This is a genomic window from Haemophilus parainfluenzae (genome assembly GCF_003252755.1).
Classification (GTDB): Bacteria; Pseudomonadota; Gammaproteobacteria; order Enterobacterales; family Pasteurellaceae; genus Haemophilus_D; species Haemophilus_D parainfluenzae_N.
Map to the genome: position 1 here is coordinate 56,877 of NZ_QEPT01000002.1, position 56,548 is coordinate 113,424.

Below are 56,548 nucleotides of genomic sequence, written 5' to 3' on the forward strand. Positions count from 1 at the left end.
AGCTGGCACTCGCATTGGAAATTGGAATGCCTGGGAACGTGAAAGTGCAAGAGGTTTTTCTTATTTTGCAGAAGCAGAGAAAAAATGGTCATTGCTCCATAATTATTTCACTCAATTTTCTATTGAGGGAAGTGGGAAATATTACTGGGATAATAAAAAATATAATGAATTTAATGGTAGAGTCGGTGCTGGAGTAGGTTATCAAACAGCACGTTTTGAGATTTCATTGATGCCATTTATAGAAAGACGATGGTATGCAGGTGGCTCCTCAGGTAACGAGTCAATGAAACAGTATTCGAAAAATTCAGGTGCTCGTTTAGATCTAACTTATTGGCTGAATGAAAAGTGGCAAATTTCAACCGCACTTGAGCATGGTGAACAGCGTTACAACACTCGTAAGCATTTGAATGGCAATAATTATCTTTGGTCGAATACGTTATCTTATTTTCCTAAGAGTGGTCAATTTTGGTTCATAGGCGCTGATTATAATCGTGAAAATACACGAGACGAAGACAATGCTTACCAACGTAAAAATCTGCGTTTAGGGTGGGGGCAAGAGTGGGGCTGGGGTATTTCAACCCGAGTTTCCCTTGCCTATGCACATAGAACTTATAAAGGTGCTGATTTATTTAATATTCGTCAAAAAAATAATGAATATCAATCAGCAGTAACATTATGGCATCGTGATCTTTACTTTTGGGGAATTACGCCTAAAATTACATGGTCTTATCAAAGAGTTTCAAGTAATCATCCATTTTATAGTTATGATAAAAATCGTATTTTTCTAGAAATGGGCACAACTTTCTAACCAAAAGGAGTTAATAATGGGGTTGTCACAACGATATAAACAAGCTGCCAAGGAGGCGCGCTGGGCATTAGGGTTAGCCATTCTTTACGTGATTGGGTGGTGTGTTTGTGCTTATCTACCAAAAAACTCGTCTGGGCCGATAGGTTTTCCGTTGTGGTTTGAATTATCCTGCATTTATTTACCCATTTTGTTTGTAGTCATTGGGTATTGGATTGTCAAAATTGTCTTTTTAGATATTCCACTAGACGTTGAGTCAAAGGAGAATAAATAATGAATTTAGGTATTATTCTCCCCTTAGTTATCTACTTAGTTTTCATCTTTGGCGCGGCATTATTTGCTTATGTAAAACGCAGTAAAGGGGATTTTCTTACGGAATATTATGTAGGAAATCGCTCGATGACAGGTTTTGTCCTTGCGATGACAACGGCTTCCACTTATGCTAGTGCCAGTTCTTTTGTTGGTGGACCTGGGGCAGCTTATAAATATGGGCTAGGTTGGGTATTACTCGCCATGATCCAAGTACCGGCTGTTTGGTTAGCCTTAGGTGCATTGGGCAAAAAGTTTGCATTACTTTCTCGCGAGACCAATGCGCTTACTATCAATGATTTATTTCTCTATCGTTATAAAAATAAATATCTCGTTTGGATTTCCAGTCTAGCATTGTTGCTTGCCTTCTTTGCTGCTATGGTTGTGCAATTTATTGGTGGGGCAAGATTGCTCGAAACTACGATAGGGATTCCTTATACTCACGCCTTGCTTATTTTTGCCTTAACGGTTGGCATTTATACGTTTATTGGTGGTTTCCGAGCGGTCGTGTTAACCGATACGATTCAAGGTACGGTAATGATTTTTGGCACAATCGTGCTATTAGTGGGCGTTATTTACCATCTCGGTGGCGTAGAAAGTGCGGTCAATAAATTAACTGAAATTGATCCGAGTTTAGTGAGTCCTTACGGCCCGAATGAGATGCTAGATTTTCAATTTATGGCATCGTTTTGGATCCTAGTCTGTTTCGGTGTGGTTGGTTTACCACATACAGCTGTCCGTTGTATGGCTTTCAAAGACAGTAAAGCCTTACATCGAGGTATGCTCATTGGGACGATTGTCCTTTCTGTGATTATGTTAGGGATGCATTTGGCGGGTGCTTTAGGACGTGCCGTTGTGCCTGATTTGACCGTATCAGATAAAGTCATTCCAACCTTAATGTTGGAAGTGCTCCCACCTATTGTTGCAGGGATTTTCTTAGCGGCGCCGATGTCTGCGATCATGTCCACAGTTGATGCACAACTCATTCAATCCTCCTCAATTTTTGTGAAAGACTTATATCTTGCAAGCAAACCTGAAGCAGCGAAGAATGAAAAACGAATTAGCCGTATTTCATCAGTCATCACACTGATTTTATCGGCGTTGTTAATTCTTGCGGCACTGAATCCACCAGATATGATTATCTGGTTGAATCTATTTGCTTTCGGGGGATTAGAAGCGGCATTCCTTTGGGTGATTGTATTAGGCATTTATTGGGATAAAGCAAATGCAGCAGGGGCAATAAGCTCAATGGTGGTGGGATTAAGCAGTTATGTGCTTCTGACTCAATTTGGTGTCAAACTATTTGGTTTTAATGCGATTGTGCCTGCACTTGTATTTGGTTTGATAGCTTTCATCTTGGGTAACCAATTCGGTACAAAAAAACAGTAAAAACGGACCACACTTTATGGTTTATCAAATCCTAGCATTGTTTATTTGGAGTAGTGCCTTTGTTGCCGCTAAATACACCTTTACAATGATGGACACCATTTTGATGATCCAAGTCCGTTTATTCATGGCGGCGATTATTGTGATGCCACTCTTTTTTCGTCGTTGGAAAGGCGTGTCTAAACCTATGCGAAAACAGCTTTGGTGGTTAGGTTTTTTTAATTATACTGCCACCTTTTTGCTGCAATTTATTGGCTTAAAATATACGAGCGCGGCGAGCGCAACGACCATGATTGGATTAGAGCCGTTATGTGTGATTTTTATTGGGCATTTTTTCTTTCAAGATCGTGCGAAATGGTATCATTGGTTGTGTGGCGCTTTTGCCTTTTTAGGCGTGGCCATTTTAATTTTAGGTGGGCATGGCAATGAAGGCTCAAGTCAAATTAGTTTATTGGGTTGCTCCTTAGTAGTAGCGGCAAGTATTGTATTTGCTTGTTGTTTACGTTGGACGAAAAAAGTGGTGGCAACGGTTTCAGCACAAGCTTATACATCCATTTCAATTGTGTTGGCAACTATCACCATGATGCCATTTACTTTATTGATGACTGAAAACTGGGATATCCATTTTAACTGGCTTGGTTTCTTCGGTTTGATTTATCTCGGTGTAGCATGTAGTTGGTTTGCCTTTTGGTTATGGAATAAAGGTTTAAATTCAGTGGATGCAAAAATCTCTGGAATTTTGACCGCACTTGAGCCGATTTTCGGTGTCTTTTTGGCGGTGTTATTGCTTAACGAAGAGGTTTCACTTGTTTCAGCGCTTGGGATTATCATTATTGTGGTTTCAGCCCTAGGCGTAAGTTTATTACCGAAATGGTTACATAAAGAAATTAATTAAAAGGAAAAGAAGATGGCGTGGATTCAAATTCGCTTAAATAGTACAAATGAAAAAGCTGAGAAAATTAGCGATTTTTTAGAAGAAATTGGCTCAGTTTCGGTCACATTTATGGATAGCCAGGATACGCCGATTTTTGAACCACTTCCGGGCGAAACACGTTTGTGGGGAAACACCGATGTGATTGCCTTGTTTGATGCAGAAACCGATATGAATGAAATTGTGAGTTTGCTTAAACAAGCACATCATTTAGATGAACATACCGCTTACAAAATTGAGCAAATCGAGGATAAAGACTGGGAACGTGAATGGATGGATAACTTCCACCCAATGCAATTTGGTCAACGTTTATGGATTTGCCCAAGCTGGCGTGAAGTGCCAGATCAAAATGCGGTGAATGTGATGCTTGATCCTGGTTTAGCTTTTGGGACAGGTACCCACCCGACAACTGCACTTTGTTTAGAGTGGTTAGATGGTTTAGATTTAACAGGCAAAACTGTCATCGATTTTGGTTGTGGGTCAGGAATTCTTGCTATTGCGGCTCTTAAATTAGGCGCAAAAAATGCGATTGGTATTGATATCGATCCACAGGCGATTCTCGCAAGTCGTAATAATGCGAAACAAAATGGGGTGGCAAATCGTCTTCAGCTTTTCCTATCCGATGATAAACCTGCCGATTTAAAAGCAGATGTCGTCGTGGCGAATATTCTTGCTGGGCCATTAAAAGAACTTTACCCAATTATTTCTCAATTAGTGAAAGAGGGCGGAGATCTAGGATTATCTGGTATTTTAGAAACACAAGCACAATCGGTATGTGATGCTTATACACAATCATTTGATTTAGATCCTGTTGCAGTGAAAGAGGAATGGTGCCGTATTACAGGTAAATTAAAATCGGCTTAATTTCTTTTTGTCAATTAAAAAAAGTGCATTTTTTGAACAAAATTCACTTTGCAAAAAAAAGAAAAATGCGTAATATAGCACCCCTTGTCGGTTGCTATTGTGGCCTGACTTGCTGGAGATAGGACTTGTAATTGGGGATAACATAAAATGCGAATTGGTTCTTACGAATTAAAAAATCGTATTTTATTGGCACCCATGGCAGGTATCACGGATCAGCCCTTTCGACGTTTATGTGCCCATTATGGTGCAGGATTAACGTTTTCAGAGATGATGTCCACTAATCCACAAGTTTGGCATACAGAGAAATCGAAACTTCGTTTAGCACATAGTGAAGAGTTGGGATTAAATGCGGTGCAAATCGCAGGTTCTGATCCTTTAGAAATGGCCCAAGCTGCAGCAATTAATGTAGCCTATGGTGCTGAAATTATCGACATCAATATGGGCTGTCCCGCAAAGAAAGTAAATCGAAAATTAGCGGGCTCTGCACTGCTTCAATTTCCTGATTTAGTGGAAAAAATTTTAAAAGAAGTGGTGAATGCCGTTGATGTGCCTGTGACGTTAAAAATTCGCACAGGTTGGGATAAGGCAAATCGAAACTGTGTGCAAATCGGCAAAATTGCAGAACAATCTGGTATTCAAGCTTTAACCATTCACGGGCGGACGAAAGAATGCTTATTTGAAGGGGAAGCGGAATACGACAATATTCGAGCAGTCAAACAATCAATTTCAATTCCTGTTATTGCGAATGGTGATATTGATTCTGCATCGAAAGCGAAAAAGGTACTTGAGTACACAGGTGCCGATGCAATAATGATCGGTCGTGCCGCACTAGGCAATCCATGGCTTTTTCAAGCCGTCGAGGCCTTAGTGGAACATGATTCGATAATTCAAACTCCAAGTTTGCGTGAAAAGTGCGGTCATATTTTGCGTCATATTCAGGAACTTCATCAGTTCTATGGTGAGCAAAAAGGCTATCGAATAGCCCGTAAGCACGTGGCTTGGTATTTACAGGGAATTCAACCCGATTCCGTTTTTAGACAGACTTTTAACGCAATTAATGAACCGAAAGAGCAGTTAATTGTGCTGGAAGATTTTTTAAATTCAATTTTGGATAAAGAAAAATGTTAGAACAACAACGTAGTCCGTCTGAAGCGTTAACCGTTTCAGTTTTAAACTCTCAATCACAAGTAACAAACAAACCATTACGTGATTCAGTAAAACAAGCTTTACGCAATTACTTATCACAATTAGATGGTCAAGATGTGAATGATCTTTACGAATTAGTATTAGCGGAAGTTGAACACCCGATGTTAGATATGATTATGCAATACACCCGCGGTAACCAAACCCGTGCAGCAAACATGCTCGGCATTAACCGTGGTACATTGCGTAAGAAATTGAAAAAATACGGTATGGGCTAATTAAGATTAGCAAAAGAAAAGGCGAACATGATGTTCGCCTTTTTATTTATCTATTGAATGGTGAAGCTAATTGGTACACTGACTGAAGAGGTAAATCCAGCTGGTTTTGGACCAACAGGTCTCGCACTTCTCACCGCTTCCAGTGCTGCGTTGTCTAAGCTTTCATCTCCAGAGGAATTCGTTACTCGTTCTCCTGATAAGGAGCCATCTGCCCCTACGCTAAAACTCACGCTCACAACACCTTGTTTACGCATCATCTTCGCACGAGCAGGATAGCGTTTGTGCCGTTCAATTTCACGTCGAATAGCCGCACGATAAGCATTTAGCTCATCCGTATTGGCACCTGAGCCACCTTGAACACCATTTGTACCAGGTTGTCCTGTAGTTGTTGCTTTAGAATTTGCTGTAGCCGTTGAATTGATATTTTTATCACCAATCGGTAAATTTTTCGGCATTTCTACTGGTTTCTCTGTTTTTACCTCATTTTTAGGCTTTTCTTTTGGCTTCTCTTTAGGTTTTGGTTTCGGCTTTTCTATTGGTTTTTCTGGTTTTTTCTCAGGTTCTTTTTTCTTTTCAGGCTCTGGTTTTTTCGTTGGATCCTCAACGATGTCGTGTTTTTCAGGCTCTGGTTCCACCTGTTGAGGTTCAGGTTCCGGTTCTGGAGTGGGTTCTTCCACTCGCATTCCTTGAATCATTTCCATTGAAATCGTTGTGGATATTTCACCTGGCGCATCGCTCGCAGCTTCATGTGGCGTATGCCAGTTCCAAAATAACGCACCAAGGATGCTACCATGAATCAATAAAGAAATAAGCAAACCTAATAATGATCGTTTGGTTTGTTGGCTGTTCATTGACTACGTCCTACTCCAACGCCTCCGCTTGCAACTCCACCTACTTCAGGCGTATTTTTTGATTCATTTCCTTGAGTTGTTTTGCTTGGAGCGCCTTTATCTTTCATGGAAACAATAACAACATTTTTGATTTCATTTTTCGATAACATATCGGTAATGGTTACGAAATCTTGGAAGGAAGCTTCAGCATCAATTTTTAACGTTACTTTTTGATCTTTATTCCAACCCATAATTTCTTTTTCAAGCGCTTCTTGTGAAATAGGCTTATCGTTAAAATAAAGTTGCTTGTCAGCTGTAACCGTTAATAATTTTGTTAATTCATCTGACTTGAATGCGACCGTTGAACTCGCTTTGGGCACATTTACCTTAATTTTTCCTTGGGAAATAAAGGATGCGGTGACCAACACTATCGCTAATAACACCAACATAATGTCGATGAAAGGAATAATGTTGATTTCATCAAATTTTTTCACGATTATTCCTTATCTTTCTGAGCGTTTAATACTTTCCATTTCAATCGGTTAACTTCTACTTTACGACCTAAGCCGTTATAGAACATCATAGACGGAATAGCGACTAAAATACCAAGTGCGGTTGCTTTTAATGCAAGAGAAAGGTGCATCATAATAGCACCTGCGTCGACTTCGCCATCACCATGGCCAATTTGGAAGAAAGTTAATAAAATTCCAATTACCGTACCTAATAGACCAACATAAGGTGCGTTAGCACCGACAGTGGAGATCACCGTCATATTGCGATTTAAATCAATTTCAAGTGCGTGAATATTGGAATATTTTGCTACGTCCACACGCTTTAAAAAGATAAAACGCTCAATCACGGCTGCAAGCATGATTACACTCATAACAAGTAGAAGTCCAATAATAATGTAATCACTGTATTGTTGTAAAAACTCAAAAAGTTGTAGCATTTGATAGTCCTTGAATGTTTAATAAAAACTCAAAATTAATTGAGAATGAATTTCAATTAGATTGGGAATTTTACCAAATGGAAAATAGAGCGTAAATATAAATTAGAAAAATGAACGATTTTTTGACCGCACTTTGAGATAAATCACAGAAGTGCGGTTGTTTGAGCAGTATTTTAAAGAGAGTGTAAGTAATCTAGGACAAATTGATGATGTTCACCTGTTTTGAATTTATCAAAAACGTGCAGAATTTTACCTTGTTCATCAATGAGGAAACTAATACGATGAATACCATCATAAGTGCGCCCCATAAATTTCTTCTTGCCCCATACACCAAATTGCTCGGCAACCTGGTGATCTTCATCAGAAAGTAAAGTGAAATTGAGTGACTTTTTCTCAACAAATTGAGCGAGTTTTTTAGGGGAATCTGTACTGATGCCTAAAATAACTACACCTAATTTTTCTAGTTCACTTTTGGCATCACGCAAACCACAGGCTTGGGTTGTACAGCCTGGTGTTAAGGCTTTTGGATAAAAATACACGAGGATTTTTTTACCTTTGAAATCGCTGAGTGAAATAGGTTGATTGTCTTGATTTAAGAGTGTGAATTGCGGCGCTAAATCACCCACTTGTAATTTTTTCATAAAAAATCCTTAAAAATGAGAAAAATGATTTGTAAATTCAGACTATTTTAGCGATTATAACTGAGTATTTTCAAATATTATTAAATGCAGAATAGATGTGAATGGAGTACTTATGACTACGCAAAAACCTTTATTTTCAGGCAGTATTGTTGCTTTAGTAACCCCGATGGATAACCACGGGAATATTGATTTTGAAACATTAAAAAAACTCATTGAATTTCATATCGATGCTGGTACTAATTCTATTGTATCGGTAGGCACAACAGGAGAATCTGCAACATTAAGCATTGAAGAAAATGTGAAAGTGATAGAAAAGACAGTTGAGTTAGCAAAAGGTCGTATCCCAATTATCGCAGGCACCGGCGCCAATGCAACAAGCGAAGCTATCGTGATGACAAAATTATTACGTGATAGTGGCGTGGCCGGTTGTTTATCTGTAGTGCCTTACTACAATAAACCGACTCAGGAAGGCATGTTCCAACATTTTAAAGCCATTGCCGAATGTACGGACCTACCACAACTTCTTTATAATGTACCAGGTCGTACCGGTAGTGATATGAAACCTGAAACCGTGGCGCGTTTAGCTCAAATTGATAACATTGTGGGCATTAAAGAAGCGACGGGTGATGTTTCACGTGTTACTGCTATTAAAGAATTAGCAGGTAAAGATTTCATCGTGTTAAGCGGTGATGATGCAACAGGTTTAGAAGCCATGAAATTAGGCGGTGAAGGTGTTATTTCGGTGACGAATAACCTCGCAGCAAAAGATATGGCGGCAATGTGTCGTTATGCTTTAGCGGGCGATTTTGCGAAAGCAGAAGAAATTAATGCCCGTTTAATGCCTTTACATAAGAATTTATTTATTGAATCAAATCCAATCCCTGTCAAATGGGCAGCATATCGTTTAGGTTTAATTAAGACTCCACATTTACGTTTACCTCTTACTGTGTTAAGCGAAAGCGCTCAAGTAAAAGTAGAAGAAGCATTAAAAGTTGCTGGCTTAATTTAATGAATTAAAGGGTTGTTTTTACAGCCCTTTAAACTTTCGACTTTTTTATTTGTCAAAGAGCGGTCATTATTTTAATTATTTTTATTGAAGGATTTAAGGAATGAAAAAAATCGTACTGAGTTTAGTCGCTTCAGCATTGTTATCGGCGTGTTCAAACAGCGTAGAAAAAATGCAGACGGCTAACGACACTTATCAAAATTCTGATCGTGAAATACCGAGCTTTTCACCTTTAGCAAGCGGCGGTATAACATTGCCGCAAGCCGATCCGACTTATGAACTTCCTCAGCTTAATGCGAAAAAAGAACGCGTAGATATTCGCCCACCTTCAACCCCATTAGCGATTATTAAAAATTCTTTAACACAATTTGATGGTGAACGTGCATTGATTGTTTATACGGATGCACAAGCAGAGCTTTATAATCTCAAGCAAGTTGAGCGTTTATTGAAAGAAGAAGGCACGAATTCAACTTTAAATGGTGCGGTATTAATTAGCGATTGGGCGCCAACAGGTCGTGCAGATGATAAAGCCAATACAGAGATCCGTTATAAAATTGAACAAGTTACGGCGCAAGATGCAAGTGCGTTAGCGGTTTCTGTCGAGCAAATGCGTCGTGATGGTGTGATTTACACACCAAATCAAGCAGATAAACAGCGCTATGCATCTGATCGTTTAAATCGCTTTGTTTCTGCTCTAACCAGCGCTTATAACAAGCAACAACAAGATCTAAATAACGCCTCAGCGGGGCCTTTCCAATCAGGTTTAATTACTGATGCGAATGGTAGAATGGCATTAGGTATGGATGCAAGTTTTGGCCAAGCATGGCAACGTTTAGGTTCAACTTTACCGAAATTAGGCTTTAACGCAACATCTGAATCAGCCGGTCGTGGTTATCGCGAATTGAAATATAAACCATTAGATAAACAAGAGTGGTTACGTTTAGGTGTGAATCCGCCTAATCTAGAAAAAGGTGTTTATCGAATGCAAATTTCCGCAGTGGGTAAACAAAGTGCGGTTGTGATCACTGATGAAGACGGCAAGACACTACCAAATGAAGCGGCTCAATCCTTGTATTCAGCATTAAGTGTATTGCTTGCACAATAATATGAGTTGAGAAATAAAAAGTGCGGTTCAATTTGACTGCACTTTTTTATTGGAAAAGATTTATTCGGCTTTCACGCCTAAGTGACCAATTTTTACGCCTAGGTTACCAAGAGAAACAGGATCCAAATAATCACCTAAGAATTTGAATAACTCACCTAATTCCCTAAATGAGCGTTTGATTTTTACTTGATCTTCTACTTTACGCACAAATTCATAACGCACATTTTCGCCTTCAAAATAAGCCGTGAGCGTGAGATAAATGGTTTCAAAAAAGTGGCTTTGAGCACCTTCTTCACCTGGATCACTGATACGGACATTCCAAGTATTGTTAAATAAAACTTCTGTTTTGATTGACATATAGACTTCCTCTGTTTGTTATTTTTTATACTGAAATTGAAACGAAAAAACCGATGATAAAATTTCTGAAATTAAAAACTTTATCATCGGGCTTTTCAAACCAATTGCTCGCATATTTTGCTTTGCGTTGATAACTGCCTTTGCCTTTACGTTTTCTCTCAATGCGTTGGCGAAATAATTTATCGTGTAATAGTACCATCACGGCATTATCTTTCACGACACCTTTGGTGTGTTGATAAATGGGCTGATTTTCAACCGCACTTTTTGTTTTTTTTGTCATATTTACCTCTAAAAAATTGCCGTGAAGTATTTCACGGCAAGTCATTATAGCGAAAATGAATAGAATTACAAAATGGCGAGTACGCTTTCAGGCGGTCGTCCAATTTTGGCTTTTTCACCTTTTACCACAATTGGGCGTTCTAATAGGGCTGAATTTTCACTGATGGCTTTTAATAAATCATCATTAGTTAATGCAGGATTATCTAACCCTAATGATTGATAAAGCTCATCTTTGGTACGCATCATTTTTCTGACATCATCCAATCCTAATTTATTAGCCAGTTGCTGTAATGCTTCAACAGAGTAGTGTTGTTGTAAATAAAGTTCGATAGTCGGTTGAATGCCTTTTTCTTCTAATAAAGCTAGAGTTTCACGGCTTTTTGAACAGCGCGGATTATGATAAATCTTAACAGACATAACGTTTCCTTCTATTTTATGTTGAATGAGTGGATATAGGATTGATTTAAATTTTAACTTATAATGACAAAAAATACTTGTTTAGGAAGACTTTATGTTAGAAATGCTAAAAAATTGGTATAGCCGCCGCTTAAGCGATCCGCAGGCGATGGGGCTACTTGCCATTTTGTTGTTTGGCTTTATTGCGATTTATTTCTTTAGTGATTTAATCGCCCCGTTGCTGATTGCCATTGTATTAGCATATTTATTGGAAATGCCGATTAATTTTCTAACGAAAAAATTAAAATTTCCTCGAATGCTCGCTACGTTAGTCATTTTTGGTGGATTTATAACCTTGGCGTTATTAATTTTCTTCGGGCTTGTGCCAACATTATGGAATCAAACGATTTCCTTATTAAGTGATTTGCCGGCCATGTTCAATAAGTTACATGAATGGTTGTTAGCCCTTCCTGAGCATTATCCTGAACTCATTGATTACACCATGATTGACACCTTTTTTAGTGCTGCTCGTGCGAAGATTTTGGGCTTCGGTGAATCTGCGGTGAAATTGTCGATTACCTCATTAATGAACCTTGTATCACTGGGAATTTATGCGTTTTTAGTGCCATTAATGATGTTCTTTATGCTGAAAGATAAAACTGAGCTTCTTGCTGGAGTGAGTCGCTTTTTACCTAAAAACCGTCTTTTAGCGTCTAAAGTATGGAATGAGATGCAGCAACAAATTGCGAATTATATTCATGGCAAATTGTTAGAAATTTTGATTGTTGGCGTGGTGACTTATATTATCTTTTTAAGCTTTGGTTTAAATTATCCGCTGTTACTTTCTGTTGTCGTAGGTCTCTCTGTCTTAGTCCCTTATATTGGTGCGGTATTGGTGACGATTCCCGTTGCTTTAGTCGCCATGTTCCAGTTTGGCATTTCCCCAACGTTTTGGTATTTAATTGTGGCCTTTGCGGTGAGTCAACTTCTAGATGGAAACTTGTTGGTGCCGTATTTATTCTCTGAAGTCGTTAATCTACATCCTTTAGTAATCATTATTTCGGTGTTGATTTTCGGCGGATTATGGGGGTTCTGGGGCGTATTCTTCGCTATTCCGTTGGCAACGCTTGTGAAAGCTGTGCTGAATGCATTACCGGATTAGACAGAATTAAAACGATTAAAAGAAAGCTGACGAAAGTCAGCTTTTTTGTTCTTTTAATTTTTGGATATCCAAAATTTCCACACAATTTGTTGTCCCTACTTTAATGCGCCATTTAATATTAAATTCGTACAGACTAATGCCATAAATACGATCGGTTTCTTTGCCTTGTTGATAAGCCGGGCGGGGATCTTGAGCGATCACTTCCGTAATGAATCTTGCTAAGTGCGGTCGATTTTTGTGATATTTTTCTACCGCACTTTGGGCGATTTCTGTAAATTCTACGTTTAATTTTGCAGGTGGTTTTTCTTGTGCAAAACTTGATTTTGCCTCTGGCTCGCTGTCAGCATAGGCAATATAGGGCTTAATATCAAAAATAGGTGTGCCATCGACAAGATCCACGGAGCCTAAATGCAGGAAAACACGTCCATGAATACATTCCACTTGGCGTAATTCAACTTTGGATAAGCCTAGCGGGTTTGGGCGATGTGTAGCGCGTGAAGCAAATACACCGACACGTTGATTGCCGCCTAAACGAGGGGGACGAACAGTGGATTGCCATTTCCCATGTGGTATTTTGTCGAATTGGAAAATAAGCCAAAGATGGCTAAATTGTTCTAAGCCTCGTACCGCTTCTGGCGAATTATACGGAGGGAGCAGTTCCACGATGCCAATACCATCTTGTACTAAATCTGGTTGGCGTGGCACCGAGAATTTTTCTTTGTAAGGTGTGTGAATTACCGCAATTGGGTGAAGCATCAGTGTTAAATCATTCATAAAAAGGCAATTTCCGTGTAGAATACGCCCTTTATTGTAATCAAAAGTGCGGTCAAAAAAAATGACAAATCATAAATTGAAAATGTGGTGGGAAACCGCTCGCCCAAAAACCTTGCCTTTGGCATTGGCTTCTATTTTTACTGGCTCAGCGTTGGCATATTGGGCTGATAAAGAAAGCTTTAATCTCACCGTGATGTTACTTTGCTTGCTCACCACCCTTTTATTGCAAGTCCTTTCCAACTTTGCTAACGATTATGGCGATCATCAAAAAGGGTCAGATACCGAAGAACGTATTGGGCCTTTACGTGGTATTCAGCAAGGTGCAATTTCCGCGAATGAGCTTAAGTGGGGCTTAATTTTAATGGCAGTGAGTTCATTTTTTTCAGGTGCATTCTTAATTGGTATCGCATATCAAAACCTAACAGATTTATTGGCCTTTGCAGGTTTGGGCATTCTTGCCATTATTGCTGCCATTACTTATACCGTTGGAGCGAAACCTTATGGTTATTTAGGTTTAGGCGATCTGTCAGTGCTGCTCTTTTTTGGACTATTAGGTGTAGGTGGAACTTACTATCTCCAAACTCACAGCATTGATAGCTTAATTACTTTACCTGCGCTTGGCTCTGGTCTATTAGCAACAGCGGTTTTAAATATCAATAACTTACGAGACATTGAGCAAGATGCGAAAGTAGGAAAAAATACCCTGGTTGTGCGTATTGGTCCGAAGAAAGGACGTATTTATCATTGTATTTTATTAAGCGTTGCTGCTTTATGTTATGTACTATTTGTTACATCAACAGCATTTAGTTCTTGGCATTTCTTATTTTTATTGGCATTTCCATTATTATTAAAACACGCCTTATTTGTTTATCGCAGCAAAGAGCCCGCAGTGTTGCGTCCGATGTTGGCTCAGATGTCGATGATTTCTTTATTTATCAATATCTTGTTTAGTTTAGGCTTGCTTATCGGCTAAATCGGCTTATACTAGAGAAAAAATTTTAACGACAAGGGGAACATTATGTATATTGATACTTCAGAACTTTGTGATATCTATGCTGATCAAGTGGATGTAGTTGAACCTATTTTTTCTAGCTTCGGTGGTGTAAGCAATTTCTACGGCAAAGTGACGACAGTAAAATGTTTTGAAAATAATGGATTAATTGCCGAAATTCTCGAAGAAAATGGTAATGGCAGAGTGCTTGTCGTAGATGGCGGCGGCGCGGTACGTCGAGCTTTAATTGACGCAGAACTTGCGCAACTTGCTGCAGATAATGACTGGGCGGGCATTATTGTTTATGGTGCAGTACGCCAAATTCAACAACTTGAAAATATTGATATTGGTATTCATGCACTCGCACCAATTCCAGTTGGCGCAGAAGAAAATAATCATGGAGAAAGTGATCTTCCTGTGAATTTTGGTGGTGTGACTTTCTTCCCTGAAGATTATATTTACGCTGATTTAACGGGTATTATTCTTTCACAAGAAGCATTAGATTTAGGCGATTTTGAAGAAGAATAGTTTTGAAATTATTAACACTTTTTAAAGTGTGGTTAGAAATAACCGCACTTTTTTTGTTAAAATTTTTTTGAACAAGATCACATTTTAAACATTTGTTAGTTGAAAGTTTGTAACATTCATTTAACATCAAAAATAGTTCATTTGTAATCAGTTTGGAGGGACTCATGAACGAAACAAACACAACAAAAAATTATAAAAGTGGTATTATTTTTCTGCTGGCAATAGCATGTTTTTTCATTTTATTAAAATCTTTACCTTTCGCACCTAAGGAAAATGCTGGTTTAGCACTATTAGCCTTTGTGGCGATCCTTTGGTTAACTGAAGCATTGCATGTAACAGTTACTGCGTTATTGGTACCATTGATTGCGATTGCACTTGATCTAGTGTCGACGAAACAAGCTTTAGTAGCTTTTGCCGATCCAACCATTTTCTTATTCTTTGGTGGCTTTGCTTTAGCGACAGCTTTACATATACAAAAGCTCGATAAAATGATTGCCAATAAAATCATGGCAATGGCTCGTGGAAATTTATTTGTAGCTATTATGTATCTTTTCTCCATTACTGCTTTCCTTTCCATGTGGATGAGTAACACAGCAACAGCAGCCATGATGTTGCCTCTAGCGATGGGGATCTTAAGTAAGCTTGATAAAGAAAAAGAACATAATACTTATGTCTTCGTATTATTAGGGATTGCATATAGTGCGAGTATTGGTGGTATGGGTACATTAGTAGGTAGCCCACCAAATGCTATCGTTGCAAGTAACTTACATTTAACCTTCTCTGATTGGTTATGGTATGGCTTACCAATTATGGTGATTTTAATGCCATTGATGGTGGGTACACTTTTCATTGTGTTTAAACCAAAACTTCATTTACATTTTGAGCAAAATTTTGAACGTATTGAAATGAATGGCCAACGTGTTTTAACGCTTGTAATTTTTGGTCTCATTGCGCTTTGTTGGGTATTTAGTAGCTATATTAATCCAATCATTTCAGGTGTATTTGGCCTTGCTAAAAATATTGGTAGTTTTGATAGTGTGGTCGCATTACTTGCAGCTGTCATTATTTGTTCAACTGGAGTGGCAAATTGGAAACAAATCCAAGAAAGTACGGACTGGGGCGTATTGATGCTTTTCGGTGGCGGCTTAACTTTAAGTGCAGTCTTAAAAGATTCTGGTGCAAGTAAAGTATTAGCTGATGGTATTGTGTTCTTAGTTCAAGGGCAACATTACTACCTCATTGGTTTATTGGTCGCAACCTTCATTATTTTCTTAACTGAATTTACTTCTAATACCGCGAGTGCGGCATTATTAGTGCCAATCTTTATTTCTATTGCACAATCTCTTGGTATGCCGGAAATTGGTCTTGCTTTAATCATCGGTTTAGGTGCATCTTGTGCCTTTATGTTACCGGTGGCAACACCACCAAATGCGATCGTATTCGGTACGGGACAAGTTCGTCAAAGTGATATGGTTAAAGCTGGATTTATCTTAAATATTGTGTGTATACTCGTTATTGCGACAATAGGATATTATTTCTGGTTAAATAATTAGTCGTGTAAAGAAAAGGGCGTGTTGAGAATATTCAACACGCCCTTTATTATTCCAAGTAAAGATTATTCATCTTTACTTGATTTATCCTCTTCTTCTACTTCAATCTCAACGTCATCTGCTTTGTCTGCAGCACTGTTAATTGTTAAGCAAACTTCGCTAGAAATTAAATGCTCTAAGATTGTAGCAAGTTCGTGTAATTTTTCTTTGTCATCATCGAAATAACCTTCTTCTTTTAAGTTAGCAATGAAGGCCGAGAAGACAGCTTTATCAAAGAACTCTGGTGCGTTAATACCGTGTAATACAGAAAGACGCTGTGCCACTAATTGGCTTTCTTTTTCTAATAAGCCACGAGCAATTCCAGGATCTTTACGTAAAATACTCACAGTGATGTAGTAACGTTGTAATATTTCACGCATACCGGCAGACCAAAGTTGTAAAATCCGCACTTTAGAGCGGTGGATAGATAAGAAATTATCATTGGCTTGGATAACCTCTTGACGCGCAAATTCATCAATAATGGCTTTAATTTGTGTATTTAATTCTTCTTCATTGAAATGAAGGAAGAGTTCACCTTTTAAGAATGGATAAATTTTACGTACCGCATCCAATAATAAATCTTTTTGGATTGCTTCATAATGTAAAACGATACTCGCAACAAGTGAAGGTAACACAAATAAGTGTTGAATATTATTTCGGTAATACGTCATGAGAACAGCAGAATTACGTTCTAAACGAATAATTTCCCCAAAGTTATCTTTTTCAACTAACACGCCAACACGATCTAAGCTTAATACGTGATTAAGCATCGCTTTTGGTGTATCAGTTGGAAGCACCACATCAGTAGAATACGGGACATTCTTTAACATCTCTTGATAACTAGAGAGTTGTTCTAATAACTGTTCATGAGAAAGTGCACGCTGACGAGAAGATAGGAGTGCTGTCCCCACTAAATTCATCCCATTGACTGCTGCCGATTTGTTGATATTTATCATCACTTGATTAGAAATAGAACCCACTGCTTGGTTAAACCACAGCGGTTTATCTTCATGATGTTGTTCTTTCCATTCAGGATAATGGTGGCTAAGGTAATTTGACAGTGTGATTGGCTCACCAAAATTCACAAAACCTTGGCCTAAATTGCGCAATTTTTTAATCACACGTAAAACTAAGCCTGCATTTTCTTTTTCTTTTGCCGCGCCACGTAATTCTTTCGCATAAGTATCTACTTCTAATACGTGCTCATAACCGATATATACTGGCACTATAGAAATTGGACGCGTTTGATTATGTTGAAGCGCTTGTAGTGTCATCGACATCATGCCAGTTTTCGGTGCGAGCAAGCGGCCAGTACGAGAACGGCCTCCTTCAATAAAGTATTCGACAGAATAACCGCGGTGGAATAATTCCCCTAAATATTCACGGAAAATCGCAGAGTAAAGGCGATTGCCTTTAAAGGTGCGGCGAATAAAGAATGCTCCCCAGCTACGGAATAAAGGTCCCGCAGGCCAAAAGTTTAAGTTAATACCTGCTGCAATATGTGGCGGTACAAGACCCTGGTGATAGAGCACATAAGAAAGTAATAAATAGTCAATGTGACTACGGTGACAAGGCACATAAACAATTTCATGTCCTTCTAGTGCCAGTTTACGCACACGGTCCGCATTTTGTACATTAATACCTGAATAGAGTTTGTTCCATAACCAACGTAAGAAACGATCCGCTGCACGAAGGCTTGAATGGCTAACATCTGCAGCGATTTCATGAAGAATTTTTTCAGCTTCAGCATAGGCTTTTTCACGGCTGATATTTTTTGATTTTGCCTCATCTTCAATCGCATTTTGAATCGCTTGGGAATTTAAGAGTTTATTAAACATTGCTTCGCGGTTTGGTAGGCGAGGGCCTGTTGCCGAAATGCGTTGTTTAGCGAAGTGTATTTTAGCCACACGAGCAAGTTTTTGTGCGATTTTTTCATCTGAACCATGCTCATTTACCATGTAACGCAAAGAGAGCGCTTGAGAAAAACGTACAAAGGTATCACGCCCAAACCAAATTGCTGCAAAGGTTTTTTGAATGCCATTCAATAGACGCAGATTTGGTAAGCTTGCTTTATCTTCTTTACCAGGCGAACGCCCCCAAAGCACAGAAACCGGGATCAGTTGCACATCTAAATCAGCAATATCACGATGCAATTCTAAGTACTTATTGAACACCTTGACCGTTTCATCTTTTGCGCCTTTTGATTTAAAAAAACGACGACCTTCGTCTAAATAGACATAACGTGGTAATGCTACGCCATCAATCACATTCTTTTCAGCCGGATCAGGTAAACCTACGCTCAAACAGTTACGACGGAAAATCACGAAGTCAGTTTGAGAGGTATAAGGTAAAACATAAAGAATAGGTTGATTGATATTGAGTTGAAGCTCTTCGATGGGTTGAGCGGGAATAGGATTATTTTTTACTAAAACCGAAAGCGGTAATTCTAATAATTTACGATAAGTACTTACGATGCCAGACATAATTAATATTCTCTTTTTGTTAGACATTTCTAGGTATTATCAGGCATTTTAACACATTCGACCAGTCAAATTCTAAAAATTTACATTTGAGATTTATGATGAACACTCAAAAATATGAAAAAAATTGACCGCACTTTTACCTCCAGAAAATAGTTGTTGCAATCGTTATCTTTCTGTATATACTAACAGTTATTCTGTATAAAGTAACAGGAGTGTATATGAGACCATTAACTGCCAGACAACAAGAAGTGCTGGAACTCTTAAAACGACATTTAGAAACCACGGGTATGCCGCCAACTCGTGCAGAAATTTCTCGTGAATTAGGCTTTAAATCCCCTAATGCGGCGGAAGAACACTTAAAAGCGCTTGCTCGTAAAGGCGCTATTGAAATTGTGGCGGGGGCTTCTCGCGGTATTCGCATTGTTGATGACAGTGCAAATGATGAGGAAGAAGAAGGCTTACCGCTCATCGGTCGCGTGGCTGCTGGGGAACCAATTTTGGCTGAGCAACATATTGAAGGTACTTATCGTGTTGATGCTAATATGTTCAAACCACAAGCTGACTTTTTATTAAAAGTATATGGCCAATCCATGAAAGATATCGGTATTTTAGACGGCGATCTTCTTGCTGTTCATAGCACAAAAGATGTGCGAAATGGACAGATTGTTGTCGCACGAATTGAAGATGAAGTGACAGTAAAACGCTTAGAGCGTAAAGGTTCTGTTATTTATCTGCATGCAGAAAATGAAGAGTTTCAACCGATTGTGGTGAATCTTGAGGAACAGCCTCATTTTGAAATTGAAGGTATTGCAGTAGGGATTATCCGCAATAACGCTTGGATGTAATGATGAAAGTGCGGTAGGAAAATAAAGTGTTTTTTGACCGCACTTTGTCTATTATGGCTATTTGCCATTCGGCTTATTGCTCTCTATAATGCCAAAAAGTTTTCAAATCAAGGAAGGAAACATGCAGTTTTCCAAAATGCATGGCCTTGGCAATGACTTTGTTGTTGTTGATGCTGTGACACAAAATGCCTATTTTACCCCTGAAACTATTAAACGCTTAGCCGATCGTCATCGTGGCATTGGTTTTGATCAGCTTTTAATTGTTGAGCCACCTTATGATCCGGATTTGGATTTCCATTACCGTATTTTTAATGCGGATGGCAGCGAAGTATCGCAATGTGGAAACGGGGCAAGATGTTTTGCACGTTTTGTCACCTTAAAAGGGCTGACTAATAAAAAGGATATTGCAGTAAGCACGCAAAAAGGAAAGATGGTTTTAACGATAAAAGAAGATGGGCAAATTCGCGTCAATATGGGCGAGCCGATTTGGGAACCGAATAAAATTCCTTTTACAGCAAACAAATTTGAAAAAAATTATATTCTACGTACAGATGTTCAAACGGTGCTTTGTGGTGCAGTATCAATGGGTAATCCACATTGTGTTGTTCAAGTGGACGATATTGAAACGGCCAATGTAGCAGAGTTAGGTCCACTCTTAGAAAGTCACGAACGTTTTCCTGAAAGGGTAAACGCTGGATTTATGCAAGTCGTCAATCGTAACCACATTAAGTTGCGTGTATATGAGCGTGGTGCTGGTGAAACGCAAGCTTGTGGCAGTGGCGCTTGTGCGGCAGCGGCTGTAGGGATTATGCAAGGTTTACTGGATAACAAAGTGCAAGTTGATCTACCAGGTGGTAGCTTACTTATTGAATGGGAAAGCGTAGGCTCACCGCTTTATATGACTGGTGATGCCACTCATATTTATGATGGTAATATTCACCTTTAATCTTTTCTAATCTGAATAAAAATGCGTGGAGGCTATCCACGCATTTTTTATTTATTGTTCAACTTCCACATCACGCTGATTTAATGGTTGCGTTGGGCGGTTGTTTTTCCCTTCCATTTCTTCTATCGCGGCAATTTGTGCTTTGCTTGCTTGAATTGGTGCTTTAAAAATGGTCCAAGCCACGTTTTCACTACAAGGTGGAGTAGTGAGCGATCCATTTAAGCGGAAGCGAGCCATCTCTTTTGGCATTAGCGCTTGAATATCAAGCGGTTGAGCCAATTTTTCTTTTTGTCCAACGGTGAGTTTTTTCTCAACTACTGGCGCTAATGCCGGATTCGCTTCACCTTCATTGACCATTACAGCAACAACCGCCAAAGCTTTATCTTCACTTTGATGGACAAAATGAATTTCTAAAGGATAATGTTGGCGTTTAAAGGTATGTTCACTTGGTGTGTGAAAGTGAAATTGTTTTAAATAATATGGTTTATTGTTGAGAGTAATAAATGGTGCATTTTCTTGTGCAACACTGACTTGCACGGTATGTCCGTTGTTTTCTACTTGATAAGCAGCAGGGAAGTAATTCATCTTAAGTGGTTTATTTGCCACTTTCATGCCATTATCTGCTTCAAGATTAACTGGCGATTGAACTTTCCCTATCTTACAGGTTTGATATTCGGTGAGCAAATCACCCCAATGTTCAGGGCTTTCTTTTCCATTATAAGACCAATGCGCTTTATGTATTTGGGCAAATGATGTTGTGCTTAATGCGATAAGTAAGCTAGAAAGCAATAGACGAGTCTTCATAAGGCACCTCTCCTTTTTTGTGGTATATGCCTCATCGATTCTACTGGTTCTGTATGATAACTTTTTGATTTTGGTCAAGTTTTGTTTGAGTGTTGAACTCATCGTACGAGTGGGGATAATGCTAAAAAAGCCGTCTATTTTGACCGCACTTTTTTAGCCCTGACAGAGTCGTTCTCTCAGGTCTTCTGCAGTTTTGCTGGTTTTAATTCGCTCAAAAACGATATCTGCTTCAGGATATTCTTTATTAAGATAGCGTAGCCATTGTTTGATTCGGGCAACATGATAAAAACCGGAATCATGGAAATTTTCCATTTCCGCATATTTTTGCAAGATCTTTTGAATATCCGTCCAAGACATTTTTTCACAATTTTGTTTGAGTACAAGACTTAGGTTCGGGATATTTAATGCACCACGCCCGACCATTAGATCTTCGCAACCTGTCGCTTTTAAACAGGCTTGACCATCTTCCCAACGCCAAATTTCACCATTAGCAATTACAGGGATCGTCAAGCGCGATCTCACTTCACCGATTTTTTCCCAATTGATGCGATCGGCACGATAGCCATCGACTTTGGTTCTGCCGTGAATGGTGATTTCAGTGGCGCCGCCTTGTTGTACTGCGTCGGCAATTTCAAAAGCTTGTGAAGTGCAATCCCAACCTAATCTTATTTTCACACTGACAGGCAAGTGGTTAGGCACTGTTTGTCTCAAGGCTAGTGTCGCTTGATAAATTAATTCAGGTTGCTTGAGAAGTGCCGCGCCTCCGTTACTCCCATTAACGGTTTTGGATGGACAGCCACAATTTAAATCAATACCATGTGAGCCCAGTTCAATGGCGCGATTGGCATTTTCAGCAAGACAGTTTGGATGTTGACCTAAAAGTTGGACACGAACAGGTGTTCTAGAAAGGGTAAAGCCTTGATTTTTGAGTTCAGGGCAAAGACGATAAAAGACTTTTTCGGGTAAGAGTTGATCCACCACGCGGACAAATTCGGTGATACAGAGATCATATTCATTCACTTCGGTTAAAAGTTGGCGAACGAAAGGATCAAGCACCCCCTGCATGGGGGCGAGGATAACACGCACTATTTCCAGCCTTTCACTTTACAAATTAAATCGTAAGCGGCTTGGATTTGTTGCGCTTTTTCTTTAGCCATCTCCATCATTTCTGGTGGCAAGCCTTTAGCGACTAATTTATCTGGGTGATGTTCATTCATTAAACGACGATATGCACGTTTTACAGCATTGCGATCATTGCTTTCACTCACGCCCAATACTTTATAGGCATCGCTTAATGTTGGGCTTGAAGATTGTTGATATCCGCCTTGTTGTTGGTATTGGTAGCCACCTTGCTGTTGATAACCGCCTTGTTGGTATTGGCGATAGAATCCACCTTGGGTAAATTGGCGAGCTGCAATTTCCATAGCGAGCATTTGCTCAAACTGCATACGGGAAAGACCAAGCTCTTCGGCTACCACATAAAGCACTTCTTTTTCTGAGTCATGTAATTGAGAATCAGCAAAGGCAGCCTGCACTTGCACGTGTAAAAACATTCTCAGCAAGTCAGCTCGTTGTCCACATCCAATGCGGAATTCGCGAATCACCTGACGCAATGGAAAATCCGCTTCTTTACCGCGACGAAAGGCCTCTTGAGCAAGTTTGCGATGACTCTCATCTAATTGCATTTGGTTCATCAACTGATTCGCCAGTTGAATATCTTCTTCTGTCACACGACCTTTGGATTTACTTAAATGCCCAAGTACCGCAAAGGTAGTTTGCATAAAGAGCGCTTGTCGGGTCGTTTTTTTCTTAAAAAAGCTAGAGTTAACCGAACCAAGCTCATAGAGTTTTTTATCAGCGATGGAGCCTAAAATGAGTCCAGCAATGGCACCGAAAAAGCCCCCCCATTTAAAACCGAGAAAAACGCCGATAATCTTTCCAAAAAAATACATTCTCTTCCCCTAAAGTGCGGTCAAAAAGGTCTTTGACAATAATGGGCAGATGTAAATGTCTGCCCCTACATTAATATGGCTTTATTCTTATTTTTCAAGTGATGGATTACACACCATAACTTTCACGATAAGCACGCATCGCTGGTAAATATTGCTGATAATCGGGTTCTTTTTCAATGAATTGCATTAAATCATCCAAATCAATAATGGAAAGCACTTGGCACTGGTAGTCGCGTTCCACTTCTTGAATTGCAGAAAGTTCCCCTTTGCCTTTTTCCTGACGATTTAATGCAATAAATACAGCTGCTAATTTCGCGTTATTGGCTTCAAGATGCGCCATGGATTCACGAATGGCTGTGCCAGCTGTAATGACATCATCGATTAACAACACATTGCCGGTTAGTGGGCTACCGATCAAATTACCGCCTTCACCGTGATCTTTCGCTTCTTTGCGGTTAAAGCAAACCGGTGTATCACGATTAAATTGATTGAATAGTGCAATGGAAACGCTCGTCGCAATTGGAATGCCTTTGTAGGCAGGTCCAAAAATAACATCAAAATCGACCGCACTTGACTGAATTGCCTTCGCATAGAATTCACCTAAGCGAGCAAGATCTGCACCCGTGCTGAATAATCCTGCGTTAAAAAAATAAGGGCTTTTTCGACCTGATTTTAGTGCAAACTCGCCAAATTTAAGCACGTTACGGCTCAAGGCAAATTTAATAAATTCGATTTTGTAGCTTTCCATTTTTTGTTCCTATAAACCTAATGCTTCACGTTGTGCAGCGAAGATTTGTTCGCAGCCTTGTTTTGCTAAGCCTAATAAGGTGAGTAATTCTTCGTGGCTGAATGGTTCGCCTTCTGCGGTACCTTGCACTTCGATCATGCGGCCATCTTCCATCATCACAACGTTCATATCTGTTTCGGCAGCTGAGTCTTCTACATATTCCAAATCACATACAGCCTCACCCTCAACAATTCCAACCGAAATTGCAGCAACCAGACCTTTGATTGGATTAGTTTTTAATGTGCCGTTCGCGATTAAACCGTTGATGGCATCACATAATGCCACTGCGGCACCGGTGATGGAGGCTGTTCTTGTACCGCCGTCCGCTTGAATCACATCGCAGTCTAAGGTGATAGAACGCTCACCAAGGGCTTCTAAGTCAACCATAGCACGTAGTGAACGCGCGATTAAGCGTTGAATTTCCATGGTGCGTCCACCTTGTTTGCCTTTTGCGGCTTCACGTTGCATACGGCTGTGTGTAGAGCGAGGCAACATACCATATTCTGCTGTCACCCAACCTTGATTCTGTCCTTTTAAGAAACGCGGTACGCTTTCATCAACACTCGCCGTACATAAAACTTTAGTATCACCAAATTCCACTAATACAGAGCCTTCCGCATGTTTAGTGTAATTACGGGTGATTTTAATTGGACGAGGCTGATGATTTTCACGATTATTTGGACGCATTCTGAATTCCTTTATTTTTATTGATAAAAAAAGCGCGCTTATTTTAGCACGCTTTTTAGTGTTTTATGGATTTGCTTGTTCAAACTCACGAATTTTATTAAAGACATCTTGTAAATCCGTACCATAATTAATTTTTTGCAATTCAGGTATAGAGTTAGATTTTACTAACATTCTAAGTGGTTGGAATTGCATATTGCACAAGTAGATTTGTTGATGTGGCAACATATGTTGTACAAAGTGAGTGAGAGCGTGAATGCCCCCCGTATCGAGCACGGTCACGGCATCGCACTGCAACACGATATGTTTAATCTCGTGATCGGTATGTACGGTTTTATCGTGTAAATCCGCAAAGAGTTTATCTGCCGCTGCAAAGAATAATGGACCGCTGATACGATAAGCTAATACATCATCGAGATCTTCTGGCACGGGTTGTTCAATCGTTTTTGTCATTTCTGCAATAGTGCGGATAAATAAAAGACTCGCTAATAATACGCCGACAGAGATGGCGATCACCATATCAAATAACACGGTGAGAATTAAGCAGGTGAACAACACAGCAATTTCGTTTTTTGTGGAGCGACGAGCTAAACGAATAATTTCAGGTACATTAGCCATATGCCAAGCTACCATTAATAGCAATGCAGCCATAGAAGAGAGTGGCAAATAAGACAGGGCATTCGCAAAGAATAATAGCGAGAATAAAACTAAGAGTGCATGAATTACACTGGCTATTGGTGATACCGCTCCAGATTTTACATTGGCTGCGGAACGTGCAATTGCCGCGGTTGCCGTAATGCCGCCTAAGAATGGTGAAATAATATTACCTAAACCTTGGGCGAGTAATTCATTATTGGAATGATGTTTGGTATCCGTCATATTATCTAAAATGACCGCGCAAAGTAGCGACTCAATCGCGCCTAATACCGCCATGGAAAAGGCTGCAGGTAAGATATCTTGTATGCGATCAAAACTCCAATTGATGACTTCACCTTGCGCATTCGGAATATTCCAAGGTAAGGCAAATTCAGGTAGTACATTTGGAATGCCATGCCCTGTTGTACCATCGGATAAGGTATATTGGAATGCTGTACCAATGGTTTCAACCGAGAAGCCAAATTGTCCTAAGGCTAATGCCATGAGTGTTCCAATAATGACCGCTGGTAAATGGCCTGGCACAGGTAAACGAAGTTTGTGCCATTGCGTAAGTATAAATAAGGTGACCACACCAACAGCTGTATTCGCCCAGCTAATCGTAGGAAGTGCGGTCAAAATAGCCTGCACTTTTTCAATATAGTGAGATGGCATCTGGGCAATGTCTAAACCTAAGAAATCTTTGATTTGCAAGGTGCCGATGGTGATCCCAATTCCACAGGTAAAGCCAAGTGTAACGGGGAGAGGAATGTACTCAATTAATCGCCCTAATCGCGATAGGGCCATGATGACTAAAATAATTCCCGAAAGCAGCGTTGCCATGAGTAATCCGCTAAGCCCAAATTGTTGTGTGATGGGATATAAAATGACGACAAATGCTGCAGTTGGACCTGAAATATTGAAACGCGATCCACCGGTTAATGCAATCACGATACCCGCTACAATAGCGGTATAAAGACCGTGTTGAGGTGGAACACCACTGGCAATAGCTAAAGCCATGGAGAGAGGAATCGCAATGACTCCCACGGTGAGTCCTGCGATAATATCTTTAATCAATTTTTGTTTCCCGTAACCTTCACGGAAAGATTCTTTCAATGCGCTGAATGGTTTTACAGCTAAAAACACATTTTTAGAAAAGAGTAATTTGATTTGCATAAAAAACAACGATAAAAAAGAATGAGTTTATATTTTAACTAAAAGAAAAAGGATTTTTTATGTTCTAGCTCAAAAAACTTGACTAATCTTGTAGAAATCTTTATATTTCACGCACTTCAAAACGGTGAGATGTCCGAGTGGTTGAAGGAGCACGCCTGGAAAGCGTGTATGTGCGAAAGTGCATCGGGGGTTCGAATCCCCCTCTCACCGCCATTCAAATATTGTCTTTTCTGAATTTAAAATCATCTTTTAAACTAATTTATTTTGAGATCTAGAATTTACGCTATTTTTGTCTGCCTAAACTAAGTGTTAAACTATTACTTTCGCTTAAAAAAGCCAGTTAGAAAAATAATGGCAGATTGAGATGAGTTATGGCACGCCCTAAAGGATTCGAACCTTTGACCCACGCCTTAGAAGGGCGTTGCTCTATCCAGCTGAGCTAAGGGCGCATTTCAAGGGTTACATCTTTTGTATGGAATTTCGAGGGAAATATAAAAGAAGTGGTCGGCGAGATAGGATTTGAACCTACGACCCACTGGTCCCAAACCAGTTGCGCTACCAAGCTGCGCTACTCGCCGACGATTGGGCTCAATTATAGTGAGCTTTTCTTTCCAGTCAATTAATTTTTTAGATTCCTCTTTCAATTGCTCAAAATTATTCCAGTTTTTCAACCGCACTTTTGTTGTCTTTGTAATATAAGACATTGTCAGTTAAAATAGCAAACGTTTACTTAATGCCATCTTGAGGAAAAAACGCATGACTGCTCAAATTATTTCAGGTACTGAACTATCAAAAAAAATTAAATCAGATGTTGCCAGTAAAATCGTATATTATCGTGCTCAAGGCAAACGAGCACCCGGGCTCGCAGTAATTTTGGTGGGGGCAGATCCAGCTTCTCAAGTTTATGTGGGCAGTAAACGTAAAAGTTGTGAAGAGATTGGGATGATATCAAGATCCTATGATTTGCCTGAAACAACCACGGAGGCTGAATTACTTCAACTGATTGATATTTTAAATGCTGATGAAACCATTGATGGTATTTTGGTTCAACTTCCATTACCAGAGCAGATTAATAGTTCATTAGTTATTGAGCGAATTAGTCCTGAAAAAGACGTGGATGGTTTCCACCCTTATAATGTTGGGCGTTTATGTCAGCGTATTCCAACTTTACGCGCTTGCACCCCCTATGGCGTAATGAAATTATTAGAAACCACAGGCATTGATTTACATGGTAAACATGCAGTGATCGTTGGCGCATCAAATATTGTAGGGCGCCCGATGTCACTCGAATTATTGTTGGCTGGTGCAACGGTTACGGTGACTCACCGTTTCACGAAAGATTTAGAACATCATATCCGTCAGGCGGATGTTTTAGTAGTGGCTGTTGGTAAACCTCGTTTTATTCCGGGAGATTGGATTAAAGAAGGGGCAACAGTCATTGATGTGGGGATTAATCGTATCAATGGCAAATTAGTGGGTGACGTGGAATACGATGTGGCGCGACAAAAAGCGGCTTATATTACGCCAGTACCGGGTGGAGTAGGGCCAATGACGGTTGCTATGCTGATGTTTAATACACTTTATGCTTATGAGCATAACAATCAACTGGTTTAAGAAATGAAAAAAGTGCGGTTAAATTTGACCGCACTTTTTGTCTTAATGTAATTTCAATTTTGGTTTTAAATAGTGGTTAAGTTTATCCACTAAAATAATCAAGCCAATCTTAATACATCCATGCAAAGCATGTTGGTGCATACGATATAAAGACACATACGCAAACTGTGCAAATTTACCTTGAACAGTCAGTGGGTTTTTCCCAAATTTATTTGAAATGCTACCTAATGCGGTAAAGCTTGAAAGAGAAACCAAAGTTCCTTTATCGTTGTATTTGAACGCTTTTAATGGTTTTTGCTCAAAAAGTGCAAAGATATTTTTCGCACAAGCTTTTGCCATTTGATGTGCAGCTTGCGCTCTTGGCGGAACTAATTTACCGTTTGGTTGCATTAATGCTGCACAGTCACCAATCGCGAAAATACTGTCATCCACCGTAGTTTGAAGGGTATCTTTTACCACTAATTGATTGATGCGATTAAGCTCTAATCCATCGAATTGCTGTGTCACCGTTGAGGTGCGAACACCTGCCGCCCAAACAATCAGATCAGCTTTGATTTCTTCGCCATCTTTGGTGATAAGCGTGTTTGGCTGGGCTTCTGTGATCATCGTATTTAATTTCACGTTAGCCCCCATTTCTTGCAATTCATCTAATACCGCTGCAGATAAATTTTCGGGTAGAGCAGGCAGTAATCGAGGACCCGCTTCAACTAAAGTGACTTGTAAGCAGGAATTATCAATTTTACCGTAACCGTAAGAAGACAAGTCTTCCGTCGCATGATAAAGCTCAGCAGTTAATTCCACGCCAGTAGCACCTCCGCCAACAATCGCAATATTGACTTTGTTTTCATCCACTAACTTCTGTTTAAATTCTTCTTCTCCGATATCATCTAACGCGCGGTTTTCAGAGAATTTAAGGAATAATTCCAACATTCTTTGTTGGAAGCGAAGTGCTTGATCAGAACTGTCTAAGAAAATACAGTTATCAGCCACGCCTTTTGTATTAAAATCATTCGATTTACTACCGATCGCAATCACTAAGTAATCATAAGGAATACGACGCGCAACCACGAGCATATCGCCTTCTTGCCCATAAACAGGGGCAAGTTCAACATATTTCTGTTCACGATTGATGCGCGTGATCGAACCTTGTTCAAAGCTAAAATGGTGGTTTTTCCCGTGTGCACGATAGCTCAGGGAATCCATACCATCATCCATGACACCTGTGGCAATTTCATGTAATAATGGTTTCCATAAATGGGTCGCATTGCGATCCACAAGCGTCACTTTAGCTTGTTTTTTGCGACCTAATTTGTCGCCTAAAAATGTCGCTAACTCTATGCCGCCGGCGCCCCCGCCAACGATCACGACGTTTTTCATAAAGTACTCCTAAAAGCAAAATTGTTAAAAATGTTAAACTAATGTAATAATAGCATAACAAATAAACAAGACGAAAAAATTTAATGGAAATGACCGCACTTTATTGATGACAGCGCTCGTAAAGCGGTTGTAATTGTTGGATGGTTTGCGTGATAAATAAAACAGGATCAATTTGGCTTAGTTGATCTTTTTCAATACTTTTCCCAATACACCAAAAATCATCCTCTGAACGCAAGAGAAGATCTTTTTCAGAAATACTTTTCACTTGGCGAAAATCATCATATTCGCTTTCATTTTCTCGCCAAATATCAAAATCAGCAAATTGTTTGAAATCAAATTGATCAAGCCACTGATTATATTCTTTCACATTAATTTGTGAGCGATCTGCACGATAGCAATGCCAATCTAAACACACTCTTAGTCGGCGACGATTTAATAGCACAGAAAAGATTGCTGCAGAATTTTGGTTGAACTCATATTTAAAATAAGCGAAGAAATGCGCGCGTACTTGCCAACCATTGGTCCAACTTTCGATATGCGGTTTCGCAAAAGGTGTGCCAAGCTGCTTTGAGACTTCTTGAATAATCGCTTTCCAGTTATCCCAATGTAATTTGTAATCTGCTTTAATTGCCGGAATATCTTCCGGGCAGAATTTCTTCATCTGGGCGAATTGATAGAAAGGAATATTGAACAATTCGCAAGATTCAGCTGTAAGCGAGAGCATAGTGTTTCCTTAAAAATCACTGTAATTTTTGACCGCACTTTGCGTGAAGAGTTGTTTGTCTTCCCAACGCAATAGGGTCATTCGATTATTCCACACACATCCTGTATCCAAGGCATAGATACCTGGCGGAGTGGGCTCATCCACTAAACTTGCCCAATGCCCAAAGACAATTGGAATTTGTTTATAAAGTGGATTATCTAAATTAAACCAAGGCGTGAGCTCCGCTGGTGCATCTTTTAAAGGGGATTTACAGGCAAAATCAAAGCGATGGTCCAAATAACAAAAACGTATTCGAGTGAAAGCATTAATAATGTAACGATGACGCGCTAATCCCTGCAAATCTGGCGACCAGCGATCAGGCTGTTCAGAATACATATTTTCAATGAGATCATGAAAATCGCCTTGCTGTAAAATCTGTTCAACTTCAGCTGCACAAGATTTTGCGGTTCCCAAATCCCAATCTGGCGAAATGCCCGCATGCGCCATCAGGAAGTTTAACTCTTCATTATGCACAAGTAATGGCTGATGGCGTAACCAGTCAATGAGTTCATCAAAATCGGGTGCATTAAAAATAGCATCGACACGATCACGCGGTTTTACTTTTTTTATACCCAGTGCGGTCGCAATTAAGTGTAAATCGTGATTACCTAGTACGGTTTGCGCCGCATTACCAAGTGATTTTACGAAACGAAGACATTCAAGTGATTTATCCCCACGAGCCACAAGATCCCCCACAAGATAAAGTTTATCTTGCGTAGGATTGAAATCTACACGTTCTAATAAAAGCTGTAATTCATCATAACAGCCTTGCAAATCACCGACGAAATAGGTAGCCATTCTTTCTACAATGCTCCAGTTATGGTTATTAGGTTTTGGCAGTCTTTATGCTAAAAATTTACCATAAATTCTAGCATAGATTTTTTGTGAAGATACTATTCATTTCATGATCTTAAAATAGTAAGATAGCCTGCAATTTAAGGCAGATATGATGTTTTTCTATGTATTCTATTGAACATAAAAATGTAGTGATTAGTATTTCAACGGCGGATAAACGTCGAAATCACATTATCGCTCAATTCGGTCAGAAACAAATTCCCTTTGAATTTTTTGATGCATTCACACCTTCTGATCGACTTGATGCTCATTTACAGCGTTACCTTCCAAATGTCAAGGCCACATCAAAGCTTACGGCAGGAGAGAAGGGGTGTTTGATGAGCCACTTCATGCTATGGAAAAAGTGTATTAACGATAATTTAGATTATATTTCTATTTTTGAGGATGATATTCTGCTTGGTGAGAGTGCTGAACAATTTCTTGCGAATGATGAATGGCTAAAAGTGCGGTTCAATTTTCAAGAGATTTTTGTTTTGCGTTTAGAAACCTTTTTAATGCCTGTTCAACTGGAAAAACAGCAACAAATTTTACCTTTCCAAGAAAGAAATATTGATATTTTAAAATCAAAGCATTTTGGTACAGCTGGTTATATTATCTCTAATGGCGCAGCGAAATACCTCATTAATTTATTTGAAAACCTCGCAGTAGATGAAGTCAAAGCAATTGATGAGATCATATTTAATGAACAGATTAATGTTGGTGCCTATCAAGTATATCAACTTAATCCTGCCATTTGTGTTCAAGAATTGCAGTTAAATCAAGAAAATAGCTTATTGGTAAGTGATTTGCAGCAAGAGCGTAAAAAAAATACGGCAGTGCACACCAAGAAAACATTGAAACAGCGTTTAACTCGGATAAAAGAAAATATTATACGAGCGCTAAATAAAGAAAAATGGAAAGAACAACAACACCTGAAAGAAATGCAAGGTAAAGAAATTGTTCGTTTTATGTAGATAAGCCTATGAAAGAAGAATATTCATCACTCTCAACTTTGTTTTCAACTCACTCCACTTTTTTTGATTTTATTAAAACGGTGAGTAATAAACCTTATAAAATATTTTATACAGGTTTAATTCCAAAGCCTATTCGTAAATGGCTTGCTAAAAAAGCGGATTTAGCTCAACAAAATCATGTGGCTACTTGTTGGAAAGAGGTTATTTCTCTTTATATGGATGGTGAATTGGATGAAATTGTTATAGCACCTAAAAAAGATCTAAAAGATAAAAAAATTATTTGGCAATATTGGGGGCAAGGTTGGAATAGCGAGTCACTACCTGAGGTTGTCCAAATTTGCACTCGTTCTGTCCAGATGAATAAAGGAGAGTATGAGGTTATTTATTTAGATGATAAGAACATCGGTGAATATATTGATCTCCCTCATTTTATTGGTGAAAAGAGAAAAAATCCTGAATTTCGTCATGTTTTCTTTTCTGATTTACTGAGATTAGCCTTATTAAAAGCCTATGGTGGTGTATGGGTTGATGCGACAGTTTTATTTACAGGTCCAATACCTGCTCATTTGAGTGAAATAGATTTCTTTGTATTTGAACGCACCACAAAAACTAAAGATAAAGAAAGGTGGCAGAGATTAAATGGTGATTATTTCTCTTGGAAAGAAGAGCATAGAATCAAATTTTTGAGTAGCATTATGTTTGCTAGGAAAGAAAATGGAACTATAAATAATTTACTCCAACTAATGCTTTTCTTCTGGAAAACTCAAGGACATATCCCGCATTACTTCTTCTTTCAAATTCTATTTGATGAATTGAAAAAAGAAGGCTTAATTGAAGAATTTGAAGCGATTGATGATACTTTCCCACATTTACTATTTGCGGAGTTAAAAAATCCTTTTGATAAAGATAAGCTAGATCACATTTTAGCGCAGTGTAATCAGCATAAACTTACTTATATTAAGGATTGTTTGTCTGGTAGCTTTTATGCTTATTTAAAAGAGAAATATAAACATCAATAAATTAGAGAAAAAAGTCTTTTATTCTTTCTTTTAGTGATACTTTGGCGGTCTCATCAAATTTTTTGAAGAGATGAAACCACTTATCCTTACCTAGATAATTAAATTTAAATTTATCTTTTTCTTTTATTATCGTCATTAAGAAAACACCTTGATCGTCATCAACAATATTGTTTTTTAATAAAAGCTTCTGACTGGATAGATTCGCTTTAAAGAACAGATTCCAATTCTTTTTGTGACTAACAATAGCACCACCTATTACAAATACAATGTTATTAAATATTGCGTGGTAAACATCAGATGATTTATTTAGTAGTACGTGGTTATTTTTTATTGTAAAAAAATGAATTTTATCGTCAGAAAAGTGGTATTTCCATTTTTTAATATTATTTAATGTATCTAAATCTCTTACGTATCCAAAGTCAACCCAAGAGACTAGTTCAGTATGGACCAGTTTATCTTTAATTGCTTTATTAACGAGATAAGATTTTAAATTTGTTACTAACACATATTTATGATTCCAATATTCAATGTTTTTTAATAGATCAGGTCTTACTTTAGATTTGAATTCTTTACTATTTTGAATTTCTTTAATTCTTAGTAATATTTTATCAAATTTATTAATATTAAATGGAATAATTTTAGTAGGCTTATTTCCTCTGATCTTTTTTATTCTTTCAATATGTTCATTATCAGAAAAGATAACCATTGGATTGTCTAATGTGGCTAAATTAGAAAAATACTCAAAATAAGTGTCATTTGTTCTCGTCATATAGTCAGGTAATTCTTCTTTTGATTGAAGATTTCCTCTGCCAATATCAAAAAATGCAGTAACGATTGTAATCGTTGAGTCATACTTTTCTTTCATTATTTTATTACTCATTAGACAGGATATTAGATGCTATACGCTATGATTATTCATCATTCGGCTCAAAAATGTCTTCAGTATTGATATCTGCTGGTGGATTATCTGCCAGCCAGTTCGCTAAGCGCGCATAATCTGCAATAGCCAAATTTTCTGCACGTGCATTTAAATCAATACCAAGTGCGGTCAGATTTTCAGCTGAAAATAATGTTGAAAGCGCATTACGCAATGTTTTACGGCGTTGGTTAAAAGCTTGAGAACAAACACGGTTCAACCAATATAAATCTTTTACAGGGTGCGGCAATTCTTTATGTGGAATTAAACGCACAACAGCTGAATCTACTTTCGGTGCAGGTTTGAAGGCCGAAGGTGGCACTTCAAGTACAGGCATCACTTGGCAGAAGTATTGCGCCATGATGGTTAAACGCCCGTAAGCTTTGCTATTTGGGCCTGCGCATAAGCGTTTTACCACTTCTTTTTGTAGCATGAAATGCATGTCTTGAATCACATCGTGATACTTAAATAAGTGGAACATCAATGGGGTAGAAATGTTGTAAGGCAAGTTACCAAATATGCGTAACTTCTGACCTTTTTCTGCTAAATTTTCTTTTGTATAAAGCTCACCAAAATCAAATTGCATCGCATCTGTTTCAATAACGGTCAGTTTTTGATGTAAAAATGGATGATGACGTAAACGTTCGGCAAGATCTCGGTCAAGCTCGACCACCGTAAGATGATCGACAAGCTCTCCAACAGGCTCCGTTAATGCACCAAGCCCTGGGCCAATTTCTACTAAGAATTGATTGGGTTGTGGGTGAATTGCCGACACGATCCCTTGAATGACAGAGGTGTCGTGTAAAAAGTTTTGTCCAAAGCGTTTACGGGCGGTATGACCTAAGTGTTTTTTTGAATTCATAAAAATAATCTAATAAATGATAAAGTTTGTGGCAGGCATCTTTAAATATCTAGCCATTCTGGTTTTATTTCTCTCGGGGAGATCTCATTAACATTATCGTAGTAATGAATAATATGGCATACATTCTTAGAATTGGGATGCCAGTGCGTAAAATTTTCTTTGTCTTGCGAGTAAAAACAAATCATAGGTTTATTTAACCCCGAAGCGATATGAACCGTTGATGTATCAACCGAAATAAGTAGAGCACAGTTTCTAATCAACTCAATTGTATGATAGATCGTTGTGTGAGGATTTGGATAAACAAATACATCATTAAATTGATTAGCGATTCTACTTAAATGCTCATAAGTATCAGGTGTTGCAAGTAAGATTAGCTGATGTTTATTCGAGTCTCTAATATATGTTAAATAATCTACAATGTGGGAGTCATCAAACTTTCTATTTTTGCCATTTCCATAGAAGTTAATGGTAATAAAGTTATTTAACTTGTTGTCCGTAATAAACTGAAGAATTTCTTTTTTAATTAAGTCATCTTGCGGAACGTCATAGCGATCATCACTTAGACTGATATTTGACTGAGCTAAAGCTTCTTTGTAAATTTCTGAAAAATGGCCGTCTTTAGTAATATTTATATTAAAAATATTATAATCTGCTTTTCTATAGCCGATATAACTACGGGCATTGAGTATTCTCAATAGCAACAAGTCTCGGTTTCTAAGTACAAGAGTTGGATCAATGACAACATCGTATCTTTCTTTTCTAATAAACAGTGCCGTCTTGATGTAGTCGAGAATGTTTCTTTTCTTTACAAGATAAATCTCATCAATGTTATGGTTTCTTTGAAACAGATAAGCGTTTTGTTTCGTGCAGATGACACCAATCTTTATCAAGGGGTTAAATTTCTTTATTTCCCGAAAAACAAAAGAACTCACGATATAGTCGCCAATTTTCCCATCTTGTCGCAAAAATAAGAAACTCTTAGGATGTTCTAAACTTTGGGGATTGTTGGATCTTGAGGATTTATCGAGCATCAATTTCCCCACTTTTAATCTTAGGGCTTTTAGCTTATTCATATCGATGCTCAATTTTGTCTATTTCTGAGTCACTGTTTAATCCTCTAAATACACATGGTGGTTCAATACCATAGGTATCAACGCGTGTTTTTTGGATTAATCCCGTTAGATAATCTGCAGGCAGTCTTATTGGATAAGCGTAATTAAGTAATTTTTTTGCACCAGATAGTGTAATTAAATAAGCGGTTGCATAGATAATGCATCTTCTTGAATTTTTTGAAGGTGCCTTGTAATGTGCAAGTCTATATCCTTCCACAATCCGTTTCTTAAAGAAATGGGATTTAACTTTTCCGTGATCAAAAAAGATCAACTCATGATTTTTATTAATTTTATTGAGCGTATCTTCAACAATTTCCTTAAAGTGCTGTGAAACGATCGCATCGTCTTCAAGAATAATGGCACTCTTAATATTGTTTTCTACCATGTGTTCATAAACTTTAATATGACTTATTGCACAGCCAATTTCACCGAGCGTTAAGGGTTTAGGTGATAAATAGTGTTTCGGATAGAAATCATAATCGACAGATTCTAATACGGAAGCAGGAAGTTTTTTCCCATCTGTCGCATCAAAAAAACTAAAGTCTAACCCCAAACCAGAAAGGCGCTTAGCAATATTTTCTCTTCTTGTTGAATGTTTTAAACTAATTACAATTATTTTAGGTATAGCCATAAATAACCCTTGGGTTGAAGTTATTGTTTTACATACAGATTAACGAACATTATAGTAAAGTTTGCTTTAGCTTTTTAGGTAGGGTGCCATCTTGGGAAAGGTGATACCGCATAAGGCTACATCTTGGCCTCGTATGCTAAATTAAATTCTTTATCTAATCGACTTTAGTGGAACATTATAATCGAATTATTAAAAAAATAATGTGCATTTCAACAAAATACCATTTTAATCTTTCGTCTAACATTAAAAACGGCTATAATTCGCCCGTTTTTCATTTATAACCGTAAGAAGTGCGGTCAAAAAAATCATAATTTTAGAGGATAAAATGGCAAAAGAAGATTGCATTGAAATGCAAGGCACAATTTTGGAAACCTTACCAAATACCATGTTCCGTGTTGAGTTAGAAAATGGTCACGTGGTGACTGCACATATTTCTGGCAAAATGCGTAAAAACTATATTCGTATTTTAACGGGCGATAAAGTAACTGTAGAAATGACACCTTATGACTTGAGCAAAGGACGTATCATTTTCCGTAGCCGTTAATTTAGAAATTAAAGAAAAGCCGATATGTTGATATCGGCTTTTTTTGTTTGAAAAGCGTACAAATTATTTGAAGTCTGGAAAAAAATCTGTATAATCAGCGCTCTTAGCCACGTTCATTTTTTCGTTCCTTGCCTTTGCAGATTGGTGGCTAATCTACGTCAAAGGCTGATTAACCCGTAAGGAGCAGTAATGCGTCACTACGAAATCGTGTTTATGGTTCATCCGGACCAAAGCGAGCAAGTACCAGGTATGATCGAACGTTACACAGGTTCTGTTAAAGAAGCTGGTGGTCAAGTTCATCGCCTAGAAGATTGGGGTCGTCGTCAATTAGCGTACCCAATTAACAAATTACACAAAGCACACTACGTGCTTATGAATGTAGAAGCGCCTCAACAAGTCATCGACGAGCTAGAAACGACTTTCCGTTATAACGATGCTGTATTACGCAGTCTTGTTATCCATACTAAGCACGCCGTAACCGAAGCGTCCCCAATGAAAGCGGCTAAAGAAGAACGTAAACCTTTAGCTGAAGTTGAAAACAACGATTTTGAGGATGCTGAAGAGTAATTCAAAACTTGATAATCGCTTCTCGTTAATCGGCACTGTGTGTCAATTACCCAAGCGAAGCAAAAGCCCTAACGGGATTGCGCATTGCCAGTTTTGGCTGGAACATCGTTCCGAACAAGTCGAAAGTGGTTTGTCACGCCAAGCGTGGTTAAAGATGCCGGTTCAAGTCAGTGGCAATCAGTTAATAGAAAAAACTCAAAGCATTACGGTCGGCAGTAAACTTCTTGTGGTGGGGTTTATTACTTCACATAAAACCTCAAATGGTTTAACGCAATTAGTATTGCATGCCGAGCAAATCGAATTTATAGATTAGGAGACAGCCAAATGGCACGTTATTTCCGTCGTCGTAAGTTCTGCCGTTTCACAGCGGAAAATGTTGTTGAAATCGATTACAAAGATATCGCTACATTAAAGAACTACATTTCTGAAAGCGGCAAAATTGTACCAAGCCGCATTACCGGTACTCGTGCGAAGTACCAACGCCAATTAGCACGCGCAATCAAACGCGCTCGTTATTTAGCGTTATTACCTTACTCTGATTCTCATCACAATTAAGAAGGAGTTAGGAAATGCAAGTAATTCTTTTAGATAAAATCGTTCACCTAGGTAACGTAGGTGATCAAGTTAATGTTAAATCTGGTTTCGCTCGTAACTTCTTAATCCCACAAGGTAAAGCAGTTATGGCAACTAAAGCTAACATTGAACACTTTGAAACACGTCGTGCAGAGTTAGAAGCAGCGGCAGCAGCAAGTCTTGTAGCAGCTCAAGCTCGCGCAGCACAAGTGACTGCATTAGGTTCTGTAACTATCGCATCTAAAGCTGGTGATGAAGGTCGTTTATTCGGTGCAATCACTACTCGTGATGTAGCAGAAGCAGTAACTGCAGCTGGTGTTGAAATTGCGAAAAGCGAAGTTCGTTTACCAAACGGTCCAATCCGTACTCTTGGTGACCACGATGTTCGTTTCCAACTTCACGGCGAAGTATTTGCAACATTAGATGTTATCGTTGTTGCAGAATAATTATCAAAGTTTTTGATAAAAGAAAACCCGACGTAATGTCGGGTTTTTTGTTTTTCTGGATTAAGAAAATATTTGGGTTATTCTTCGATAATAAAAAAGTGCGGTCATTTTTGACCGCACTTTTATTTCTTCACTTTAGTGTTTTAAATTACAAACCTAATACAGCAAATAATACCCAGATTGTGTAAATCATGGCTAAGCCGTAAAAGATAAATCCGCCTGTTGGCACGTGGATTTTAAGATCGTGCATCGCATGATGGATACGGTGTAAACCACACCACATAGGGAAAATTGTTAAAACTAAGATAACTAATTTTCCGATCCAAGAATAAGCGAATGTAATTAGGTTATGTGGATCAATTAATCCGAATGGTAACAATAAACCAAGGATTAAGATCACAACAGGGAAGAAAATCGCACTGACAGTCCCGCCAGCACCAAACATCAACCATACTGGTGGTTCACCAGAGCGTTTTGGATTTTGATCGACCATTTTTTCTCTCCCTACATATAAACTAAAATTAATGCGATAACACTAATCACTGCCGTCACTGCCCAAAGTGCATTTCTTAACACGTGATGTGGTAAACGCTCATTTTTAACAATGATGTTCATCACTTTTGGTGTCATCACAAAATAAGTTGCAGTGTGATATAAAGTCGCAATTAATGTGATGATATTTAAGAACACTACAATTGGATTTCTTAAGAAGGCAATGAAATCAACAATGCCTAAGCCCGGTACAGGATTGCTTGCAAGACAAAGTACACCATAAAGCAATACGACACAGAACCATACAGCAAAGATAGAGGTTGCTTCACGCACCATATAAGCTTTGTAGAAATCCAATTTTTGCCACCAAGTAGCCGTCATTGGGCGAACATATTTTTTGCGTTTACTTACTGTTACTGACATATTCTTCCCCTTAGCCTTTTGGTTTTAGCATTGAGATAACATAATCTTTGGCACTTTCCACTTTGCCTTGGTTAATTGCAGAAGCTGGATCCACGTGTTTTGGACACACTTCAGAACAATAACCCACGAAAGTACAGCTCCAAACACCGTTTTTACCATTTAATAATGGCATACGTTGTGCTTTACCATGGTCACGGTTATCAAGGTTGTAACGGTGTGCCATAGTAATCGCTGCAGGGCCTAAGAATTCAGGGTTTAAACCAAATTGTGGACACGCCGCATAGCATAAACCACAGTTGATACACATTGAGAATTGACGATATTTTTCAAGTTGTGCCGGCGTTTGTTTAGTACGGCTTACTTGCAATTCTTTTGATGGATGTGGTTTACCATCTAACGGTGGTGCTTCGTTACCAATAATATAAGGTTTAATCGCCTCTAAACTTTCAATAAAGTGGCTTAAATCAACCACTAAGTCGCGTTCAATCGGGAAGTTTGCTAATGGTTCAATACGCATATGGCCGCTGTAATCACGTAAGAACGTTTTACAAGCCAATTTAGGTTTGTTATTCACCATCATCCCACAAGAACCGCAGATCGCCATACGGCAAGACCAGCGATAAGAAAGAGACGGTTCAAGTTTATCTTTAATGTAACCTAACGCATCTAAAAGAGAGGTTTGGTTATCATAAGGTACTTGATAAGAGCTTAAATGTGGCTCTTGATCATTTTCTGGGTTGTAGCGTAATACTTCTACAGTCATTACTGGTGAATTAGCCATTTGCTTGCTCCTTAGCTTTCGCAGCCGCTTCTGCCGCTTCTGCTTCAGCACCATAAACACGTTTTGCTGGTTGAGATTTAGTGATTTTCACCGGACTGTATTCAATACGCGGTGCATCATCGCCATTGTAGTAAGCAAGGGTGTGTTTTAAATAATTCACATCATCACGTTCAGTGTAGTCTAAGCGTTGGTGTGCACCACGAGACTCTTTACGTTCAATCGCAGAGTTGGCAATAGATTGTGCTACATCAAGGATGTAACCTAATTCTACGGTGTAAAGTACATCGGTATTGAATACGCTTGAACGGTCTGCAACACGAATACGTTTATAACGTTCTTTAAGCTCAGCAATTTTATCTACTGCTTTTTGCATGCTTTCTTGGTCACGGTAGATACCACAACCTTCTTCCATCACGGTACCCATTTCATCACGAATTTCAGACCAAGATTCATTACCTTCTTGGTCATAAAGCGCTTTAAGGCGAGCCACAACATCTTGCGCTTGAGCATCAATTGCTGCACGGTTTGCTGGTTGTGCTTCCGCTGCACGTTGTGCGGCATATTCACCGGCAACACGGCCTAAAACCACTAATTCAGCAAGCGAGTTAGAACCTAAACGGTTTGCACCGTGTAAACCAGAAGACGCACATTCACCCACAGCAAATAAACCTTTAATACGAGTTTCGCTGTTGAAATCCACTTCGATACCACCCATGGTGTAGTGAACAACCGGACGAACTGGAATTGGTTCATTAACTGGGTTTACACCTTCATAAGCACTGGCTAATTCACAAATGAATGGAAGACGTTCATGTAAATATTTTTCACCTAAGTGACGTAAGTCAAGGTGAACCACATCAACACCTTTTGCTGTTTTTAAGGTGTTACCTTTTTTCCACTCTTGCCAGAATGCTTGTGAAACTTTATCACGTGGACCAAGTTCCATGTATTTGTTTTCAGGTTTGCCGATTGGGGTTTCAGGGCCTAGACCATAATCTTGTAAATAACGATAGCCGTTTTTATTCACTAAGATACCGCCTTCACCACGACAACCTTCCGTCATTAAGATACCGGTGTTCGGTAAGCCGGTTGGGTGGTATTGGACGAATTCCATATCACGAAGAGGGACACCGTGACGATATGCCATTGATAAACCATCACCAGTTACGATACCGCCATTGGTATTGAATTTAAATGCACGACAACCACCACCCGTTGCAATCACAACCGCATTTGCGTTGATTTGAACAAGTGAACCTTCCATCATATTCATCGCAACCATACCACGAGCATGACCATCATCAACTAAGATGTCTAAAACGAAGTGCTCGTCAAAGCGTTGAATTTGTGGATATTGAATGGATGTTTGGAAAAGAGTATGTAATAAGTGGAAACCGGTTTTATCTGCTGCGAACCAAGTACGTTCGATTTTCATCCCACCGAAACGACGCACGTTTACATCACCATCGGCTTTACGGCTCCAAGGGCAGCCCCAACGTTCAAGTTGAGTCATTTCCACTGGAGAATGTTCAACGAAATATTCCACCACATCTTGTTCACATAACCAGTCACCACCGGCAACGGTATCGTGGAAGTGTTTATCGTAGGAATCTTCCTCTTTAATTACTGCGGCCGCACCGCCTTCTGCTGCAACCGTATGGCTACGCATAGGATAAACTTTAGAAACTAATGCGATCTTTAAGTTAGGGTTTGCTTCTGCTGCTGCAATTGCGGCACGTAAACCGCCACCACCAGCGCCAACAATAGCAATATCGACATTAACCGTTTGCACGATGTCCTCCAATCAATAGAAAGTAAAAAAATAAGATGCCCTAAATAAATAGGTGATACGCTGTCATTCTGCCACTTTTGTTCACAAATTAGTAACCTTTTTTCCTGAATAAACGGATAAAATATCAAAAGTGTGATCTAACTCAAAAAAGTTACTTTTTTATATATTTTTAGATGATAACCGTTTTCGTTTAAGAATGATTTAGTCGGATTATTGAGTTAAAAATTACTCTTGTTTACAATAGCCTAATTCATTTTAAAGGTGAAAACGGAGAAAAAAATGACCGCACTTAGCGATAAAAAAATAGAATGGCAACCTTCCGCATCAATTAAAAACTTATTGGCGAGAGCCAAAATTATTGCTGATATTCGCCAGTTCTTTACTGAACGTGGATTACTAGAAGTAGAAACTCCAGTTTTAAGTGAATTTGGCGTGACGGATCTTCATCTTTCCACCTTTAATACAGAATTTGTTGCCCCTTTTGATGAACTGTCGAAAACGCTCTGGCTTTCCACAAGTCCGGAATATCACATGAAGCGTTTACTGGCGGCAGGCAGTGGACCGATCTTTCAAATTGGTAAAGTATTCCGTAATGAAGAAGCGGGCAATCGCCATAATCCGGAATTTACTATGCTCGAATGGTATCGACCGCACTTTGATATGTACCGTCTGATGAATGAAGTCGATGATTTACTACAACAGATTCTCGATTGTAAACCCGCAGAAACGTTAAGTTATCAATTTGTCTTCCAAGAATATGTAGGATTAGATCCATTATCAGCGACTCGTCAAGAATTGGTGGAAGTTGCACGTAAATACAACTTTATGGCAGATGAAGATGAGGATCGTGATACTTTATTACAATTTCTATTCAGTGAAGTGGTAGAACCTAAAATTGGTCAGGAGACGCCAGTCGCCGTTTATCATTTCCCTTCTTCCCAAGCGGCACTTGCGCAGCTTAGTCCTGAAGATAGCCGAGTAGCAGAACGCTTTGAGTTCTATTATAAAGGATTAGAGCTAGCCAACGGTTTTCATGAGCTTACAGATGCTCGTGAACAGCAACATCGTTTTGAGCAAGATAATCGCCTACGTGCAAGAGCTGGTTTGCCACAACGTGAAATTGATCATCGTTTTCTTGCTGCATTACAAGCGGGCATTCCGAATACGTCAGGCGTTGCTTTAGGTGTTGATCGTTTAATTATGATTGCATTAGGCGCTAAAAGCATTAAAGAGGTGATTTCATTTTCGGTGGAATGCGCTTAGTTTGCTCAAAAAATATCCTTTTTTGTTCAAAAAATGTGATCTTGATCGGATTTTAGAACATTGGTCGGGATCCTCCATTGACACTATAGGTTTATTTTGTAATATTTGCGACGTCTATTTCGGAGATTGAACTTTTTATTAAAAATTGCTTCAATCAAAAATCATCGGTAACAACCAAAAGGAATAACAATTATGAAAAAGACACTAGCAGCATTAATTGTTTCTGCATTTGCCGCTTCAGCAGCAAACGCAGCAGTAGTTTATGATAACGAAGGTACTAAAGTTGAGTTAAACGGTTCTCTTCGTTTAATTATGGAAAAAGCGGATAAAAAAGAGTACGACCGCGCTGGTAAATCAACTAAAAAAGCTAACTCTGCTTTACGTAATGCAGGTTCACGTTTCGGCATCACTGTAAAACATAACTTAGATAACGATTTCTATGCATTAGGTCGTTTAGAATTCCGTTTTGATGATACTGATTCTCGTGATAAATTTGGTAGACTTTACGCTAAACGTGCCTATGTAGGTTTAGGTAGCAAAGCGACTGGCGATATCACATTTGGTCGTCAATTAACTATTGCAGATGATTTAAGTCAAGCAGTTGATTATGAATATGGTTTAATTCCAAAAGAAGAATATATTCCAACTGCAGGTACAGGCGTAATTCGTTATGACTATAAAGGTATTGAAGGTTTACAATTAAGTGCAAACTATAACTTTGGTCAAAAAAATAATGAAAAAGGCAAACCGCTTGATCCAGGTATCAAAAATGCTTATGCTGTAGGTGCATTATACACAGTGGGTGACTTAGATGCGCGTTTAGCTTATGGTCACACAAACTTTGAAACTAATGCGTCATATGCTCACCGTTTAGATGGTGTTTTAGCATCATTAGGTTATAAATTTGCTGATTTCACAGTAACTGGTGACTTCGGTTACGCACATGAAAAATTGAATGATGCAAAAACAAACAAATTCTATGTGTCTCCTGGTTTCGCATATCAAGTTGTGCCAGCGTCTAAAGTGTATGGTAACTACCTATACGAACGTGTGAAAGGTGACGTTAATAAAGATAAAACTCACGGTTTCTTACTTGGTGCAGACTACAAACTTCATAAACAAGTTGTAGTGTTCTTAGAAGGTAAATACGTAACAACTAAATCTTACAAAGACGATGCTTATACTGGTAAAGTTAAAGACAGAGCTATCGGCGTAGGTATGCGTGTATACTTCTAATCTTTGATTAGAAAGAAATCTTAAAAGGCGAATCGAAAGGTTCGCCTTTTTGTTTATCTTTTTAAATCTCCCCAACCCCTCTTTACAAAAGAGGGGCTTTTTTATGAGTTACTTTTAATATTTTATGGGAGTATTTGAGAGGACTAAGAGCATAGAGCATAGAGCATAGAACATAGAGCATTTATTTGCCAATAAAATACCCCCTCTTTAGTAAAGAGGGGGCTAGGGGGAGATTTAATTAAAGGAGATTTACTACTGCAACTTATCCAAAATCAATTCTCCCATCATTTCAATATGGGCTTTTTCTGCATTTAATGCAGGGATGTAGTGATAAGAAACGCCGCCATGTGTCAAGAATTTCTCTTTATTTTCAACCTCTATTTCTTCTAAGGTTTCTAAGCAATCCACCGAAAAGCCCGGGCAGATCACAGCTATTTTCTGAATGCCTTGAGAAGCCGCTTCTTCTAAAAAGTGATCCGTATAAGGTTGTAACCATTCTTCACGCCCAAAGCGTGATTGGAATGTCATATTCCATTGGTTTTCTGTTAAGCCAAGTTTATCCACAATCGCAATCGTGGTTTGTTTACAGTGCTGGCGATAATAATCGCCCATATTCTCATAACGCAATGGAATGCCATGATAAGAAAAAAGCAAAAACTCATCCGGTTTTAACCGCACTTTAATCGAATCCACTAAGGCATTAATGTAGTTTTCATTAAGATGATAGGAATGAATAAACTCAAAAGGCACAATATTACGTTCTTGTGCAATGGCACGATTGAACGCATCAATCAATGCACCGGTTGTTGTGCTGGAATATTGCGGGTAAAGTGGCAACACAATTATGCGTTCCACGTCATTTTTAAGTAAATTTTTGACCGCACTTTGCATCGATGGATTGCCGTAAGTCATAGCAATTTCGACCTGTGCATTGATGCCTTTTTCATTTAAATAAGCTTGTAAACCGGCTTGTTGTTGCTTTGTAATCGCAAGCAGGGGAGAACCTTGTTCTGTCCAAATAGATTGATAATTTTGTGCAATGCGTTTAGAACGCATAGGTAAAATAATGGCTTTTAAAAGGGGATACCATTTCCAACGAGGTAAATCGACCACACGGGGATCCATTAAAAAATCGGCCAGATAACGGGAGATCGCAGCGGGTTGCGGGGCATCAGGCGTACCAAGGTTTGCTAAAATGATGCCAATTTTTTGAGTTATAGTCATAAATATTTGATAGAAAGCGTTAATCGAGAAACGCAGCAGAGTTTATCTTGTTCATCACGAATGTCAATTTGCCAGACATGGATATTTTTACTTAAACTGATAGGCATTGCCTTAGCGATCACAACGCCTTGTTTTACTGGGCGAAGGTGATTGGCGTTGATATCTAATCCTAAGGCAGATTGACCTTCTTCTATACAGAGAAATCCCGCTAATGAACCAATAGTTTCAGCCAAAGCAACAGACACACCACCATGTAATAAGCCAAAAGGTTGAGTAGTGCGATGATCAACGGGCATTTTTGCTTCAATCCAGTTTTCTCCATAAGCCGAAATCTCAATCCCCAAATGCCCAACGGCACAATGTTTTCCCATTTCATTGAGCTGCTTAAGTGTGAATGCTTTTTTCCAGATTGCCATATCGGTTTTTCCTTTGGTAAGCTGATTAGTTTTTAAGATGATTTATGCTTGTTTTTTGCTGGAGGTAAGCTGGCATTATAACGAAAATCTACTTTGTATGTTGATATTTATGCTGAAAATGAGGATCTTTCTTTTCATATAGACAATCCCAATTAAATCAATTTATAGCTTTCTTCTTTAGTTTTAGGCAAAATAGGAGAAAATTCTAGTAAGTAAAAAAAGGATCATTACAATGACTAAACATTATGATTATATTGCTATCGGTGGTGGTTCCGGCGGGATAGCCTCAATTAACCGTGCGGCAAGCTACGGCAAAAAATGTGCGATTATTGAAGCAAAACATCTCGGTGGTACTTGTGTAAATGTGGGTTGTGTACCGAAAAAAGTGATGTTTTATGGTGCTCAAATTGCAGAAGCGATTAATAGTTATGCGCCGGCTTATGGTTTTGATGTAGAAGTGAAAAAGTTTGATTACGCGAAATTAGTCGAAAGTCGTCAAGCTTACATCGGTCGTATTCATACCTCTTACAATAATGTATTAGCGAAAAATAATGTCGATGTGCTTAATGGTTTTGCACGTTTTAAAGATACGAAAACGATTGAAGTGAGCTATGCAGATGGTTCAACAGAATTAGTGACTGCAGATCATATCTTAATTGCTACGGGTGGTCGTCCAAGTATTCCAGCGGTAAAAGGCGCAGAATACGGGATTGATTCAAATGGTGTGTTTGCTTTAAATGAGTTACCAAAACGTGTCGCAGTAGTAGGCGCAGGGTATATTGCTGTTGAATTAGCGGGTGTTTTAAATAGCTTAGGCAGCGAAACACATTTGTTTGTACGCCAACATGCCCCATTGCGTAATCAAGATCCATTGATTGTCGAGACTTTAGTTGAAGTGTTAGCACAAGATGGTATCCAACTGCACACCAAAGCGTTGCCTGAAGAAGTAGTGAAAAATACGGATGGTTCACTTACCTTGAAATTACAAGATGGCCGTAAAACCACAGTGGATACGTTAATTTGGGCAATCGGTCGTGAACCAGCAACGGATGTGATTAATCTTGAAGTAACCGGTGTGAAAACCAATTCACGCGGACAAATTATTGTCGATAAATATCAAAATACAAACGTACCTGGCATTTATGCTGTGGGTGATATTATCGAAGGTGGTATTGAATTAACACCAGTTGCCGTGGCGGCAGGTCGTCGTTTATCCGAGCGTTTATTCAATAACAAACCGAATGAGCATTTAGATTACAATCTTGTGCCAACTGTCGTGTTTAGCCATCCGCCAATTGGTACAGTCGGTTTAACTGAACCACAAGCGATTGAGCAATATGGTGAAGAAAATGTGAAAGTGTATAAGTCCTCTTTCACGGCAATGTATACCGCTGTCACTGAACATCGCCAGCCTTGCCGGATGAAATTAGTGTGCGTTGGCAAAGAAGAGAAAATCGTGGGCTTACACGGCATTGGTTTTGGTGTGGATGAAATGATTCAAGGTTTTGCTGTGGCAATCAAAATGGGTGCAACCAAAGCAGACTTTGATAATACAGTGGCGATTCACCCAACAGGTTCAGAAGAATTTGTCACAATGCGTTAATTGTAGATAAAAAAGTGCGGTCAAAATCTCTGATGTTTTTGACCGCACTTTTTATTTTGATTTGTTATCAGGCTGCTGCACGATTGCCTAATGTACCGTCATCTTCCATTTCTTTTGCCACGCCTACTACCTCAGCAATTTTATCTCCTTCTTTGAAGAAGACGAAACCACCATGTTCCATTTTGACCCAAGGCTCATCTTTGGTGAGAGGGAACGTCGTAATGATGGTGACTTTGTCGCCATCTTTTGCATAATCATTAAAATCAATGACACCATCATCATCAATGCGGTGAGCTTTACCAAAAGGAGCTTTGCGCGTTAAGTAATGCAAATTGGTTGAGCAGTGGGCGATCATCCATTCTCCGTTTGAAAGAATGAAATTAAAGGTGCCTTTTTTTGAGAGCTCTCTGGTAATGTCTTGAATGGCTTCAAAAATTTCCATTTCAGACGGTTTACGACGGAAGCGATTTTTCAAATATTCCGCCATATAACAAAATGCCGTTTCTGAATCAGTTGAGCCAATCGGTTGGCAGAAACTCTCAGACATATCCGGCAAGTCTTTTAAATTACCGTTGTGAGCAAACACCCAGTTTTGTCCCCAAATTTCACGAATAAAGGGGTGGGTGTTTTCAATGGTTACACCGCCTTGCGTTGCTTTACGAATGTGAGCAATCACATTGAGTGATTTAATTTTGTATTGTTTTACACAATCTGCAATAGGGGATTGTGATGCTGCGTGGTTATCGCGAAAAATACGCACTCCACGACCTTCAAAAAAAGCAATACCGAAGCCATCTGAATGGCAATCAGTAAGACCAGCACGACGACGGAAACCTTCAAAAGAAAAGACAATATCCGTCGGCGTATTGCAGTTCATTCCGAGTAATTGGCACATAAATTCCTACAACTTATTTTTATATTTTTATAACCTTATAATGTGTGCTGATTTAACACCATAATGCGTTGAAATTCAAGATGGATAACAAAGGATTTTTAGAAGAAAATGTTACATAAAATAACTTGAGAATCTTTCTGATCTGAAGACTAGGGATGAGAACTTTATTAAGGCAATAAAAAAGGCGTGTTTATCACGCCTTTTGCTATATTTTTTTTAAGATTATGCTTTAATTTCTGAGCGGCTTTTTAAGAAAAAGAGTGCGACTGTTGAGATCAGCATAACGAAGCCAACGCCAACATATAAACTCTGTTTGTCCCAGCCCATATCTAATAATTGACCGGCAATCGTAGGGGCAAGAATTGCACCAATACGACCGATACCAATCGACCAACCCACACCAGTGCTACGAATATCGGCATCATAAGTAAGGGGATTTAAGGTATAAAGACCGCTGATGCAGCCATTCATGAGTGCACCAACTAAAATACCGAATACCATTGCAATCCATAAAACGGACGAGGATAAGATAAAGGTAATGATTGCTGCAGAAGATAAGACAGTGAATAAAATTAACACGCCTCGTGCTGTCCAACGGCTTGCCAGTAAGCCATAGATTAAGGCACCACAAGTGCCCCCTAATGAGATCATCATTCCAACGCTTACACTTTGCTCTGTCGTCATGCCGGCTTCTTTTAATAAGGCTGGTGTCCATGAGCTAATAAAATAGAAGCTGAACATGATCGCAAAGAAAGCCGTCCAAATTAACAGAGTGGAGTGTAAGTATTTTTCGCTGAATAATTGGCTAATAGGTAATTTAGTCTTAACTTTTTCCATTTTTTCTGGAAGTTTCCAATCACCGGCTAAACCAATTTTTTTTGCGATTAAATTTAACCGCACCTCTGCATTTTTAGGTTGTTTGGAGGTGAGGAAATCAATGGATTCCGGTAACCAAATAAATAAAACCACTAAAAGCAAACCGGTTAAGATAGCGCCCGCTAAAAACACGGAACGCCAGCCATATTCACCTTGCAACATTACCGCGAACATACCGCCTAATACTGCACCGATACCAAAACCAGCAGCATAGACACTGATCGCAAAGCTACGCCATTTACGAGAGGAATATTCACTGGTGATCACGTTTGTTCCCACTAAAATACCGCCGACACCAAGACCAGTGATAACGCGCCAAAAACCGAGCCACTGATATTGTGAAATAAATGCCGAGCCTAACATCCCGATAGCGGAGAGTGATACTGCCATTAATAACAATGGGCGGCGACCAATTTTATCCGCAAGTGGTGCAAGAAAAAGCGAGCCGGCAGTCATCCCAAATAAGCCGGCACTTAATAAATAACCTAACTCAATTCCCGTGAGGCCAAATTCGTCACGAATGGCTGTTGCGGTGAAGGCGAGGGCTAATACATCGAAGCCGTCAAGTAAATTCATGATGGCAGCCATGACCACAATCATCCATTGATAAGCCCCCATTGGGCTTTGTTCTATTTTGGCTCTAAGAGAAAGCGTTTCGGTCATTTTATTTCCTTAAGTTAAGCAAACTGGCGAGAGCTTGCGAGAGATTGAAGTTTACGTAAAATCATGCTGAGTACCACACCATAAGCAGGAACAAACAAGATAATACCGACAAATAATTTAAATAAGTAATCGACAAATCCAAGGCTAAACCAATGTTCTGCCATAAATGGATCACTACTTTTATAAAACGCGACACAAAAGAACATAAAGGTATCCGCAAGGGAACCAAATGTCATGGAGCTGCTCGGCGCAATCCACCACGTTTTTAATTGGCGTAAGCGGTTGAATACTAACACATCTAATAATTGTCCGAAAACATAAGCACAGAAGCTGGCGAATGCAATACGGAAAACAAACATATTGAATTCACTTAATGCACCCAAGCCTTGATATTGACCATTAGAAAAAACAACAGAAACAATGTAACTCACGATAAGTGCGGGGAGCATCACAATAAATATGATCCAGCGCGCTTCTTTTGCCCCAAATACACGAACCGTTAAATCAGTGGCTAAGAAAATGAATGGGAAAGTGAGTGTGCCCCATGTACTGTGGAAGGAAAAATCATCAGCAAAACCAAGTGCGGTCAATTTTAAATTGATTTCAAAGGGAATTTGAACGAAATAATTACTGGCTGTGATGATGAAGATATGAAATAAGCTTAATAAAATTAAAGCAAAACGTTTTTGTTGATCATTGAAGATCGGAGTATTAATTTTCATTTTAAGACCTTTTTAGTTGGTTAATCGGGGGTAGGGAACCCGACATGAGAAATAAATCCGCCAAATTGGCGAGCCGTGAATAATACTAGAATTTATTGGGATTGCAAGAAAGTGCGGTTAAAAAATTAGGTATTTTATTTAAATTCAATAAAAAATGATAAGAATTGTTATTTACACTAAAATTATATTGTACTAGAATTCTCGGGCATTATTTATTCCACATATGCCAGGAGAGCATTTCAATGTATAAATCCAATCATTTAAAAACAACATCATTCTTCGCATTAAGTGCGTTAACAATCGCCCTTTTTTCAAACTATTCTTATGCAGAAGAGAAACTTGAGGAAATTAAAGTTACTGCGGAAGATCAGGTAAAACAGTCACTTGGTTCTTCTCTTGTGACAGCAAAAGATTTAGAGAAACGCCCAGCGACAAATGATATTTCTGAAGTATTACGTACCATGCCAGGTGTGAATTTGACGGGTAACTCATCTACAGGACAACGCGGAAATAAACGTCAAATTGATATTCGTGGTATGGGACCAGAAAATACATTGATTTTAGTGGATGGTAAACCTGTCACCTCTCGTAATGCCGAACGTTATGGTGTGCGTGGTGAACGTAACTCTCGTGGCGACAGCAACTGGGTGCCGGTTGAAGCGATTGAAAAAATTGAAGTATTACGTGGTCCTTCAGCAGCACGCTATGGTTCAGGTGCAATGGGTGGGGTGGTGAATATCATCACTAAACCTGTTACCAATGATTTACACGGTAGCTTAAGCTACTACACTAACCAACCGGAAGATAGCGATGAAGGCGCAACGAATCGTGTCGGTTTTAATCTAAGCGGGGCATTAATTAAAGATGTATTGCAATTCCGTTTATATGGTAACTGGAACAAAACGCAAGCGGATGAAGTCGGTATTAATGGCGATCCTGCTATTGCCGGTCGTGAAGGTGTACGTAATAAAGATATTAATGGCCGTTTAGTGTGGAATATCAATGAGAAAAATAAATTAACCTTGGATTCTGGTTTTAGCCGTCAAGGTAATATTTATAACGGTGATACACAAAATAGCTCAGCAGGGCTTTACAATAATAAAAATTATCCTGAAACCAAAACCTTGGCAGGAAGCAAAGCTGAAACTGCTCGTTTGTATCGTCAAAACTATGCTTTAACCTATGAAGGTAAATTCGATCATTTCGACAATAAAACCTATATTACTTTTGATAAAACCAAAAACAGCCGTTTACCAGAATACTTAGCAGGTGGTCCAGAAGGCAGTTATTCGAGTACATCAGCTTTTAGTGATTCCATTCTTAAAAATACACGCTTTAGTTCAGAATTCTATATTCCATTTACCTTGGGCGTGGATCATATGCTGACGGTTGGTTTTGAAGGTGCACATAGCAGTTTAGATGATGACGCTTCTATGACACAGTTACTTGGTGGACGACGAGATAAAAAAACAGGGAAGGTGCTTTATGATTTGAAAGAACGCCTACCAAGCGGTATCTCAAATGTACGAGGAGGTCATAGTAGTCAAACTGAATGGGCTGTATTTATTGAAGATAATATTTCAGCAACCCAATCTACTATCCTAACGCCATCTTTACGTTATGATTACAACAGTTATTCTGGTTCTAATGTAAGCGGTGGATTAAACTTCTTACAAAGCCTCAACGATGATTGGAGAATTAAAGGTGGGATTGCAAGAGCTTATAAAGCACCGAACCTTTATCAAACTAACCCAAATTACTTGCTATTTACCTTAGGTCAAGGTTGTCCAACGAATGTACCAAATAATAAAACTTGTTATTTCCAAGGTAATAGCGACATTAAACCGGAAACTAGCTGGAATAAAGAAATCGGAATTGAATATGATAAAAATGGACTTCTTGCTTCTGTAGCTTACTTCCGTAATGATTATCGTAATAAAATCGTGTCTGATGGTGAATTTATCGGTTTAACTAACTTAGGTAACTATGTGTATAAATGGGGTAATGCAAACCGCGCAGTGATTGAAGGTTTTGAAGGTAATCTGACATTACCACTAATCCAAGATAAATTAAACTGGGTGAATAACTTCACTTATATGCATAAAACCAAAAATAAAGATACAGGTAACCCACTTTCTATCGTGCCGAAATATACCTTGAATTCAAGCTTAAGTTATCAAATTACCGATAGTTTGGATGCAATGTTAACTTATACGCAATACGGTAAACAAAAATCCCGTAAAAATCCGGAAAACCGTATGGAAAATGGTAACAATACACACGTTAATCAACTTGATGGCTCAGAAGATATTGGTGGCTATGCAGTTTGGGGATTAAGTGCGGGTTATAATTGGAAAGATACAATCAGCATTCGTGTTGGCGTAAGTAACTTATTTGATAAACGCATTTATCGTTCATCAAGCAGTACAAATTACAATGCTCATACTTATAACGAACCTGGTCGTGCTTATTACGCAACAGTGAAATATTCATTTTAATTGAGCATTTAGAACTGATAGAAAAAGTGCGGTCGATTTTGACCGCACTTTTTTATTGATTGAATATTGGAAAATAGTGAATTTCAGATAATAAAAAACCCTGCATTGACAGGGTTCTTCACACAGATTCAAATTATTTTGTACCTGGGATTTTGAAACGGCTGTTAAAGCGTTCAACACGACCACCAGTATCAACAACACGTTGTTTACCAGTGTAGAATGGGTGGCAGCTACCGCACACATCAAGGTTGATGTCTTTGCCTAAAGTTGAACGAGTTTTGATCACGTTACCGCAAGAACAAGTTGCAGTGATCTCTTTATATTCTGGATGAATACCTTGTTTCATAGAAAACCTCAAATTGAAGCCACGCCGCTATAAATGCTTTCCACTTACACCGCGTGAGTTAATAATCGCCGACAATCCGGCACCAAATAGACTGCGAATTATACTGAAAAAATCAAATTGATCAAGAGGTGTGCTTTAGTGATAGAATCATCTCAAAATTTTTGCTTATTTTTGACCGCACTTTAGGAAAGTTATGTTAGCCCAATCCTCTGTTGATGCCCCTTTTGCCCATTCTGTTTTACAATGGTATGAAAAGTTTGGGCGTAAAAATTTGCCTTGGCAGCAAAATAAAACTCTTTATGGTGTTTGGCTTTCCGAAGTGATGTTACAACAAACTCAAGTTTCTACCGTTATTCCTTATTTTGAGCGATTTATCAAAACGTTTCCTAATGTGACCGCTCTTGCTAATGCGTCACAAGATGAAGTATTGCATTTGTGGACGGGACTAGGTTATTACGCACGTGCGAGAAATTTACATCAAGCCGCTCAAACCATTAGAGATGAATATCAAGGCGAATTTCCTACACAATTTGAGCAAGTTTTGGCGTTAACGGGTGTAGGGCGATCTACAGCGGGGGCAATTTTATCTTCTGTGCAAAATCAACCTTATCCGATTTTAGACGGTAATGTGAAACGTGTGCTTTCTCGTTATTTTGCTGTTGAAGGTTGGCCTGGCGAGAAGAAAGTCGAAAATCAATTATGGCAGTTGAGCGAACAGGTTACACCAACAACGAGAGTCGCAGAATTTAATCAAGCAATGATGGATATTGGTTCGGCGATTTGTACCCGAACAAAACCTAAATGCGATCTTTGTCCTCTAAGTAACGATTGTTTAGCCAATAAACTCGAAAAGTGGACAGAATTTCCTGGAAAGAAACCAAAAAAATCGTTGCCAGAAAAGCAGAGTTATTTTTTGATTTTATCTCATCAAGGAAAAGTCTGGTTGGAACATCGTGAAAGCAAAGGCTTATGGGGCGGGTTGTATTGTTTTCCTCAGTTTGATGATAAACAAACATTGCTGAGTTATCTGAAAGAACTAGGGATTGCCGAGTATCAAGAATGGGTAACTTTCCGTCATACGTTTAGTCATTTTCACTTAGACATTCATCCTATTTATGTTGAAGTTGATCGAAAACCGGAAGAGGGCGATCGTTCAGATTGGAAAAAATTGTCAGAAAAAGGAAAAGAATCTCGATCTGGTCTATTAAGTGCGGTCAAATATTGGTATGATCCAACGTCACCTGAACAGATCGGGTTAGCTCAGCCTGTGAAAAATTTATTAACGCAATTTGTAAGGAATTATTATGGCTAGAACCGTTTTTTGCGAATATTTGAAAAAAGATGCAGAAGGGTTGGATTTTCAACTGTATCCCGGTGAATTAGGTAAACGTATTTTTAATTCAATTAGTAAACAAGCATGGGGTGAATGGATCAAAAAGCAAACCATGTTGGTGAACGAGAAAAAACTCAATATGATGAATGCCGAACATCGTAAATTATTAGAAGAAGAAATGGTGAATTTCTTATTTGAAGGCAAAGATGTGCATATTGAAGGTTACGTTCCCCCAGCTAAATAACAAAAGATTATGAAAAAGTATTTATTATTGGCGCTACTTCCGCTTTTATATGCTTGTAGTGACTCGCCAACCCATCGACGTGGCATTAATTATGACGAAGTGTTTTCAAAAGACACGCAAGGTTTAGATATTTTAACTGGTCAATTCTCCCATAATATCGATCGTATTTGGGGGGTGAATGAGCTTCTAGTCGCGAGCCGTAAAGACTACGTGAAATACACGGATTCTTTTTATACTCGTAGCCACGTAAGCTTTGATGAAGGTACGATTATTGTTGAAACACAACAAGATCTTAACCGTTTACACAATGCGATTGTCCATACTTTATTGATGGGTTCCGATGCGAAAGGGATCGACTTATTTGCTTCTGGTGATGTACCGATTAGTACGCGTCCTTTCTTATTAGGTCAGGTTGTGGATAACAATGGTCAGCAAATTGCTAACCAAGTGATTGCAAGTAACTTTGCGACTTATTTAATCCAAAATAAATTACAAACTCGCCGCTTACAAAATGGTAACACCGTACAATTTGTGGTGATCTCCATGATTGCAAACCACGTTGAAGTGCGTGCACAAAAATATATTCCATTAGTCCGTAAAGCGGCAGAACGCTATGGCATTGATGAAAGCTTGATTTTAGGTATTATACAAACAGAGTCCAGCTTCAACCCATATGCGATCAGTTATGCGAATGCAATCGGCTTAATGCAAGTGGTACCAAGCACAGCGGGTCGCGATGTGTTTGCGATGAAAGGTAAAGGTGGACAACCATCTGCACGTTACCTTTATGATCCAGCAAATAACATTGATGCAGGTGTTTCTTATTTATGGATTCTACAAAATCAATATTTAGATGGTATTACGAACCCTACCTCT

At 38.8% G+C, this 56,548-nt stretch carries 62 protein-coding genes and 3 tRNA genes (2 of these 65 only partly in view); 31 read left to right on the top strand and 34 right to left on the bottom strand.

All coding sequences use genetic code 11. The features are described from left to right. The 7 genes from DPV95_RS02515 to fis all read left to right on the top strand — a co-directional run. Positions 1–808, top strand: the 3' portion of a protein-coding gene (locus DPV95_RS02515; RefSeq protein ID WP_111406609.1) for a surface lipoprotein assembly modifier. The gene continues 641 nt to the left of window position 1, outside the view; the window shows 808 of its 1,449 coding nt (coding positions 642–1,449); the start codon falls outside the window, past its left edge; its stop codon occupies positions 806–808. A 16-nt stretch (positions 809–824) separates the two neighbouring features. After that, entirely contained in the window at positions 825–1,079 is a 255-nt protein-coding gene (locus tag DPV95_RS02520; RefSeq protein ID WP_049368240.1) for a YhdT family protein, read from the top strand. After that, on the top strand, positions 1,079–2,503 hold the full coding sequence (gene panF, locus DPV95_RS02525; protein ID WP_111406610.1) for a sodium/pantothenate symporter: 1,425 nt from the start codon (positions 1,079–1,081) through the stop codon (positions 2,501–2,503). Before DPV95_RS02520 ends, panF begins: the two co-directional genes overlap by 1 nt. Before the next feature lie 16 nt (positions 2,504–2,519). Beyond that, positions 2,520–3,395 (top strand): DMT family transporter, encoded by an 876-nt coding sequence (locus DPV95_RS02530; RefSeq protein ID WP_049368238.1) that lies wholly within the window; start codon positions 2,520–2,522, stop codon positions 3,393–3,395. Positions 3,396–3,407: 12 nt separating this feature from the next. Further along, the gene (gene prmA / locus DPV95_RS02535) at positions 3,408–4,295 is read left to right on the top strand and encodes a 50S ribosomal protein L11 methyltransferase (RefSeq protein ID WP_049368237.1); all 888 of its coding nucleotides are present in this window, start codon (positions 3,408–3,410) and stop codon (positions 4,293–4,295) included. 147 nt (positions 4,296–4,442) lie between these two features. Then, complete coding sequence (gene dusB / locus DPV95_RS02540) at positions 4,443–5,423, top strand: tRNA dihydrouridine synthase DusB (RefSeq protein WP_049368236.1); 981 nt, start codon at positions 4,443–4,445, stop codon at positions 5,421–5,423. Continuing rightward, positions 5,417–5,716 (top strand): DNA-binding transcriptional regulator Fis, encoded by a 300-nt coding sequence (gene fis / locus DPV95_RS02545; RefSeq protein ID WP_005696908.1) that lies wholly within the window; start codon positions 5,417–5,419, stop codon positions 5,714–5,716. Before dusB ends, fis begins: the two co-directional genes overlap by 7 nt. A gap of 50 nt (positions 5,717–5,766) precedes the next feature. On the opposite strand, the gene DPV95_RS02550 is transcribed toward fis, so the two are convergent. The 4 genes from DPV95_RS02550 to bcp form a co-directional block, all read right to left on the bottom strand. Continuing rightward, a complete protein-coding gene (locus tag DPV95_RS02550) occupies positions 5,767–6,567 on the bottom strand; it encodes an energy transducer TonB (protein WP_049368235.1) in 801 nt (266 codons plus the stop codon). Beyond that, positions 6,564–7,040: a TonB system transport protein ExbD gene (gene exbD / locus DPV95_RS02555; protein WP_005696906.1), complete on the bottom strand. Its 477-nt coding sequence runs from the start codon at positions 7,038–7,040 to the stop codon at positions 6,564–6,566. Before exbD ends, DPV95_RS02550 begins: the two co-directional genes overlap by 4 nt. Before the next feature lie 2 nt (positions 7,041–7,042). Further along, positions 7,043–7,495: a TonB-system energizer ExbB gene (gene exbB, locus DPV95_RS02560; protein WP_005696904.1), complete on the bottom strand. Its 453-nt coding sequence runs from the start codon at positions 7,493–7,495 to the stop codon at positions 7,043–7,045. Between the two features lie 173 nt (positions 7,496–7,668). Continuing rightward, a complete protein-coding gene (gene bcp / locus DPV95_RS02565) occupies positions 7,669–8,136 on the bottom strand; it encodes a thioredoxin-dependent thiol peroxidase (RefSeq protein ID WP_049368234.1) in 468 nt (155 codons plus the stop codon). A gap of 112 nt (positions 8,137–8,248) precedes the next feature. Between bcp and dapA the strand changes: the two genes are divergently transcribed. Next, positions 8,249–9,145, top strand: coding sequence for a 4-hydroxy-tetrahydrodipicolinate synthase (gene dapA, locus DPV95_RS02570; protein ID WP_049368233.1), 897 nt, complete (start codon positions 8,249–8,251; stop codon positions 9,143–9,145). Positions 9,146–9,245: 100 nt separating this feature from the next. Further along, positions 9,246–10,247 (top strand): NlpB/DapX family lipoprotein, encoded by a 1,002-nt coding sequence (gene bamC, locus DPV95_RS02575; protein WP_049368232.1) that lies wholly within the window; start codon positions 9,246–9,248, stop codon positions 10,245–10,247. A 60-nt stretch (positions 10,248–10,307) separates the two neighbouring features. Here bamC and DPV95_RS02580 read toward each other — a convergent pair whose 3' ends face one another. From DPV95_RS02580 to arsC, 3 genes are all read right to left on the bottom strand, one after another. Then, on the bottom strand, positions 10,308–10,604 hold the full coding sequence (locus DPV95_RS02580) for a DUF5377 family protein (protein WP_049368231.1): 297 nt from the start codon (positions 10,602–10,604) through the stop codon (positions 10,308–10,310). A 25-nt stretch (positions 10,605–10,629) separates the two neighbouring features. Further along, positions 10,630–10,884: an alternative ribosome-rescue factor A gene (locus tag DPV95_RS02585; protein WP_049368230.1), complete on the bottom strand. Its 255-nt coding sequence runs from the start codon at positions 10,882–10,884 to the stop codon at positions 10,630–10,632. Positions 10,885–10,949: 65 nt separating this feature from the next. Further along, on the bottom strand, positions 10,950–11,300 hold the full coding sequence (arsC, locus tag DPV95_RS02590; protein ID WP_049363360.1) for an arsenate reductase (glutaredoxin): 351 nt from the start codon (positions 11,298–11,300) through the stop codon (positions 10,950–10,952). Between the two features lie 94 nt (positions 11,301–11,394). Between arsC and DPV95_RS02595 the strand changes: the two genes are divergently transcribed. Continuing rightward, positions 11,395–12,441 carry an AI-2E family transporter gene (locus DPV95_RS02595; protein WP_049368229.1) on the top strand — a complete coding sequence of 349 codons (1,047 nt, stop codon included), beginning with the start codon at positions 11,395–11,397 and terminating at the stop codon, positions 12,439–12,441. Between the two features lie 36 nt (positions 12,442–12,477). Here the strand turns inward: DPV95_RS02595 and tsaA are convergent, their stop codons facing one another. Next, positions 12,478–13,215: a tRNA (N6-threonylcarbamoyladenosine(37)-N6)-methyltransferase TrmO gene (gene tsaA / locus DPV95_RS02600; protein ID WP_049368228.1), complete on the bottom strand. Its 738-nt coding sequence runs from the start codon at positions 13,213–13,215 to the stop codon at positions 12,478–12,480. 61 nt (positions 13,216–13,276) lie between these two features. Here tsaA and DPV95_RS02605 point away from each other — a divergent pair, with 61 nt between their 5' ends. From DPV95_RS02605 to DPV95_RS02615, 3 genes are all read left to right on the top strand, one after another. Beyond that, a complete protein-coding gene (locus DPV95_RS02605; RefSeq protein WP_049368227.1) occupies positions 13,277–14,188 on the top strand; it encodes a 1,4-dihydroxy-2-naphthoate polyprenyltransferase in 912 nt (303 codons plus the stop codon). A gap of 45 nt (positions 14,189–14,233) precedes the next feature. Beyond that, entirely contained in the window at positions 14,234–14,734 is a 501-nt protein-coding gene (rraA, locus tag DPV95_RS02610) for a ribonuclease E activity regulator RraA (RefSeq protein ID WP_049368226.1), read from the top strand. Between the two features lie 164 nt (positions 14,735–14,898). After that, positions 14,899–16,287 (top strand): DASS family sodium-coupled anion symporter, encoded by a 1,389-nt coding sequence (locus tag DPV95_RS02615; RefSeq protein WP_049368225.1) that lies wholly within the window; start codon positions 14,899–14,901, stop codon positions 16,285–16,287. A gap of 62 nt (positions 16,288–16,349) precedes the next feature. Here DPV95_RS02615 and plsB read toward each other — a convergent pair whose 3' ends face one another. Further along, positions 16,350–18,806: a glycerol-3-phosphate 1-O-acyltransferase PlsB gene (plsB, locus tag DPV95_RS02620; RefSeq protein WP_049368224.1), complete on the bottom strand. Its 2,457-nt coding sequence runs from the start codon at positions 18,804–18,806 to the stop codon at positions 16,350–16,352. Positions 18,807–19,024: 218 nt separating this feature from the next. Between plsB and lexA the strand changes: the two genes are divergently transcribed. Beyond that, positions 19,025–19,651, top strand: coding sequence for a transcriptional repressor LexA (lexA, locus tag DPV95_RS02625; protein WP_005696887.1), 627 nt, complete (start codon positions 19,025–19,027; stop codon positions 19,649–19,651). A gap of 121 nt (positions 19,652–19,772) precedes the next feature. Further along, positions 19,773–20,597 carry a diaminopimelate epimerase gene (gene dapF, locus DPV95_RS02630; RefSeq protein ID WP_049368223.1) on the top strand — a complete coding sequence of 275 codons (825 nt, stop codon included), beginning with the start codon at positions 19,773–19,775 and terminating at the stop codon, positions 20,595–20,597. Between the two features lie 51 nt (positions 20,598–20,648). Here the strand turns inward: dapF and DPV95_RS02635 are convergent, their stop codons facing one another. The 6 genes from DPV95_RS02635 to dauA form a co-directional block, all read right to left on the bottom strand. Further along, entirely contained in the window at positions 20,649–21,401 is a 753-nt protein-coding gene (locus tag DPV95_RS02635) for a carbonic anhydrase (RefSeq protein WP_049368222.1), read from the bottom strand. Between the two features lie 153 nt (positions 21,402–21,554). Then, the gene (gene dusC / locus DPV95_RS02640) at positions 21,555–22,487 is read right to left on the bottom strand and encodes a tRNA dihydrouridine(16) synthase DusC (protein WP_049368221.1); all 933 of its coding nucleotides are present in this window, start codon (positions 22,485–22,487) and stop codon (positions 21,555–21,557) included. Then, positions 22,487–23,353 (bottom strand): co-chaperone DjlA, encoded by an 867-nt coding sequence (gene djlA / locus DPV95_RS02645; RefSeq protein WP_049368220.1) that lies wholly within the window; start codon positions 23,351–23,353, stop codon positions 22,487–22,489. Before djlA ends, dusC begins: the two co-directional genes overlap by 1 nt. A 106-nt stretch (positions 23,354–23,459) precedes the next feature. After that, on the bottom strand, positions 23,460–24,101 hold the full coding sequence (gene pyrE, locus DPV95_RS02650) for an orotate phosphoribosyltransferase (protein ID WP_049368219.1): 642 nt from the start codon (positions 24,099–24,101) through the stop codon (positions 23,460–23,462). A gap of 9 nt (positions 24,102–24,110) precedes the next feature. Continuing rightward, entirely contained in the window at positions 24,111–24,827 is a 717-nt protein-coding gene (gene rph / locus DPV95_RS02655) for a ribonuclease PH (RefSeq protein WP_005696880.1), read from the bottom strand. Positions 24,828–24,890: 63 nt separating this feature from the next. Next, positions 24,891–26,633, bottom strand: a complete 1,743-nt coding sequence (gene dauA / locus DPV95_RS02660) for a C4-dicarboxylic acid transporter DauA (RefSeq protein ID WP_049368218.1) — start codon at positions 26,631–26,633, stop codon at positions 24,891–24,893. 123 nt (positions 26,634–26,756) lie between these two features. Between dauA and DPV95_RS02665 the strand changes: the two genes are divergently transcribed. Next, positions 26,757–26,846, top strand: a tRNA-Ser gene (locus DPV95_RS02665). A 159-nt stretch (positions 26,847–27,005) separates the two neighbouring features. Here the strand turns inward: DPV95_RS02665 and DPV95_RS02670 are convergent. After that, a tRNA-Arg gene (locus DPV95_RS02670) sits at positions 27,006–27,082 on the bottom strand. Positions 27,083–27,134: 52 nt separating this feature from the next. Continuing rightward, positions 27,135–27,211, bottom strand: a tRNA-Pro gene (locus tag DPV95_RS02675). Positions 27,212–27,389: 178 nt separating this feature from the next. Between DPV95_RS02675 and folD the strand changes: the two genes are divergently transcribed. Then, complete coding sequence (folD, locus tag DPV95_RS02680) at positions 27,390–28,247, top strand: bifunctional methylenetetrahydrofolate dehydrogenase/methenyltetrahydrofolate cyclohydrolase FolD (RefSeq protein ID WP_049367019.1); 858 nt, start codon at positions 27,390–27,392, stop codon at positions 28,245–28,247. Positions 28,248–28,289: 42 nt separating this feature from the next. On the opposite strand, the gene DPV95_RS02685 is transcribed toward folD, so the two are convergent. The 3 genes from DPV95_RS02685 to apaH form a co-directional block, all read right to left on the bottom strand. Beyond that, entirely contained in the window at positions 28,290–29,624 is a 1,335-nt protein-coding gene (locus DPV95_RS02685) for an NAD(P)/FAD-dependent oxidoreductase (RefSeq protein ID WP_111406611.1), read from the bottom strand. Positions 29,625–29,724: 100 nt separating this feature from the next. After that, positions 29,725–30,348, bottom strand: a complete 624-nt coding sequence (locus DPV95_RS02690; RefSeq protein ID WP_111406612.1) for a glucose-6-phosphate 1-dehydrogenase family protein — start codon at positions 30,346–30,348, stop codon at positions 29,725–29,727. A 9-nt stretch (positions 30,349–30,357) separates the two neighbouring features. Further along, positions 30,358–31,185, bottom strand: a complete 828-nt coding sequence (gene apaH / locus DPV95_RS02695) for a bis(5'-nucleosyl)-tetraphosphatase (symmetrical) ApaH (protein WP_049367022.1) — start codon at positions 31,183–31,185, stop codon at positions 30,358–30,360. A gap of 161 nt (positions 31,186–31,346) precedes the next feature. On the opposite strand from apaH, the gene DPV95_RS02700 reads away from it, so the two are divergent. Then, on the top strand, positions 31,347–32,195 hold the full coding sequence (locus tag DPV95_RS02700) for a glycosyltransferase family 25 protein (protein ID WP_111406613.1): 849 nt from the start codon (positions 31,347–31,349) through the stop codon (positions 32,193–32,195). Between the two features lie 8 nt (positions 32,196–32,203). Continuing rightward, on the top strand, positions 32,204–33,214 hold the full coding sequence (locus DPV95_RS02705; RefSeq protein WP_049367024.1) for a capsular polysaccharide synthesis protein: 1,011 nt from the start codon (positions 32,204–32,206) through the stop codon (positions 33,212–33,214). 1 nt (position 33,215) lies between these two features. Here the strand turns inward: DPV95_RS02705 and yibB are convergent, their stop codons facing one another. From yibB to DPV95_RS02725, 4 genes are read right to left on the bottom strand one after another with little or no spacing between them, the layout of a single operon-like run. After that, on the bottom strand, positions 33,216–34,079 hold the full coding sequence (yibB, locus tag DPV95_RS02710) for a protein YibB (protein WP_049367025.1): 864 nt from the start codon (positions 34,077–34,079) through the stop codon (positions 33,216–33,218). Positions 34,080–34,125: 46 nt separating this feature from the next. Continuing rightward, positions 34,126–34,992: a 16S rRNA (adenine(1518)-N(6)/adenine(1519)-N(6))-dimethyltransferase RsmA gene (gene rsmA, locus DPV95_RS02715; protein WP_049367026.1), complete on the bottom strand. Its 867-nt coding sequence runs from the start codon at positions 34,990–34,992 to the stop codon at positions 34,126–34,128. Positions 34,993–35,033: 41 nt separating this feature from the next. Next, entirely contained in the window at positions 35,034–36,065 is a 1,032-nt protein-coding gene (locus DPV95_RS02720) for a glycosyltransferase family 9 protein (protein ID WP_049367027.1), read from the bottom strand. Next, positions 36,058–36,735, bottom strand: a complete 678-nt coding sequence (locus DPV95_RS02725) for a glycosyltransferase family 25 protein (RefSeq protein WP_111406614.1) — start codon at positions 36,733–36,735, stop codon at positions 36,058–36,060. Before DPV95_RS02725 ends, DPV95_RS02720 begins: the two co-directional genes overlap by 8 nt. A 325-nt stretch (positions 36,736–37,060) precedes the next feature. Here DPV95_RS02725 and infA point away from each other — a divergent pair, with 325 nt between their 5' ends. From infA to rplI, 5 genes are all read left to right on the top strand, one after another. Next, entirely contained in the window at positions 37,061–37,279 is a 219-nt protein-coding gene (gene infA, locus DPV95_RS02730; protein ID WP_005627617.1) for a translation initiation factor IF-1, read from the top strand. Positions 37,280–37,468: 189 nt separating this feature from the next. Continuing rightward, a complete protein-coding gene (gene rpsF / locus DPV95_RS02735; RefSeq protein WP_005627620.1) occupies positions 37,469–37,846 on the top strand; it encodes a 30S ribosomal protein S6 in 378 nt (125 codons plus the stop codon). Beyond that, complete coding sequence (gene priB / locus DPV95_RS02740; RefSeq protein ID WP_005627623.1) at positions 37,833–38,159, top strand: primosomal replication protein N; 327 nt, start codon at positions 37,833–37,835, stop codon at positions 38,157–38,159. Before rpsF ends, priB begins: the two co-directional genes overlap by 14 nt. An 11-nt stretch (positions 38,160–38,170) precedes the next feature. Next, positions 38,171–38,401 carry a 30S ribosomal protein S18 gene (gene rpsR, locus DPV95_RS02745; protein WP_005696867.1) on the top strand — a complete coding sequence of 77 codons (231 nt, stop codon included), beginning with the start codon at positions 38,171–38,173 and terminating at the stop codon, positions 38,399–38,401. 14 nt (positions 38,402–38,415) lie between these two features. Next, the gene (rplI, locus tag DPV95_RS02750; protein ID WP_049367029.1) at positions 38,416–38,865 is read left to right on the top strand and encodes a 50S ribosomal protein L9; all 450 of its coding nucleotides are present in this window, start codon (positions 38,416–38,418) and stop codon (positions 38,863–38,865) included. 148 nt (positions 38,866–39,013) lie between these two features. Here the strand turns inward: rplI and frdD are convergent, their stop codons facing one another. The 4 genes from frdD to frdA are packed head-to-tail and all read right to left on the bottom strand — an operon-like array spanning position 39,014 to position 42,353. Continuing rightward, positions 39,014–39,358 carry a fumarate reductase subunit FrdD gene (gene frdD / locus DPV95_RS02755; RefSeq protein ID WP_111406615.1) on the bottom strand — a complete coding sequence of 115 codons (345 nt, stop codon included), beginning with the start codon at positions 39,356–39,358 and terminating at the stop codon, positions 39,014–39,016. 11 nt (positions 39,359–39,369) lie between these two features. Continuing rightward, positions 39,370–39,780 carry a fumarate reductase subunit FrdC gene (gene frdC, locus DPV95_RS02760; RefSeq protein WP_049367030.1) on the bottom strand — a complete coding sequence of 137 codons (411 nt, stop codon included), beginning with the start codon at positions 39,778–39,780 and terminating at the stop codon, positions 39,370–39,372. A 10-nt stretch (positions 39,781–39,790) separates the two neighbouring features. After that, positions 39,791–40,561, bottom strand: a complete 771-nt coding sequence (locus DPV95_RS02765) for a succinate dehydrogenase/fumarate reductase iron-sulfur subunit (protein ID WP_049367031.1) — start codon at positions 40,559–40,561, stop codon at positions 39,791–39,793. Further along, entirely contained in the window at positions 40,554–42,353 is a 1,800-nt protein-coding gene (gene frdA, locus DPV95_RS02770; RefSeq protein WP_049367032.1) for a fumarate reductase (quinol) flavoprotein subunit, read from the bottom strand. Before frdA ends, DPV95_RS02765 begins: the two co-directional genes overlap by 8 nt. A 279-nt stretch (positions 42,354–42,632) precedes the next feature. On the opposite strand from frdA, the gene epmA reads away from it, so the two are divergent. Further along, positions 42,633–43,616: an elongation factor P--(R)-beta-lysine ligase gene (epmA, locus tag DPV95_RS02775; RefSeq protein ID WP_049367033.1), complete on the top strand. Its 984-nt coding sequence runs from the start codon at positions 42,633–42,635 to the stop codon at positions 43,614–43,616. 192 nt (positions 43,617–43,808) lie between these two features. Continuing rightward, complete coding sequence (locus DPV95_RS02780; RefSeq protein ID WP_111406616.1) at positions 43,809–44,852, top strand: porin; 1,044 nt, start codon at positions 43,809–43,811, stop codon at positions 44,850–44,852. 252 nt (positions 44,853–45,104) lie between these two features. On the opposite strand, the gene hemH is transcribed toward DPV95_RS02780, so the two are convergent. Both hemH and DPV95_RS02790 read right to left on the bottom strand, forming a co-directional pair. Further along, on the bottom strand, positions 45,105–46,076 hold the full coding sequence (gene hemH, locus DPV95_RS02785) for a ferrochelatase (protein ID WP_049367035.1): 972 nt from the start codon (positions 46,074–46,076) through the stop codon (positions 45,105–45,107). Further along, on the bottom strand, positions 46,073–46,492 hold the full coding sequence (locus DPV95_RS02790; protein WP_049367036.1) for a hotdog fold thioesterase: 420 nt from the start codon (positions 46,490–46,492) through the stop codon (positions 46,073–46,075). Before DPV95_RS02790 ends, hemH begins: the two co-directional genes overlap by 4 nt. 232 nt (positions 46,493–46,724) lie before the next feature. Here DPV95_RS02790 and gorA point away from each other — a divergent pair, with 232 nt between their 5' ends. Beyond that, positions 46,725–48,095, top strand: coding sequence for a glutathione-disulfide reductase (gene gorA / locus DPV95_RS02795; RefSeq protein WP_005696855.1), 1,371 nt, complete (start codon positions 46,725–46,727; stop codon positions 48,093–48,095). Between the two features lie 67 nt (positions 48,096–48,162). On the opposite strand, the gene DPV95_RS02800 is transcribed toward gorA, so the two are convergent. The 3 genes from DPV95_RS02800 to DPV95_RS02810 form a co-directional block, all read right to left on the bottom strand. Further along, entirely contained in the window at positions 48,163–48,990 is an 828-nt protein-coding gene (locus DPV95_RS02800) for a class II glutamine amidotransferase (protein WP_049367037.1), read from the bottom strand. Between the two features lie 222 nt (positions 48,991–49,212). Then, positions 49,213–50,529: an MFS transporter gene (locus DPV95_RS02805; RefSeq protein WP_049367038.1), complete on the bottom strand. Its 1,317-nt coding sequence runs from the start codon at positions 50,527–50,529 to the stop codon at positions 49,213–49,215. 14 nt (positions 50,530–50,543) lie between these two features. Then, complete coding sequence (locus DPV95_RS02810; RefSeq protein WP_049367039.1) at positions 50,544–51,251, bottom strand: 7-cyano-7-deazaguanine/7-aminomethyl-7-deazaguanine transporter; 708 nt, start codon at positions 51,249–51,251, stop codon at positions 50,544–50,546. Between the two features lie 242 nt (positions 51,252–51,493). Between DPV95_RS02810 and DPV95_RS02815 the strand changes: the two genes are divergently transcribed. After that, positions 51,494–53,749, top strand: a complete 2,256-nt coding sequence (locus DPV95_RS02815; protein WP_049367040.1) for a FepA family TonB-dependent siderophore receptor — start codon at positions 51,494–51,496, stop codon at positions 53,747–53,749. 133 nt (positions 53,750–53,882) lie between these two features. Here DPV95_RS02815 and rpmE read toward each other — a convergent pair whose 3' ends face one another. Continuing rightward, positions 53,883–54,095 (bottom strand): 50S ribosomal protein L31, encoded by a 213-nt coding sequence (gene rpmE, locus DPV95_RS02820; protein ID WP_005696847.1) that lies wholly within the window; start codon positions 54,093–54,095, stop codon positions 53,883–53,885. A 193-nt stretch (positions 54,096–54,288) separates the two neighbouring features. Between rpmE and mutY the strand changes: the two genes are divergently transcribed. The 3 genes in view from mutY to mltC are tightly spaced (at most 9 nt apart) and all read left to right on the top strand, a layout consistent with a single transcriptional unit that may run on beyond the window. Then, positions 54,289–55,407, top strand: coding sequence for an A/G-specific adenine glycosylase (gene mutY, locus DPV95_RS02825; RefSeq protein ID WP_049367041.1), 1,119 nt, complete (start codon positions 54,289–54,291; stop codon positions 55,405–55,407). Further along, on the top strand, positions 55,400–55,672 hold the full coding sequence (locus tag DPV95_RS02830) for an oxidative damage protection protein (RefSeq protein ID WP_005698602.1): 273 nt from the start codon (positions 55,400–55,402) through the stop codon (positions 55,670–55,672). The genes mutY and DPV95_RS02830 overlap by 8 nt, the downstream gene beginning before the upstream one ends. A 9-nt stretch (positions 55,673–55,681) precedes the next feature. Further along, positions 55,682–56,548: the 5' portion of a membrane-bound lytic murein transglycosylase MltC gene (mltC, locus tag DPV95_RS02835; protein ID WP_111406617.1), read on the top strand. It continues 213 nt past the right edge of the window; the window shows 867 of its 1,080 coding nt (coding positions 1–867); it begins with the start codon at positions 55,682–55,684; the stop codon falls past the right edge of the window.

Coding starts and splice junctions, on each gene's coding strand:
- frdC (WP_049367030.1), bottom strand. CDS start 39,780: ATGTCAGTAACAGTAAGTAAACGCAAAAAATATGTTCGCCCAATGACG.
- fis (WP_005696908.1), top strand. CDS start 5,417: ATGTTAGAACAACAACGTAGTCCGTCTGAAGCGTTAACCGTTTCAGTT.
- exbB (WP_005696904.1), bottom strand. CDS start 7,495: ATGCTACAACTTTTTGAGTTTTTACAACAATACAGTGATTACATTATT.
- DPV95_RS02685 (WP_111406611.1), bottom strand. CDS start 29,624: ATGAAAAACGTCGTGATCGTTGGCGGGGGCGCCGGCGGCATAGAGTTA.
- DPV95_RS02615 (WP_049368225.1), top strand. CDS start 14,899: ATGAACGAAACAAACACAACAAAAAATTATAAAAGTGGTATTATTTTT.
- DPV95_RS02725 (WP_111406614.1), bottom strand. CDS start 36,735: ATGGCTATACCTAAAATAATTGTAATTAGTTTAAAACATTCAACAAGA.
- rpsR (WP_005696867.1), top strand. CDS start 38,171: ATGGCACGTTATTTCCGTCGTCGTAAGTTCTGCCGTTTCACAGCGGAA.
- bcp (WP_049368234.1), bottom strand. CDS start 8,136: ATGAAAAAATTACAAGTGGGTGATTTAGCGCCGCAATTCACACTCTTA.
- pyrE (WP_049368219.1), bottom strand. CDS start 24,101: ATGGAAAGCTACAAAATCGAATTTATTAAATTTGCCTTGAGCCGTAAC.
- frdD (WP_111406615.1), bottom strand. CDS start 39,358: ATGGTCGATCAAAATCCAAAACGCTCTGGTGAACCACCAGTATGGTTG.
- DPV95_RS02595 (WP_049368229.1), top strand. CDS start 11,395: ATGTTAGAAATGCTAAAAAATTGGTATAGCCGCCGCTTAAGCGATCCG.
- DPV95_RS02635 (WP_049368222.1), bottom strand. CDS start 21,401: ATGAAGACTCGTCTATTGCTTTCTAGCTTACTTATCGCATTAAGCACA.
- DPV95_RS02530 (WP_049368238.1), top strand. CDS start 2,520: ATGGTTTATCAAATCCTAGCATTGTTTATTTGGAGTAGTGCCTTTGTT.
- DPV95_RS02790 (WP_049367036.1), bottom strand. CDS start 46,492: ATGGCAATCTGGAAAAAAGCATTCACACTTAAGCAGCTCAATGAAATG.
- DPV95_RS02585 (WP_049368230.1), bottom strand. CDS start 10,884: ATGACAAAAAAAACAAAAAGTGCGGTTGAAAATCAGCCCATTTATCAA.
- DPV95_RS02550 (WP_049368235.1), bottom strand. CDS start 6,567: ATGAACAGCCAACAAACCAAACGATCATTATTAGGTTTGCTTATTTCT.
- DPV95_RS02765 (WP_049367031.1), bottom strand. CDS start 40,561: ATGGCTAATTCACCAGTAATGACTGTAGAAGTATTACGCTACAACCCA.
- panF (WP_111406610.1), top strand. CDS start 1,079: ATGAATTTAGGTATTATTCTCCCCTTAGTTATCTACTTAGTTTTCATC.
- DPV95_RS02605 (WP_049368227.1), top strand. CDS start 13,277: ATGACAAATCATAAATTGAAAATGTGGTGGGAAACCGCTCGCCCAAAA.
- tsaA (WP_049368228.1), bottom strand. CDS start 13,215: ATGAATGATTTAACACTGATGCTTCACCCAATTGCGGTAATTCACACA.
- rsmA (WP_049367026.1), bottom strand. CDS start 34,992: ATGAATTCAAAAAAACACTTAGGTCATACCGCCCGTAAACGCTTTGGA.
- dusB (WP_049368236.1), top strand. CDS start 4,443: ATGCGAATTGGTTCTTACGAATTAAAAAATCGTATTTTATTGGCACCC.
- rpsF (WP_005627620.1), top strand. CDS start 37,469: ATGCGTCACTACGAAATCGTGTTTATGGTTCATCCGGACCAAAGCGAG.
- rplI (WP_049367029.1), top strand. CDS start 38,416: ATGCAAGTAATTCTTTTAGATAAAATCGTTCACCTAGGTAACGTAGGT.
- hemH (WP_049367035.1), bottom strand. CDS start 46,076: ATGACTATAACTCAAAAAATTGGCATCATTTTAGCAAACCTTGGTACG.
- dapA (WP_049368233.1), top strand. CDS start 8,249: ATGACTACGCAAAAACCTTTATTTTCAGGCAGTATTGTTGCTTTAGTA.
- rraA (WP_049368226.1), top strand. CDS start 14,234: ATGTATATTGATACTTCAGAACTTTGTGATATCTATGCTGATCAAGTG.
- dauA (WP_049368218.1), bottom strand. CDS start 26,633: ATGCAAATCAAATTACTCTTTTCTAAAAATGTGTTTTTAGCTGTAAAA.
- DPV95_RS02815 (WP_049367040.1), top strand. CDS start 51,494: ATGTATAAATCCAATCATTTAAAAACAACATCATTCTTCGCATTAAGT.
- DPV95_RS02580 (WP_049368231.1), bottom strand. CDS start 10,604: ATGTCAATCAAAACAGAAGTTTTATTTAACAATACTTGGAATGTCCGT.
- DPV95_RS02830 (WP_005698602.1), top strand. CDS start 55,400: ATGGCTAGAACCGTTTTTTGCGAATATTTGAAAAAAGATGCAGAAGGG.
- dapF (WP_049368223.1), top strand. CDS start 19,773: ATGCAGTTTTCCAAAATGCATGGCCTTGGCAATGACTTTGTTGTTGTT.
- DPV95_RS02690 (WP_111406612.1), bottom strand. CDS start 30,348: ATGCTCTCGCTTACAGCTGAATCTTGCGAATTGTTCAATATTCCTTTC.
- prmA (WP_049368237.1), top strand. CDS start 3,408: ATGGCGTGGATTCAAATTCGCTTAAATAGTACAAATGAAAAAGCTGAG.
- DPV95_RS02805 (WP_049367038.1), bottom strand. CDS start 50,529: ATGACCGAAACGCTTTCTCTTAGAGCCAAAATAGAACAAAGCCCAATG.
- DPV95_RS02720 (WP_049367027.1), bottom strand. CDS start 36,065: ATGAATAAGCTAAAAGCCCTAAGATTAAAAGTGGGGAAATTGATGCTC.
- bamC (WP_049368232.1), top strand. CDS start 9,246: ATGAAAAAAATCGTACTGAGTTTAGTCGCTTCAGCATTGTTATCGGCG.
- rph (WP_005696880.1), bottom strand. CDS start 24,827: ATGCGTCCAAATAATCGTGAAAATCATCAGCCTCGTCCAATTAAAATC.
- apaH (WP_049367022.1), bottom strand. CDS start 31,185: ATGGCTACCTATTTCGTCGGTGATTTGCAAGGCTGTTATGATGAATTA.
- mutY (WP_049367041.1), top strand. CDS start 54,289: ATGTTAGCCCAATCCTCTGTTGATGCCCCTTTTGCCCATTCTGTTTTA.
- djlA (WP_049368220.1), bottom strand. CDS start 23,353: ATGTATTTTTTTGGAAAGATTATCGGCGTTTTTCTCGGTTTTAAATGG.
- gorA (WP_005696855.1), top strand. CDS start 46,725: ATGACTAAACATTATGATTATATTGCTATCGGTGGTGGTTCCGGCGGG.
- DPV95_RS02700 (WP_111406613.1), top strand. CDS start 31,347: ATGTATTCTATTGAACATAAAAATGTAGTGATTAGTATTTCAACGGCG.
- arsC (WP_049363360.1), bottom strand. CDS start 11,300: ATGTCTGTTAAGATTTATCATAATCCGCGCTGTTCAAAAAGCCGTGAA.
- rpmE (WP_005696847.1), bottom strand. CDS start 54,095: ATGAAACAAGGTATTCATCCAGAATATAAAGAGATCACTGCAACTTGT.
- priB (WP_005627623.1), top strand. CDS start 37,833: ATGCTGAAGAGTAATTCAAAACTTGATAATCGCTTCTCGTTAATCGGC.
- DPV95_RS02780 (WP_111406616.1), top strand. CDS start 43,809: ATGAAAAAGACACTAGCAGCATTAATTGTTTCTGCATTTGCCGCTTCA.
- DPV95_RS02520 (WP_049368240.1), top strand. CDS start 825: ATGGGGTTGTCACAACGATATAAACAAGCTGCCAAGGAGGCGCGCTGG.
- DPV95_RS02800 (WP_049367037.1), bottom strand. CDS start 48,990: ATGTGCCAATTACTCGGAATGAACTGCAATACGCCGACGGATATTGTC.
- plsB (WP_049368224.1), bottom strand. CDS start 18,806: ATGTCTGGCATCGTAAGTACTTATCGTAAATTATTAGAATTACCGCTT.
- DPV95_RS02810 (WP_049367039.1), bottom strand. CDS start 51,251: ATGAAAATTAATACTCCGATCTTCAATGATCAACAAAAACGTTTTGCT.
- epmA (WP_049367033.1), top strand. CDS start 42,633: ATGACCGCACTTAGCGATAAAAAAATAGAATGGCAACCTTCCGCATCA.
- DPV95_RS02705 (WP_049367024.1), top strand. CDS start 32,204: ATGAAAGAAGAATATTCATCACTCTCAACTTTGTTTTCAACTCACTCC.
- folD (WP_049367019.1), top strand. CDS start 27,390: ATGACTGCTCAAATTATTTCAGGTACTGAACTATCAAAAAAAATTAAA.
- lexA (WP_005696887.1), top strand. CDS start 19,025: ATGAGACCATTAACTGCCAGACAACAAGAAGTGCTGGAACTCTTAAAA.
- yibB (WP_049367025.1), bottom strand. CDS start 34,079: ATGAAAGAAAAGTATGACTCAACGATTACAATCGTTACTGCATTTTTT.
- infA (WP_005627617.1), top strand. CDS start 37,061: ATGGCAAAAGAAGATTGCATTGAAATGCAAGGCACAATTTTGGAAACC.